The 57,100-nt window shown below is 71.1% G+C and carries 49 protein-coding genes (2 of these 49 running past the window's edge); 24 read left to right on the plus strand and 25 right to left on the minus strand.

Annotated features, from left to right (window positions below):
• The 6 genes in view from OHS59_RS29175 to OHS59_RS29200 are tightly spaced (at most 52 nt apart) and all read right to left on the minus strand, a layout consistent with a single transcriptional unit that may run on beyond the window.
• On the minus strand, positions 1–1,044 hold the 5' portion of the coding sequence (locus OHS59_RS29175) for an NDP-hexose 2,3-dehydratase family protein (RefSeq protein WP_328496318.1). It extends 309 nt beyond the left edge of the window; only the first 1,044 of its 1,353 coding nucleotides appear in the window; its start codon is at positions 1,042–1,044; the stop codon falls past the left edge of the window.
• A gap of 51 nt (positions 1,045–1,095) precedes the next feature.
• Positions 1,096–2,043 carry an NAD-dependent epimerase/dehydratase family protein gene (locus OHS59_RS29180; RefSeq protein WP_328496319.1) on the minus strand — a complete coding sequence of 316 codons (948 nt, stop codon included), beginning with the start codon at positions 2,041–2,043 and terminating at the stop codon, positions 1,096–1,098.
• The gene (locus OHS59_RS29185) at positions 2,031–2,648 is read right to left on the minus strand and encodes a dTDP-4-dehydrorhamnose 3,5-epimerase family protein (RefSeq protein ID WP_328496320.1); all 618 of its coding nucleotides are present in this window, start codon (positions 2,646–2,648) and stop codon (positions 2,031–2,033) included. The genes OHS59_RS29180 and OHS59_RS29185 overlap by 13 nt, the downstream gene beginning before the upstream one ends.
• The gene (locus OHS59_RS29190; protein ID WP_328496321.1) at positions 2,649–3,971 is read right to left on the minus strand and encodes an activator-dependent family glycosyltransferase; all 1,323 of its coding nucleotides are present in this window, start codon (positions 3,969–3,971) and stop codon (positions 2,649–2,651) included.
• A 52-nt stretch (positions 3,972–4,023) separates the two neighbouring features.
• On the minus strand, positions 4,024–5,394 hold the full coding sequence (locus tag OHS59_RS29195) for an SRPBCC family protein (protein ID WP_328496322.1): 1,371 nt from the start codon (positions 5,392–5,394) through the stop codon (positions 4,024–4,026).
• A gap of 47 nt (positions 5,395–5,441) precedes the next feature.
• Positions 5,442–6,227, minus strand: coding sequence for an SDR family NAD(P)-dependent oxidoreductase (locus OHS59_RS29200; protein ID WP_328496323.1), 786 nt, complete (start codon positions 6,225–6,227; stop codon positions 5,442–5,444).
• A 340-nt stretch (positions 6,228–6,567) separates the two neighbouring features.
• Between OHS59_RS29200 and OHS59_RS29205 the strand changes: the two genes are divergently transcribed.
• The 6 genes from OHS59_RS29205 (at position 6,568) to OHS59_RS29230 (ending at position 12,204) form a co-directional block, all read left to right on the plus strand.
• Positions 6,568–6,981: an antibiotic biosynthesis monooxygenase family protein gene (locus OHS59_RS29205; RefSeq protein WP_328496324.1), complete on the plus strand. Its 414-nt coding sequence runs from the start codon at positions 6,568–6,570 to the stop codon at positions 6,979–6,981.
• Positions 6,978–8,249, plus strand: coding sequence for a beta-ketoacyl-[acyl-carrier-protein] synthase family protein (locus OHS59_RS29210; protein WP_328496325.1), 1,272 nt, complete (start codon positions 6,978–6,980; stop codon positions 8,247–8,249). The genes OHS59_RS29205 and OHS59_RS29210 overlap by 4 nt, the downstream gene beginning before the upstream one ends.
• Entirely contained in the window at positions 8,246–9,502 is a 1,257-nt protein-coding gene (locus tag OHS59_RS29215) for a ketosynthase chain-length factor (protein ID WP_328496326.1), read from the plus strand. Before OHS59_RS29210 ends, OHS59_RS29215 begins: the two co-directional genes overlap by 4 nt.
• Before the next feature lie 139 nt (positions 9,503–9,641).
• A complete protein-coding gene (locus OHS59_RS29220) occupies positions 9,642–9,917 on the plus strand; it encodes an acyl carrier protein (protein ID WP_189777335.1) in 276 nt (91 codons plus the stop codon).
• Positions 9,917–11,110, plus strand: a complete 1,194-nt coding sequence (locus tag OHS59_RS29225; RefSeq protein ID WP_328496327.1) for a ketoacyl-ACP synthase III family protein — start codon at positions 9,917–9,919, stop codon at positions 11,108–11,110. The genes OHS59_RS29220 and OHS59_RS29225 overlap by 1 nt, the downstream gene beginning before the upstream one ends.
• Positions 11,107–12,204 (plus strand): acyltransferase domain-containing protein, encoded by a 1,098-nt coding sequence (locus tag OHS59_RS29230; protein ID WP_328496328.1) that lies wholly within the window; start codon positions 11,107–11,109, stop codon positions 12,202–12,204. Before OHS59_RS29225 ends, OHS59_RS29230 begins: the two co-directional genes overlap by 4 nt.
• Positions 12,205–12,551: 347 nt before the next feature.
• Here the strand turns inward: OHS59_RS29230 and OHS59_RS29235 are convergent, their stop codons facing one another.
• Positions 12,552–13,412, minus strand: coding sequence for a class I SAM-dependent methyltransferase (locus OHS59_RS29235; protein ID WP_328496329.1), 861 nt, complete (start codon positions 13,410–13,412; stop codon positions 12,552–12,554).
• A gap of 290 nt (positions 13,413–13,702) precedes the next feature.
• Here OHS59_RS29235 and OHS59_RS29240 point away from each other — a divergent pair, with 290 nt between their 5' ends.
• The 4 genes from OHS59_RS29240 to OHS59_RS29255 all read left to right on the plus strand — a co-directional run bounded on the left by OHS59_RS29240 (position 13,703) and on the right by OHS59_RS29255 (position 17,361).
• Complete coding sequence (locus tag OHS59_RS29240; protein WP_328496330.1) at positions 13,703–14,137, plus strand: ester cyclase; 435 nt, start codon at positions 13,703–13,705, stop codon at positions 14,135–14,137.
• Between the two features lie 40 nt (positions 14,138–14,177).
• Complete coding sequence (locus OHS59_RS29245) at positions 14,178–15,020, plus strand: AfsR/SARP family transcriptional regulator (protein WP_328496331.1); 843 nt, start codon at positions 14,178–14,180, stop codon at positions 15,018–15,020.
• A gap of 142 nt (positions 15,021–15,162) precedes the next feature.
• Positions 15,163–15,657, plus strand: coding sequence for a nitroreductase family deazaflavin-dependent oxidoreductase (locus tag OHS59_RS29250; protein ID WP_328496332.1), 495 nt, complete (start codon positions 15,163–15,165; stop codon positions 15,655–15,657).
• Positions 15,658–15,732: 75 nt separating this feature from the next.
• Entirely contained in the window at positions 15,733–17,361 is a 1,629-nt protein-coding gene (locus tag OHS59_RS29255; RefSeq protein WP_328496333.1) for an FAD-binding oxidoreductase, read from the plus strand.
• Positions 17,362–17,459: 98 nt separating this feature from the next.
• Here the strand turns inward: OHS59_RS29255 and OHS59_RS29260 are convergent, their stop codons facing one another.
• The gene (locus tag OHS59_RS29260) at positions 17,460–18,173 is read right to left on the minus strand and encodes a class I SAM-dependent DNA methyltransferase (RefSeq protein ID WP_328496334.1); all 714 of its coding nucleotides are present in this window, start codon (positions 18,171–18,173) and stop codon (positions 17,460–17,462) included.
• A gap of 15 nt (positions 18,174–18,188) precedes the next feature.
• The gene (locus tag OHS59_RS29265; protein ID WP_328496335.1) at positions 18,189–19,067 is read right to left on the minus strand and encodes an NAD(P)H-binding protein; all 879 of its coding nucleotides are present in this window, start codon (positions 19,065–19,067) and stop codon (positions 18,189–18,191) included.
• A 279-nt stretch (positions 19,068–19,346) separates the two neighbouring features.
• Here OHS59_RS29265 and OHS59_RS29270 point away from each other — a divergent pair, with 279 nt between their 5' ends.
• From OHS59_RS29270 to OHS59_RS29285, 4 genes are all read left to right on the plus strand, one after another.
• Positions 19,347–19,778, plus strand: a complete 432-nt coding sequence (locus OHS59_RS29270; protein WP_328496336.1) for an ester cyclase — start codon at positions 19,347–19,349, stop codon at positions 19,776–19,778.
• Positions 19,779–19,990: 212 nt separating this feature from the next.
• The gene (locus tag OHS59_RS29275) at positions 19,991–20,599 is read left to right on the plus strand and encodes a PadR family transcriptional regulator (protein WP_328496337.1); all 609 of its coding nucleotides are present in this window, start codon (positions 19,991–19,993) and stop codon (positions 20,597–20,599) included.
• 193 nt (positions 20,600–20,792) lie between these two features.
• Positions 20,793–21,773 (plus strand): ATP-binding cassette domain-containing protein, encoded by a 981-nt coding sequence (locus tag OHS59_RS29280; RefSeq protein WP_328496338.1) that lies wholly within the window; start codon positions 20,793–20,795, stop codon positions 21,771–21,773.
• Positions 21,770–22,624: an ABC transporter permease gene (locus tag OHS59_RS29285; protein WP_328496339.1), complete on the plus strand. Its 855-nt coding sequence runs from the start codon at positions 21,770–21,772 to the stop codon at positions 22,622–22,624. The genes OHS59_RS29280 and OHS59_RS29285 overlap by 4 nt, the downstream gene beginning before the upstream one ends.
• A gap of 294 nt (positions 22,625–22,918) precedes the next feature.
• Here the strand turns inward: OHS59_RS29285 and pepN (OHS59_RS29290) are convergent, their stop codons facing one another.
• Positions 22,919–25,546 (minus strand): aminopeptidase N, encoded by a 2,628-nt coding sequence (gene pepN, locus OHS59_RS29290; RefSeq protein ID WP_328496340.1) that lies wholly within the window; start codon positions 25,544–25,546, stop codon positions 22,919–22,921.
• A 112-nt stretch (positions 25,547–25,658) separates the two neighbouring features.
• Here pepN (OHS59_RS29290) and OHS59_RS29295 point away from each other — a divergent pair, with 112 nt between their 5' ends.
• Both OHS59_RS29295 and OHS59_RS29300 read left to right on the plus strand, forming a co-directional pair.
• On the plus strand, positions 25,659–26,168 hold the full coding sequence (locus OHS59_RS29295) for a DUF1203 domain-containing protein (protein ID WP_328496341.1): 510 nt from the start codon (positions 25,659–25,661) through the stop codon (positions 26,166–26,168).
• A gap of 101 nt (positions 26,169–26,269) precedes the next feature.
• Complete coding sequence (locus OHS59_RS29300; protein WP_328496342.1) at positions 26,270–27,136, plus strand: DUF7537 family lipoprotein; 867 nt, start codon at positions 26,270–26,272, stop codon at positions 27,134–27,136.
• Positions 27,137–27,231: 95 nt separating this feature from the next.
• Here the strand turns inward: OHS59_RS29300 and OHS59_RS29305 are convergent, their stop codons facing one another.
• On the minus strand, positions 27,232–28,257 hold the full coding sequence (locus tag OHS59_RS29305) for an aspartate-semialdehyde dehydrogenase (RefSeq protein WP_328496343.1): 1,026 nt from the start codon (positions 28,255–28,257) through the stop codon (positions 27,232–27,234).
• A 195-nt stretch (positions 28,258–28,452) separates the two neighbouring features.
• On the opposite strand from OHS59_RS29305, the gene OHS59_RS29310 reads away from it, so the two are divergent.
• Both OHS59_RS29310 and OHS59_RS29315 read left to right on the plus strand, forming a co-directional pair.
• Positions 28,453–29,007 carry an RNA polymerase sigma factor gene (locus OHS59_RS29310; RefSeq protein ID WP_328496344.1) on the plus strand — a complete coding sequence of 185 codons (555 nt, stop codon included), beginning with the start codon at positions 28,453–28,455 and terminating at the stop codon, positions 29,005–29,007.
• Position 29,008: 1 nt separating this feature from the next.
• Entirely contained in the window at positions 29,009–29,920 is a 912-nt protein-coding gene (locus OHS59_RS29315; RefSeq protein WP_328496345.1) for a hypothetical protein, read from the plus strand.
• 84 nt (positions 29,921–30,004) lie between these two features.
• Here OHS59_RS29315 and OHS59_RS29320 read toward each other — a convergent pair whose 3' ends face one another.
• A complete protein-coding gene (locus tag OHS59_RS29320) occupies positions 30,005–33,322 on the minus strand; it encodes a S8 family serine peptidase (protein WP_328496346.1) in 3,318 nt (1,105 codons plus the stop codon).
• A 231-nt stretch (positions 33,323–33,553) separates the two neighbouring features.
• Between OHS59_RS29320 and OHS59_RS29325 the strand changes: the two genes are divergently transcribed.
• The 3 genes from OHS59_RS29325 (at position 33,554) to OHS59_RS29335 (ending at position 37,339) form a co-directional block, all read left to right on the plus strand.
• The gene (locus OHS59_RS29325; protein ID WP_328496347.1) at positions 33,554–34,015 is read left to right on the plus strand and encodes an NUDIX hydrolase; all 462 of its coding nucleotides are present in this window, start codon (positions 33,554–33,556) and stop codon (positions 34,013–34,015) included.
• 251 nt (positions 34,016–34,266) lie between these two features.
• Positions 34,267–36,024, plus strand: coding sequence for a TIGR03767 family metallophosphoesterase (locus OHS59_RS29330; protein WP_328496348.1), 1,758 nt, complete (start codon positions 34,267–34,269; stop codon positions 36,022–36,024).
• Between the two features lie 136 nt (positions 36,025–36,160).
• Positions 36,161–37,339 carry a serine hydrolase domain-containing protein gene (locus OHS59_RS29335; protein WP_328496349.1) on the plus strand — a complete coding sequence of 393 codons (1,179 nt, stop codon included), beginning with the start codon at positions 36,161–36,163 and terminating at the stop codon, positions 37,337–37,339.
• 96 nt (positions 37,340–37,435) lie between these two features.
• Here OHS59_RS29335 and OHS59_RS29340 read toward each other — a convergent pair whose 3' ends face one another.
• Both OHS59_RS29340 and pepN (OHS59_RS29345) read right to left on the minus strand, forming a co-directional pair.
• The gene (locus OHS59_RS29340; protein WP_328496350.1) at positions 37,436–38,482 is read right to left on the minus strand and encodes a hypothetical protein; all 1,047 of its coding nucleotides are present in this window, start codon (positions 38,480–38,482) and stop codon (positions 37,436–37,438) included.
• 378 nt (positions 38,483–38,860) lie between these two features.
• Positions 38,861–41,464 carry an aminopeptidase N gene (pepN, locus tag OHS59_RS29345; RefSeq protein ID WP_328496351.1) on the minus strand — a complete coding sequence of 868 codons (2,604 nt, stop codon included), beginning with the start codon at positions 41,462–41,464 and terminating at the stop codon, positions 38,861–38,863.
• A gap of 195 nt (positions 41,465–41,659) precedes the next feature.
• Between pepN (OHS59_RS29345) and OHS59_RS29350 the strand changes: the two genes are divergently transcribed.
• Positions 41,660–42,316 carry a mycothiol-dependent nitroreductase Rv2466c family protein gene (locus OHS59_RS29350; protein WP_328496352.1) on the plus strand — a complete coding sequence of 219 codons (657 nt, stop codon included), beginning with the start codon at positions 41,660–41,662 and terminating at the stop codon, positions 42,314–42,316.
• A gap of 20 nt (positions 42,317–42,336) precedes the next feature.
• Here OHS59_RS29350 and OHS59_RS29355 read toward each other — a convergent pair whose 3' ends face one another.
• From OHS59_RS29355 to OHS59_RS29390, 8 genes are all read right to left on the minus strand, one after another.
• The gene (locus OHS59_RS29355) at positions 42,337–42,558 is read right to left on the minus strand and encodes a hypothetical protein (RefSeq protein WP_328496353.1); all 222 of its coding nucleotides are present in this window, start codon (positions 42,556–42,558) and stop codon (positions 42,337–42,339) included.
• A 277-nt stretch (positions 42,559–42,835) separates the two neighbouring features.
• Positions 42,836–44,242: an amino acid permease gene (locus OHS59_RS29360; RefSeq protein WP_328496354.1), complete on the minus strand. Its 1,407-nt coding sequence runs from the start codon at positions 44,240–44,242 to the stop codon at positions 42,836–42,838.
• Positions 44,243–44,388: 146 nt separating this feature from the next.
• Positions 44,389–45,282 (minus strand): TauD/TfdA dioxygenase family protein, encoded by an 894-nt coding sequence (locus OHS59_RS29365; RefSeq protein ID WP_328496355.1) that lies wholly within the window; start codon positions 45,280–45,282, stop codon positions 44,389–44,391.
• A 39-nt stretch (positions 45,283–45,321) separates the two neighbouring features.
• On the minus strand, positions 45,322–46,698 hold the full coding sequence (locus OHS59_RS29370; protein ID WP_328496356.1) for an LLM class flavin-dependent oxidoreductase: 1,377 nt from the start codon (positions 46,696–46,698) through the stop codon (positions 45,322–45,324).
• Entirely contained in the window at positions 46,695–47,537 is an 843-nt protein-coding gene (locus OHS59_RS29375) for an ABC transporter ATP-binding protein (protein ID WP_328496357.1), read from the minus strand. Before OHS59_RS29375 ends, OHS59_RS29370 begins: the two co-directional genes overlap by 4 nt.
• Complete coding sequence (locus OHS59_RS29380) at positions 47,513–48,421, minus strand: ABC transporter permease (RefSeq protein ID WP_328496358.1); 909 nt, start codon at positions 48,419–48,421, stop codon at positions 47,513–47,515. Before OHS59_RS29380 ends, OHS59_RS29375 begins: the two co-directional genes overlap by 25 nt.
• 5 nt (positions 48,422–48,426) lie before the next feature.
• A complete protein-coding gene (locus OHS59_RS29385; protein ID WP_328496359.1) occupies positions 48,427–49,494 on the minus strand; it encodes an ABC transporter substrate-binding protein in 1,068 nt (355 codons plus the stop codon).
• A gap of 370 nt (positions 49,495–49,864) precedes the next feature.
• On the minus strand, positions 49,865–51,109 hold the full coding sequence (locus OHS59_RS29390; RefSeq protein ID WP_328496360.1) for an ROK family transcriptional regulator: 1,245 nt from the start codon (positions 51,107–51,109) through the stop codon (positions 49,865–49,867).
• Between the two features lie 596 nt (positions 51,110–51,705).
• Between OHS59_RS29390 and OHS59_RS29395 the strand changes: the two genes are divergently transcribed.
• The gene (locus OHS59_RS29395; RefSeq protein WP_328496361.1) at positions 51,706–52,287 is read left to right on the plus strand and encodes a biotin transporter BioY; all 582 of its coding nucleotides are present in this window, start codon (positions 51,706–51,708) and stop codon (positions 52,285–52,287) included.
• On the opposite strand, the gene OHS59_RS44615 is transcribed toward OHS59_RS29395, so the two are convergent.
• Together OHS59_RS44615 and OHS59_RS29400 are read right to left on the minus strand one after the other, a co-directional pair.
• Positions 52,271–52,369 (minus strand): BBE domain-containing protein, encoded by a 99-nt coding sequence (locus OHS59_RS44615; RefSeq protein ID WP_443061521.1) that lies wholly within the window; start codon positions 52,367–52,369, stop codon positions 52,271–52,273. The two genes, OHS59_RS29395 and OHS59_RS44615, sit on opposite strands and share 17 nt — an antisense overlap.
• Before the next feature lie 174 nt (positions 52,370–52,543).
• Complete coding sequence (locus OHS59_RS29400) at positions 52,544–53,302, minus strand: hypothetical protein (protein WP_328496362.1); 759 nt, start codon at positions 53,300–53,302, stop codon at positions 52,544–52,546.
• Between the two features lie 195 nt (positions 53,303–53,497).
• Here OHS59_RS29400 and OHS59_RS29405 point away from each other — a divergent pair, with 195 nt between their 5' ends.
• Entirely contained in the window at positions 53,498–55,858 is a 2,361-nt protein-coding gene (locus OHS59_RS29405; RefSeq protein WP_328496363.1) for a serine/threonine-protein kinase, read from the plus strand.
• Positions 55,859–55,966: 108 nt separating this feature from the next.
• Here OHS59_RS29405 and OHS59_RS29410 read toward each other — a convergent pair whose 3' ends face one another.
• Positions 55,967–57,100, minus strand: the 3' portion of a protein-coding gene (locus tag OHS59_RS29410; RefSeq protein WP_328496364.1) for an amino acid permease. The gene runs 345 nt beyond the window's last position; 1,134 of the gene's 1,479 nt are visible here — the last part of the coding sequence; its start codon lies beyond the right edge, outside the window; the stop codon is at positions 55,967–55,969.

Raw genomic sequence — 57,100 nt, forward strand, 5'->3', positions numbered from 1 at the left:
CACGCACTGCACGGTCGGCGCCAGTTCCACCACGTCCGCGTAGCCCGGCTCGGTGCGGGCGTGCAGCAGGACGTGCGGCACCCCGCCGATCTCCCGGGTCAGGAAGGCGATGACGCCCGTGCCGCGCGGCTCGATCATCGGCTGGCGCCAGGTGCCGACCTCGCGCCCCGCGGCCGTCACGGAGACCCCGATGACGTCGAAGAAGCCGCCGCTCTCGTGCGAGTAGCCCATCTCGCCGTGCCGCCACTCGTCGAGCGCGTTGAGGGCGATCCGCTCGGTGTGCACCGAGGCCAGCGAACGGGCGCCGGCGATCCAGCTCAGCACGTCGGTCGTCCGGTGCAGCGCGCCGTCCGCCGGGGAGGCGTGCGGCAGACAGGCCAGTACGGTTCGCGCGTCCATGTTGATGATGTCGTCGCGCGACAGCAGCCGGTACAACTGCCCCAGCGTGAACCAGCGGAAGCCCTCCAGGACCTCCACCTCGGTGGTCGTCTCCACCACCATGTTGCGGTTGCGCTTGCGGTAGAACCAGGCACCCTGCTCCGACTGCCGGACGTCCGCGAGCACCCGGTGCCGTGAGGTGTCCCGGAAGTAGTCCACGTACGGCACGGGCTTGCCCTTGTGGACGCCGGTGTAGTTGCTGCGGGTCGCCTGGACGGTGGGGGAGAGCTGCAGTCCGCCCGGGTTGCCCGGTTCGGCCTTGGCCTGCATCAGGAAGTGCGGAACCCCGTCGAACTCCTTGATCAGGATGCCGAGGATGCCGACCTCGGGCTGGTCGATGATGGGCTGGTCCCACCAGGGCACCGCGTTGGCGGGGTCGTGCACCCGCAGACCGTGGACCGTGAAGAACTTGCCGCTGCGGTGCCGCAGATCACCGGTGACCGGTGTCTGGTACCACTGGTCGAGGGCCGCCAGCGGGATGCGCTCGGCCGTCGTGTAGATCTGCTCCCCGTACTCGGCGAACCAGTCGTCGAATCCGGCGAGATCGGTCAGCGGGCTCTCCACGGCCGCGGCCGACCGGGCGATACGGGCCGTCACATCGGCCATCTGAACTCCTCGTCTTGGGTGGGGCACACGCGGCTCGTCGGGCGTGGTGGCTCAGTCGGCGGGCGTCTCCCACGTCGCCCGCATCGCCTCGGCCAGCGGGATCCGCGGCTTCCAGCCGAGCAGTTCGCCGGCCAGCCGGATGTCGGCCAGGGTCCAGCCGCCGCCCTTGCTGGCGATGGGCCCGTCCTCGACCCGCAGCGCCTCGGGCGGCAGCCCCGAGGCGGCGACCAGCAGGTCCACCAGCTCACGCATGGCGGTGGCCTCCCCGCGACCGATGTTGACGACCCGTCCGGTGGCCGGCGAGGTCACGGCGAGGACCACGGCCTCGGCGAGGTCGCGCACGTCGATGAAGTCCCGCCGCGCGTCCGCGACCCGCAGCGTCACCGGGTCGCTCGCGTCCGCGGCCCGCAGCCGGTCGACGACCGCCCCGAGGAAGCTGGCCCGGGTGGTGCGGGGGCCGCACACGTTCACCGCGCGCAGCACCAGCCCGTCCACCCGGCCGGCCCGGGTGGCGTCCAGCACCAGTTCGGAGCCGGCCAGCTTGGTGCGCGCGTACATCGTGGCCGGCCGGGGATCGAGGTCCTCGCCGATGGCGAGCGGCTCGGACACCGGACCGTACTCGTGGATGGAGCCGACATGGATCAGCCGCGGCCGCTCCTCCATCAGCGTCACGGCCTTCACCAGCCGCTCGACCAGGGTGATGTGGGCGTACCGCATCTCCTCCTCGGTCGTGCCCCAGCCGCCCGTCACGTTGACCACGGTCCGCACCCGGTGCCGGGTGAACAGCCGCGCCAGCTCGGCGGGCGGGACCGCCGCCACGTCCAGGCCGGCGAAGACGTGCCCCGTCACCGCGGGTCCGCCGCGCCGGGCGACGGCGAGCACCTCGTGCCCCTCGCGCGCCAGCGCGGCGCTCACACAGCGGCCGACACAGCCGGTGGCCCCGAGCACCGCGACCCGGGACCCCGCGGCCGGCGGCCGGCCGGCGCTCAGGGCCGCCACAGTGCGGCCTCGATCCGACGGCACTTGTCGTACTCCGGCAGCCCGCCCTCCGCCCGCACCTGGGCGAGCAGGGGCGCGGCCGTGTCCCGCGCGGACAGCAGGGGCTCCACGTCCGTCGGGATCGGCAGGCCGAGCGCCGGGTCGAGCGGCGACAGGGACAGCTCGTGCTGGGCCTCGTAACTCCCGGAGAGCATGTACGACATCACCGTGTCGTCCTCCAGGGCGATGAAGGCGTGTCCGACGCCGACCGGGAAGTACATGGCGCTGAAGGTCTCCTGGTCGAGCACGGAGGAGTCCCAGCGGCCGAAGGTGGGCGAGCCGACGCGGATGTCCACCACGATGTCGATGGCACGGCCGCGGGCGCAGTACACGTACTTGGCGACGCCCGGCGGGGTGACCGTGTAGTGGATGCCCCGGACGGTGCCGCGCTTGGACTTGCTGTGGTTGGACTGCGCGACGGGGAAGAGGGGATGTCCCAGGGCCTCCACGAACGCCGGTTCCTGGTACGGCGAGGTGAACAGGCCGCGGTCGTCCTCGAAGACGGGCGGGTTGAAGGCGTACGCGCCGGACACGGCGAGTTCACGGAACCTCACGGCGGTGGTCATCTACAGCTCCCCCCGGACGGTGCCGTCGGCGGCCGGGGCCGCGCGGTGTTCCGCCACGAGCTTCTCCAGCAGCGGGACGACGTCGTTGGGGCTCGGCGTGCCCACCATCTCGCGGCGGATCCGCGCGCAGTTCTGTGCGAACGACGGCTCGTCCAGCAGCCGCAGCACGTGGTCGCGCAGGTCCTGCGCGGTGTAGTGGTCGACGTCGTGCAGGTACAGGCCCGCGCCGGTCTTCTCCAGCTGCTTCGCCTTGTGGATGGTGTCCCAGACCATGTCGGGCACGATCAGCTGCGGCACGCCGTGCGCCAGCGCGGTCTGGAAGGTGCCGGAGCCGCCGTGGTGGATGACCGCGGAGCAGGTCGGCAGCAGCGCGTTGAGGGGGACGAAGTCGACGGCGCGCACGTTGTCGGGGAGTTCGAGCCCCGCGAGCTGCTTCTCGTTGAGGGTCGCGACCACCTCGACGTCCAGCTCCGCGAGCGCCGAGACGAGTTCGCCGATCGAGGCGCGGTCGCCGTCCAGCACCTCGCGGTGGGCCACCCCGAGGGTCAGACAGATCCGGCGCTTCTTCGGCGGCTCGTGCAGCCAGTCCGGGATGACGGCCTGACCGTTGTAGGGGATGTACCGCAGCGGCACGAACGGCTGCTTCACCGGGAACCGCATCGACGGCGGCACCGGGTCGATCGTCCACTGGCCGACCGCCACCTCCTCGTCGAACTCGGCGCCGTAGCGGCCGAGCGTCCAGGTCAGCCACTCGAGCAGCGGATCGTCCCGCTGCTCGGGCAGCCGCTCCGCCTGGAGGTCGAGGAAGGTCTCGCGCATCCGGCCCAGCAGGTCGAGCCCGAACAGCAGCCGGGCGTGGGCGGCGCCGGTGACCTTCGCGGCGACCGGTCCGGCGAAGGACAGGGTGTCCCAGACGACCAGGTCGGGCTGCCACTCGCGGCTGAACGCGACCAGGTCGTCGATCATGCGTTCCGGGCAGGAGTTCTGGAAGGCCATCGCCGTCATCGAGGTGAACACCCCGAGGACGTGGTCCCAGGTCAGCATCTCGGGACGGGTCTCGGTCATGTCCATCCCGGCTTCCGCCTGGCTCTCCATGATCTCGGCGTCGTCGCCCAGGCCCTCGTTGACCCGCTGCATCTGCTCCTCCAGGAGCAGCGGCTCACCGACGCACACGGCGGTCAGTCCGGTACGGGTGATGTCCTCCGCCAGGTCCGGCTGGCTGGCGATCCGGACCTCGTGACCGGCGGTCTGGAGGGCCCAGGCCAGCGGGACCTGGGCATGCATATGGGACTTGGCGGCGAACGTGGTGAACAGGACCTTCATCGATCTCCCTTTTCGCGAGTGGTGGAGCCGGCACTGTCCGGGGCGGCGGGCTTCACTGCCCGTCGTGGCCGACGTACCGGTGGTTCACCAGCCAGCCGTCGCCGTCGCCGTCTCCGTCCTCGTCGGAGACGAGGACGTCCTGGCACGAGGTGCTCAGCCGGATCTCCGGAGCGGCGCCCGCCGCGGTGGACACGACCAGGGCGTCGTAGCCCGTGCGCACCGAACCGTCCGGGAACCGCCAGGCGGCCGGCAGGCCGAGCCAGTGCCTGCGCACCGTGCCGGCGGGCGCCGCGGGCCGGTTGCGCACCGCCGCCGCGATCGCCGCCCGGCCGCGCACCGGCTCGGTGAACGAGCTCTGGTCGAAGGTCCCGTCCTCGGTGAAGGTGGCCGCCCAGGCGTCTCCCTCGCCCTCGTCGAGGAGCCGCATCTGCCGGGCGTAGAACCGCTGGATCGAGGCGTACTCGGCGGGCGGCACCGGTTCGGCCTTCGCCCGCCCCTCCGCGTACTCCTTGGCGTGCCGCATGGTGATCGTGCTGTTGCCGCCGAGCGCGTCCCGGATGAAGGTGCGGGCGTCGGCGGTGGTCGCGGAGGCACCGAGGACGCCGGTGACGGCCGCCGCGTTGACGACCACGGTGTGCCGGGAGACGGCCACGCAGCCGGACGGGATCTCCCGCACCGTCCACTCCCCGGTGTGCACGGACATCAGGGCCGGGGTCTGCAGCTGCTTGTACGCGATCCGCCCGTCGGGCAGGCAGATCCGTACCGAGGCCGTGGTGTGCGTCGAACCGTCGGGCGTGCGGGTGTCCATCTCCAGGTGCTGGACGTCGGGGGTGTCCTCCTTCAGCAGCACCCGGGCGACGTGCGGCAGCCGCTCCTGCCACTGCCCCGCGTCGTGCAGGAAGTCCCGTACCTCCTGGGCCGGGGCGTCGATCCGCACCGAGTCCTCGAAGGTGTACGGCGCCTCGTCGGTGCCGGCGCGCAGCGCGGCGGACTCCAGCGCGGCCAGCTCGGCGCCGCTGTTGCGCTCGATCGCCTCCAGGATCCAGCTGACGTTGCGCTCCAGGCCGTCGACCGCCTCGAAGTCGTGCAGAAGCCGGACCCGGCTGCCGCCGCCGGGCAGCGCCTCGACGATCCACTCGCCGCCCATCGCGGCGACGGGGTCCTGGGAGACCTCCTGACGGAAGCGGATCCGCAGCCCGTCGCGGTCCAGGGTCCGCCGCGAGGTCCAGGACTTGACCTCGCCGTTGGCGGTGGCCCAGATCCGCAGCCGCTCCTCGTCGTCCGACCGCTCCAGATACTCCACGTGCAGGCTCGGCGGGAAGACGTACGGCCAGTCCTGTGCCCGCTCCACCAGGCCGAAGACGGCCTCCGGGGCGGCGGCCACCGTGATCGTGTGCTCGGTCGTGTGCACCTCGTGCGCCATGCTGATCCCCTCTGTCCGGCCGCGGCCGCGCACGGCCGGGCCCGCTGTCAGTAGTTGCCGAGCCCGCCGCAGACGTTCATCGCCTGGGCGGTGATCGACGCGGCCGTCGGGGAGAGCAGATAGCCGACGAGTCCGGCGACCTCGTCGGGCGTGGAGTAGCGGCCGAGGGGGATCTTCGCCTCGAACTTCTCCAGCACCTCGTCCTCGGTGATGTCCCAGGCGCCGGCGTAGCCCTGGCGCACCCGCTCGGCCATCGGCGTCTCGACGTAGCCGGGGCAGACGGCGTTGACGGTGATGCCGCTCTTCGCCAGCTCCAGGCCCAGGGCCTTGGTGAAGCCGACCACGCCGTGCTTCGACGCCGAGTACGGCGCTCCCAGTGCCACGCCCTGCTTGCCGCCCGTGGAGGCGATGTTGACGATCCGTCCGGCGCCCTGCTCCAGCATCCCGCCGGTCGTGAGCACCTCGCGGGTCATCCGGAAGACGCTGTTGAGGTTGGTCTCGATCACGTCGAGCCACAGCTCGTCGGGTATCTGCGCGGTGTGGCCGCCACCGCTGCGGCCGGCGTTGTTCACCAGGGCGTCGACGGGGCCGAAGCGGTCCCTGGCCTCCTGGACGAAGGCGCGTACCCGCGCGGTGTCTCTCACGTCGCAGGAGGCGCCGTCGACGTCGAGGCCGGCCTCCCGCAACTCCTTGACGGTGTGGGCGACCCGGTCGCCGTCGCGGGCGCAGACGAAGACCCGCGCACCGCCCTCGGCCAGGCTCCGGGCCACGGCGAGACCGATGCCGCTGGTGGCCCCGGTGACGATGGCGACGCGTTCTGCTCCTTGCGGCATGACGGCTCCTCAGCGGTCCCTGCGGGGTGTCTGCGACGGGTGTCGGTGGTGGATGTCCTGGATGCCCGTGGTGGATGCCCGTGGTGGATGTCCGTGGTGGGTGTCCGCGACGGGTGTCGGACGACTGCGAGGGTTTCAGCGGCCGCTCGAATCGCGCTCGACCCGCGGCCCGGCCCGGGCTCCAGTGGCCTTCCACCCGCCTGCGAGACCAGGCACGCAGCTTGGAACGACACGAACGACCGCACGATGTCAAGCGATGCCGGGTCACACGAACGGGTCAAAAAGAGACCGGGCAACACCGGGCAATACCGGGCAACACCGTTGAACGAGGAGGCCATTGATGACGGATCACGAGCCAGACGCCAAGGAGGCCGGCGCCGTGACCTTCGTGAACACCTTCACCGTGCACGCCGAACCCGAGGTGTTCGAGAAGGAGTTCGCGCGGACGTCCGAGTTCATGGCACGGCAGCCGGGCTTCGTCCGGCACACACTCTCCCGGCACGCGGAGCGGCCCGGCCAGTACGTCAACGTCGCCGAGTGGAGGGACGCCGCCTCGTTCCGCGCGGCCGTCTCGCACGCCGACTTCCAGCCGCACGCCGGTGCGCTGCGCGCCCTGAGCGAAAGTCGGCCGGAACTCTATCTGGCACGGCTGCGCCGCGACGGCGGTACGTCTCCCGAGGGCCCGGCGCTCGACGGTCCGGCGGCCGAGCGTCCAGTGGCCGACGGTCCGGCCGTCGCGGGGAGCGGGACATGACCGCCCGACGGGTGGTGATCACCGGACTCGGAGTCATCGCCCCGGGCGGCATCGGCACGAAGGCCTTCTGGGAACGCATCGTCTCCGGCGTCTCCGCGACCAGGACCATCACGGCCTTCGACCCGGCGCCGTTCCGCTCCCGGATGGCCGCCGAGTGCGACTTCGACGGAGCCCGTCACGGCCTTTCGGCCCGGGACACCGCCCGGCTGGACCGCGCCTCCCAGTTCGCCCTGGTCGCCGCCCGCGAGGCGATCGCCGACAGCGGCGTCGAGATCGACGCGAGCAACGCGCACCGGACCGGCGTCAGCCTCGGCTCCGCCGTCGGCTGCACGCTGAAACTGGAGGAGGAGTACGTCGCGCGCAGCGACGGCGGCAAGCAGTGGCTGGTCGACCACGCGGCGGGCACCCCGTACCTGTACGACTACTTCGTGCCCAGCTCGATGGCCGCGGAGGTCGCCTGGGAGGCCGGCGCAGAGGGCCCGGCCGCACTCGTCTCGGCGGGCTGCACCTCCGGCCTCGACTCCCTCGGGCACGCCGTCGAACTCATCCGTGAGGGCAGTGCCGACATCATGATCGCCGGGGGCAGCGACGCCCCCATCGCGCCGATCACCGTGGCCTGCTTCGACGCCATCAAGGCCACCTCGCCGCGCAACGACACCCCGGACCACGCCTCCAGGCCCTTCGACCGGACCCGCAGCGGCTTCGTCCTGGGCGAGGGCGCCGCGGTCCTCGTACTGGAGGAGCGGGAGTCGGCCCTGCGGCGCGGCGCGCAGGTGTACGCCGAGATCGCCGGGTTCGCCGCGCGCGCCAACGCCCACCACATGACCGGGCTGCGCCCCGACGGCCTGGAGATGGCCGCCGCCATCACCGGAGCGCTCGACGACGCCCGCATCGACCGCGAGGCCGTCGGCTACGTCAACGCGCACGGTACGGCCACCCGGCAGAACGACATCCACGAGACGGCCGCCATCAAGCACAGCCTGGGCGAGCACGCCCACCGGGTCCCGGTCAGCTCCATCAAGGCGGTCATCGGCCACTCGCTGGGTGCGGTCGGCTCCATCGAGGCCGCCGCCTCCGCCCTGGTGATCCGGCACGGCGTGATACCCCCCACCGCGGGCCTGCACGAGCCGGACCCCCAACTCGACCTCGACTACGTGCCGTTGACCGCCCGCGACCAGCCCACCGACACCGTACTGACGGTGGGCAGCGGCTTCGGCGGCTTCCAGAGCGCGATGGTGCTCACCGCATCGGAAGGCAGGCGCCCATGACCACCGTGCCCATGACCGCCGGGCCGAGGACCACGGCGTCCGGGACCGCCAGGGCCGTGGTCACCGGAGTAGGCGTGCTCGCGCCCAACGGGATCGGGGCCGAGGAGTACTGGTCGGCGACCCTGCGCGGGGAGAGCGGCATCGGTCGCATCACCCGCTTCGACCCCTCCTCGTACCCCTCCCGGCTGGCCGGCGAGATCACCGACTTCTCGGTGCGCGACCACGTCCCCAGCCGTCTCGTGCCGCAGACCGACCGCACCACGCAGTTCGCCCTCGCGGGCTCCGACCGGGCGCTCGCGGACGCCGGGCTGAGCGCCGAGAGCCTGCCCGCGGACGAGCGCGGGGTGGTGACCGCCAGCGCCTCCGGCGGGTTCGAGTTCGGCCAGCGCGAACTGGGCCACCTGTGGGGCAAGGACCCCAAGCACGTCAGCGCGTACATGTCCTTCGCCTGGTTCTACGCGGTCAACTCGGGCCAGGTGTCCATCCGGCACGATCTGCGCGGGCCCACCGGAGTCCTCGTCACCGACCAGGCGGGCGGACTCGACGCGGTCGCGCAGGCCAGGCGCCGTATCCGCAAGGGCACTCCGCTGATGCTGACGGGCGGCATGGACGCCTCGCTGTGTCCGTACGGCCTCGCCGCGCAGATCTCCGCCGGGATCCTCAGCGAGAGCGAGGACCCGACCCGCGCCTATCTGCCCTTCGACGCCGCCGCCAACGGGCATGTGCCGGGCGAGGGCGGGGCGATCCTCACCCTGGAGGACGCGGAGCGGGCCCGGCAGCGCGGGGCGCGCGTGTACGGGGAGATCAGCGGGTACGCCGCCACCTTCGACCCCCGCCCTGGCTCGGGCCGGCCGTCCAACCTGGAGCGGGCCGTCCGGGGAGCGCTGGCCGACGCCGGTCTGCGCGCCGAGGACATCGCGTTCGTCCTCGCGGACGGCGCCGGTGAACCGGAACCCGACCGCGTCGAGGCACAGGCCCTGACCGCGGTCTTCGGGCCCGGCGGTGTACCGGTCACGGTCCCCAAGACCATGACGGGACGCCTCTACTCGGGCGCCGCACCGCTGGACCTGGTCACGGCCCTGTTCGGCCTGCGGGACGGCGTGGTCCCGCCGACGGTCCACGTCGAGGAGACGACGGGCCACGACATCGACCTGGTGACCGGTGCTCCCCGCCCCGTCACGGGGGACGCCGCGCTGGTACTGGCGCGGGGCCGCGGGGGCTTCAACAGCGCCATGGTCGTACGCGGCCCGTAGCGCCTTGGCCGTACGCGGCTCGCAGCGCCTTGGTCGTACGCGGCCCGTCGGCGGCCTGAGACCCGCCCACCATCACCCCACGCATCACCACCCCACGCATCACCACCCCACGCACCACCACCCATCGAAGGAGAATGTCATGTCCGCTTTCACCACCGACGACCTGTTCAAGATCATGCGTGAGTGCGCAGGCGAGGAGGAGGCCGTCGACCTGTCGAGCGCCGCCGCGGACCAGGAGTTCGCCCTGCTCGGCTACGACTCGCTGGCCCTCATGGAGGCGATCAGCAGGGTGGAGCGCGGCTACGGGATCACGCTGCCCGAGGAGACTCTCGGCGACGCGCTGACCCCCGCGGCGTTCGTCGCCGCCGTGAACACCGCGATCGCCGACCGTATGCCCGCGGCGGGGGCCGCCTGATGACCGAGGCGGGCCCCGGCGCCCAGGGAGCTCCCGCCGCGGAGGTCCCGGCGCCGGACATCCGGATCGCGGGGTGCGCGGTCTGGCTGCCGCCCCGCACCCCGGTCGCGGACGCCGTCGCGGCCGGACTGTGCGACGAGGCCCTGGCCAGGACCACCGGCATGCTGTCGGTGGCCGTGGCGCAGGACGAGCCGGCGCCCGAGATGGCGGCCCGCGCGGCCCGGACCGCCCTTGAGCGGTCCGGCTTCCGGCGGCCCGGCTCCGACGGCGCTCCCGGCTCCGGCGATGTCTCCGGAGCCGTCGCTCCCGGCTCCGGCGACGTGTCGCTGATCCTGCACGCCAGCTTCTTCTACCAGGGCCACGACCTGTGGGCGCCCGCCTCGTACGTCCAGCGCACCGCCGTCGGCAACCAGTGCCCCGCGATCGAGGTCGGCCAGGTCTCCAACGGAGGCATGGCCGGGCTCGGGCTCGCGGTCGACCACCTGCGGGCGGGGCCGGCGGCCGGGGAGCCCGACCGGCGGGTCCTGCTGACGACCGGTGACGCCTTCCGCCCGCCCGGCTTCGACCGCTGGCGCAGCGACTCGGGCACCTTCTACGGGGACGGGGGCACCGCCCTCGTCCTGTCCTCGCGGGAGGGCTTCGCCCGGATCCGTGGCCTGGCCACCGTCTCCGTGCCGGAGCTGGAGGGGATGCACCGCGGTGACGACCCGTTCGGCCACGCCCCGTTCGGCCACCGGCCGGTCGTCGACCTGGACGCCTGCAAGAAGGACTTCCTCGCCACCCACCGGGTGCCTCAGGTGATCGCGGCGAGCGGGGCCGCGCAGGACCTGGCCGTCGAGCGGGCCCTCGCCGCCGCGGGCGTCACGCTCGCCGACGTCGACCGCTTCGTCCTTCCCCACCTGGGCCGCAAGCGGCTGCGGGCCGGGCACCTCGCCCGGTTCGGGATCGCGGAGGAGCGCACCACCTGGGAGTGGAGCCGCGGCATCGGGCACCTCGGCGCCGGCGACCAGATCGCCGGGTTCGACCACCTGGTCGGCTCCGGGAGCCTGGGCGCCGGGGACCTCGTCGTGTGGATGAGCGTGGGCGCCGGGTTCACCTACTCCTGCGCGGTCGTCGAAATGCTGGAACGCCCTCACTGGGCGGCCACGACATCCACGGCACCACCCCCGACCTCCGCAGGAGACGCCGCATGAGCGCCGAACGTCCGCTGCCCGTGGCCCTGTTGCTGCCGGGCCAGGGTTCCCAGCATCCGCGGATGGCCGCGGGCCTCTACGGGTACGAGCCGGTGTTCACCGCGGCGATGGACGAGTTCTTCGACGCGGCGGGCCCCGAGGGCGGTCCGCTGCGCGAGGACTGGCTGTCCGAACGGCCCGCCACGGAACTGGACCACGTCACCCGCTCGCAGCCGCTGCTCTTCGCCGTGGACCACGCGCTGGGCCGGCTGGTGCTCAGCTGGGGCATGCGCCCGGCCGCCCTGCTCGGGCACAGCATCGGGGAGCTGGCCTCGGCGGTGCTGGCCGGGGTGTTCAGTCCGAAGGACGCGGCGGGACTGGTGCTCGACCGGGTCGGGCGGCTGGCGAAGGCCCCGCCCGGCGGCATGCTCGCGGTCGCCGCGTCCACGGCAGAGGTGGAGCCGTACCTGAGCGGTGACGTGGTCGTCGGCGCGGTCAACGCCCCGCGCCAGACGATCCTGGCCGGCCCGGACGGCCCGCTGGACAAGGTCCGCCGCACGTTGGGGGAGGCCGGGTTCGTCTGCCGCCGGGTTCCCTCGCTCAGCGCCTTCCACAGCCCCATGCTGGAACCCGCCTGCCGGGGCGCGGCCGAACGCTTCGCCGCGGTGGCCAGGCACATGCCTTCCCCGCCGGTCCACTCCGCCTACACCGCCGCCCCGTTGACGCGGGCCGACATCGACGACCCGTCCTTCTGGGCACGGCAGCCGGTGGCGCCGGTGCTCTTCTGGCCCGCGCTGGAAGGGCTGTTGGCGACGGGCGACCATCTGCTGGTGGAGGTGGGTCCTGGACAGGGGCTGTCCCAGGTGGCCCGCCGTCACCCGGCCGTGCGGCGGGGCACCAGCGCCGTGGTGTCACTGCTGCCGGCCCGGCCGGGCCCACCGGAGGCGGACCGGGCCGCGGTGGCGGACGCCGCGGCGCGCCTCACGGCGGCGGGCCACGCCGTCACGGCGGCGAGCCACGACGGTAGGGTGGCGGGCCACATCATGGCGCCGGGCCACCCGACCGGCCGCACCACCACGGCCCTCGACGACCCGCATCGCGCGGCGAGGGCTTGACGACCCGCACCGCAGGCCGTCGCCTGGACGGCCTGTACCGCAGGCCGTTGGCCTGGCGGTCCGCATCCTGCGGCGTTGGCTTGGCGGCCTGTACCGCAGGCCGTCGGCCTGACGGTCCGCACACCGTGCCGTCGTCCTGGCGGCCCGTACCGCAGCCCGGCGGTCCGGCGGCCCGCACTCCCCGCCGCCGCCCCGACGGCCCGACGGCCCGCACCCCGCACCGCATACAACAGACGCCCCGCCCCCGGTCGGCAACACGGGGGAGGGGCGTCGGCTTCGTGCGGCCCCGGCCGCGGCCCGCCGCCGAGAAGGCCGGGGCGCGCCGAGGGCCGGGGCGCGGGCCGTGGTCAGGCGCGGACGGTCGCCGTGACGTAGCGCACGGGCGTGTCGATCGTGAGCGGCCCGTCCCCGTCCCGCATCGCGTCGAGCGAGGTGATCAGCCGCTCCCGCAGCTGCCGGCGCTTGTCGTCCGAGAGGTGGTTCCAGAGCAGGCGCATGCCCTGCGTGTGGGACCAGCCCACCCACGCCAGGCCCGACTCGGCCACCAGGTGGACGGGCTCGTCGACGACCGACACGTCCTGGAAGCCGGCCTTCTCCAGGGTGCGGGCGAGGTCGGCCGGGTCCGCGAGCCAGCTGTTGAAGCGCTGCTGGAGACGCTCGGGCTGCCACTGCGGCGGCAGGTCCAGCAGCAGCTCGCGCGGGATGAGTTCGGTGAACACCGGCGGCAGGAAGGGGAAGGTGTCCTCGCTGAACACCGGGCTGGTGAAGGCGAGCCGCCCGCCGGGGGAGAGCAGCGGCGCGTAGCGGGCCAGTGCCGCGGGCGCGTCGGGCAGGAAGATGACGCTGTAGCTACCCAGCACGACGTCGAAGGAGCGCGGTTCGAAGTCGGGGTGCTCCCCGTCCATCACGCGCAGATCGACCGTGTCGGCGCCCCGCAGCGCGGCCTCCTTCGCGGCCTCCTCGATCATCGCCTCGGCGACGTCGATGCCCACGACACGGCCCGTCGGCCCCACCCGCTCGGCCGCGGGGAAGACACAGGCCCCCCGGCCGCAGCCGACGTCGAGGACCCGGGCGCCCTCACCGGGGGCCGCGCGTTCCACCAGGCGCCGGCCCATCGGAGTGAAGAACTCCACGCCGAGCCGGTCGTAGGACGCCGCGGCGCTGTTGAAGGCCGCCGCCACTTCGGATTTGTACGTGGAGGTGTCCACTGAATCTCCCGCTCTCTCGGTGGATGCACCACTTTTCCCGCCCTGTCTCGGGCACGGATGGAGAGGCCTTGGAGCGCCACTGGACTGCGGCTGGACAAATCGAAAAGAAGTCCCCGGGAGGCCGGTCCGCCCTTGTTCCCGGCGATGTCCTCTCCTAAGAATTGATTCCGGCACGCACCGCACCGGTTCGGATCCGATTCAGGGCCGGTCCAGGAGCGGGAAAAGAGCGATTCAAGATCGCTGTAAGGCCGCTGCAAGGCCGATTCAAGGTTGATTCAGGAGGAGAAAGCGTGAGCGACCAGATAGCGAGCGTTCGGCGCCTGGTGGAGGCGTACAACACCGGTAAAACGGACGATGTGGCCGAGTACATCCATCCGGAATACATGAATCCGGGAACTCTGGAATTCACCTCGATGCGTGGCCCGGAGCTTTTCGCGATCAACGTCGCCTGGGTCAAGAGGACGTTCTCGGAGGACGCGCGCCTGGAGGAGGTGGCCATCGAGGAGAACGGCGACTGGGTGCGCGCCCGGCTGGTGCTCTACGGGCGGCACGTCGGCGAGATGGTCGGCATGGCCCCCACCGGGCGGCTCTTCTCGGGTGAGCAGATCCATCTCCTCCACTTCGTCGACGGGAAGATCCACCACCACCGCGACTGGCCCGACTACCAGGGCACCTACCGCCAGCTCGGCGAGCCGTGGCCGGAGAAGGAGCACCGCCGTCCGTGACGGCGGATTTCTCGAAGCGCGGAAACTAGGGGGAAGCACGATGGAATTCGGTGTGCTGGGGCCGCTGTACGTCCGGGTGAACGGGGAGACGACCGCCCCGAGTGCCCCGAAACTGCGGAACGTACTGGCGATGCTGCTCGTCCACACGGGACAGGTGGTGCCCGTGCCCTCGCTGGTGCGGGACCTGTGGGACGACGATCCGCCCGTCAGCGGGCTGACCACGCTGCAGACGTACATCCTGAACCTGCGCAAGATGTTCTCCGCGGTCACCGGGCTGACCACCGACGAGGTGGCCCGCGACATCCTGGTGACCCGGGCGGGCGGATATCTGCTGGCCGCCGAGGCGGGCGCGCTCGACCTGCACCTCTACCGCCGCCTGGTGACCTCCGGCCGGGAGGCCCTGGTGCGCGGCGACGACGCGGCCGGGGTGCGGGACCTGAACGAGGCGCTCCTGATGTGGCGGGGCCCCGCGCTGGTCGACGTACCGGCCGGGCGGGTGCTGGAGAGCAGGCGCCGGCAGCTGGAGGAGTCCCGGCTCGCCGCCTTCGAGTACCTGGTCGACGTGGAGCTGCGGCTCGGCATGTACCGCGAGGTGCTGGCCGAGCTGGCGGCCCTCACGGTGGAGAATCCGCTGCACGAGGGGCTGCACGGGCAGTACATGTGGGCCCTGCACCTCAGTGGCCGCAGGGCCCAGGCACTGCAGGTCTTCCACCGCCTGCGGGGCGCGCTGGTCGCGGGCCTCGGCCTGGAGCCGGGGCCCCAGGTGCAGCGGCTGCACCGCGCGGTACTGAACGCGGACACCGAGTTCGAGCCCCGCTTCGCGGTGGGCCGGACCCCGGTCGCCGTGCCGGCCAGCGCCTTCGGCGGCGCGCGCCCCTACTGACGTACCGGTTCGCACACGACGTACCGGTTCGCACACGAGGTACCAGTTCGCGTACGACGTACCGGTATTCAAATTTGATTGCGTCGCTGGGTCCGGCGTGACTAGGGTGCATCTAGACAAATTTGATTAGTTCGGAGGGGTCATGCCGGAGGAGCACCAGTCGGAGCAGCAGCAGGAGCGGTCGGAGCAACCGGACGAGCAACCCGACGAGTCACCCATCGACAGTCCGACGGGCTGGGTCGCGGCGCACATCCGCCGCTACGACCGCAGCGGCGGAAAGGAGGGGGCGAAGTGGTACGGGCTCGACACCCTGCTCCTGACCACCCGCGGCCGGAAATCGGGAAAGCTGCGCCGCACCGCGGTGATCTACGGCCGGGACGGCGAGAACGTCATCGTGGTCGGATCGAACGGCGGAAAGCCCGAGCATCCGCTCTGGTATCTCAATCTCGTCGCCTCGCCGGACGCCCATGTCCAGATCGGTGAGGAGCATCTCGACGTGCGGGCCCGTACGGCGACCGAGGAGGAGAAGCCGGATCTCTGGAAGCTCATGACGGGTCTTTTCCCGCAGTACAAGAGTTACCAGAAGAAGACCACCAGGGACATTCCCGTGGTGATTCTGGAGCCCGTCGAGACGTAACCGCCGACGGGTCACGTCGGAAATTTCATGTACGAATCACGCACGGATCATGCACGGAAAGGAAAGGTGTCTGTGTTGAACGAATTCACGCGCCGCGGATTCCTCGGCAGCGCGGCGGCGGTCGGCGGGGCCACCGTGGTGGCCACGACCGTCCCCGGTGCCCAGGCCGCCGAGGCGGCCGTCCCGCAAGCGGCGAAAGGCGGCGCGTGCGGCCCCCGGACCGGGCTCGTCCAGGTGGACCGGACGGACCGGCGCTACCAGGACCTGGTCAGCCGGGGGTTCAACGGACGGTTCCGCGGCAAGCCCGACGCGGTGTACGTCGTACACACCGCGGACCAGGTCGTCGACGCGGTGAACCGGGCCCTGGACGCGGGGCAGCGGATCGCCGTACGCAGCGGCGGGCACTGCTTCGAGGGCTTCGTGGACGACCCCGCCGTGCGGGCCGTCATCGACATGTCCGAGATGCGGGAGGTCTTCTACGACTCCGCCAAGCGGGCGTTCGCCGTGGAACCCGGCGCCACCCTCGGGGAGGCGTACCGCACCCTGTACCTGGACTGGGGTGTGACCATCCCGGCGGGCGTCTGCCCCCAGGTGGGGGTCGGCGGCCATGTCCTCGGCGGCGGGTACGGCCCGCTCTCCCGCCGCGACGGAGTGGTGGCCGACCACCTGTACGCGGTCGAGGTCGTCGTCGTGGACGCCTCGGGCCGGGCCCGCAAGGTCGTGGCCACCAGTGCGGCCGGCGACCCCAACCGCGAGCTGTGGTGGGCCCACACCGGAGGCGGCGGGGGCAACTTCGGCATCGTCACCCGGTACTGGTTCCGGACGCCCGGCGCCACCGGCAACGACCCGTCCGGACTGCTGCCCAAGGCACCCAAGTCCACGCTGCGGCACATCGTGACCTGGGAGTGGTCCGCCCTCACCGAGAAGGCGTTCACCCGGATCATCGACAACCACGGGGCCTGGCACCAGCGCAACAGCGCCGCCGACACTCCGTACGCCAGTCTGCACAGCGTCTTCTACCTCAACAGCAAGGCCGCCGGGCAGATCCTGCTGGACATCCAGATCGACGGCGGACTGGACGGCGCCGAGGGGCTGTTGAACGACTTCGTCGCCGCGATCAACGAGGGCACGGGTGTGGAGCCCGCCGTCCAGCGGAGCACGGAGCCGTGGCTGCGGGCCACGCTGGCCAACAAGTTCGACACCGGCGGCTTCGACCGGACCAAGTCCAAGGGCGCGTATCTGCGCAAACCGTGGACCGCCGCCCAGGCCGCCACCCTCTACACGTATCTGAGCGCCGACACCCAGGTGTGGGGCGAGGTCTCGCTCTACTCGTACGGCGCGAAGGTCAACTCCGTCGCGGAGACGGCCACCGCCACCGCCCAGCGCGACTCCATCATCAAGGTGTGGATGTCCGCGACGTGGATGGATCCCACGCAGGACGACGCCAACCTCGCCTGGATCCGGGAGATCTACCGCGACGTCTTCGCCACCACCGGCGGCGTCCCGGTGCCCGACGACCGCACCGAGGGCACCTTCATCAACTACCCCGACATCGACCTGGCCGACCCGGAGTGGAACACCTCCGGGGTGCCCTGGCACACCCTCTACTACAAGGGGAACTACCCGCGCCTGCAGAAGGTCAAGGCCCGCTGGGACCCCAGGAACGTCTTCCGGCACGCGCTGTCCGTACGACTGCCCGACTGACGGCGACGGCGACTGTACGACGAGAGGGGGGCGGTGGCCGCGGATCGCGGCGACCGCCCCCCTCTCGTGCCCGAAAGCGCTGAAGACCGACAGCTCGTTCAGGCGCGGTCCGCGAGGAACAGGCCGCGGCCCGACTGGATCCCCCGCACATGGGCGACCTTCAGCCCGGCCCGGGTGAACGCCTCCTCGTACTCGGCCCGGGTGAAGAGCGTCAGGGTGTGGCTCTCCGCGAAGTGCCGCACGCCGCTGCCGGGCTCGGCCACCACGTAGTGCACGTCCATGTGCGACGTGTGCCCCTGGCGCTCCGTGTGGGAGACGCGGGTCAGCGTCCGCGGTCCCACGGTCACGGTGTCCCCGCTCACATGGCGGTCGAGGGCCGTCTCCAGGAACCACCAGGGGTCCACCGCCACGACACCGCCCGGTGTCAGGTGCTCGGCGAACGACCGCAGGGTCGCGGTGAGTTCAGCGGTGTCCTTCAGATAGGCGATCGACCCGAACATGCAGGTGATCGCGTCGTAGGAGCGCCCCAGGGAGAGGTCGCGCATGTCACCGCCGTGCAGCACGGCGGTCGGCACCGCGGCCCGGGCCATCGACAGCATGGCGTCGGACAGTTCGAGCCCCTCGACCTTGTCGAAGAGTTCGGCGAAGTGCCGCAGGTGCGCGCCGGTGCCACAGGCGACGTCGAGCAGTGAGGCCGCCGCGGGGTTGCGCGCCCGCACGAGCCCCGCGACGGTGGCGGCCTCCACCCGGTAGTCCTTGCCGCGCGACTCGTGGAGCAGCTCGTAGATCTCGGCCATCCCGGGTCCGTACATCGCGGACTCCCCTCCTCAGCTGGAACTGCTGGACTTGGCGGAATCGCCGGTACCACCGGCTCCGCCGAAACCGTCGGCGTGCTCCGCCGCCCAGCTCGCGAAGGTGCGGGCCTCGCGGCCGGTGACCTCGCGCACCACGTCGGTCACGGGGCCGGGGGTGACGGCCGACTCGGCGAGGTAGTCGAGCAGCATCTCGACGACCGGCGGCGGCATATGGGCGCTCATCGCCTCGCGCCCGGCCTCACGGCTCAGCTCCTCGAAGCGGATGTCCCGGCCGAGCACCTCCGCCAGCACGCCCACCTGCTCGATCTGTGTCAGCGCCCGCGGTCCCGTCACCAGGTACCGGGCGCCCGCGTGGCCGTCCTCCACCAGCGCGGCCGTCAGCACCGCCGCGATGTCGGCCTCGTGGACGATCGCGCGGGCGGCCTTGCCGTAGGGCGCGCGCACCACGTTCTCCGTACGGATCGAATCGCCCCACTTCCAGAGGGTGTTGCCGGCGAACTCGTCGGGGCGTACGAAGGTCCAGTCCGCCCCGCTGTCCTCGACGGCCCGCTCCACCGTGCGGTGGTGCCGGTGGCTGGGGTTGCTCTCGTCGTCCAGCACAGAGCTGGACGACAGGACGACGATGTGCCGGACCCCCGCCTTGCGGGCGAGCGCCGCGACCTCGTGGGCGGTCCCGGGCACCGGGAAGAGGTACATCCGGTCGATGCCCTCCAGGGCGGCGGGCAGGGTTCCGGGCTGCTCCAGGTCGCCCTGGACGACCTCGACGCCGGCCGGCAGCGCGGCGGCCCCGGGCGTCCGGGTGAGCGCCCGCACATGATGTCCCGAGGCCACCAGGCTCTCCGTGACATGGCGGCCCACCTTCCCCGTGGCACCGGTCAGCAGGATGTTCAAGGCCCCTCCTCGGCGTACGAAGCGGTGCTCCCCGGCGCTGTGCCGTGCGTGGTGCGCTGTGCGCTGCGCTGCGTCGGGAGGCGGTTTCAGGCGCCAAGGCTGTCGTGCCGGGCTAGAGGACCCCGTGAGCCCCGATGGATCCCGGCGGGCCTTCCCGGACCCCGGGCGGCATCGGCCGCCGCTCCAGGGAGAATGGAGCGATCCTGCAGCCGTTCTCAGGCGGGGGAGGGGCAGTCTGGCGTGACATCGTCCGCGAGACTGTGAGGAATCGCCATGTCAATGGCCGAGCGCAAGGCCCTGTGTCTGGAAATGGTCGCCGCCTGGAACCGGTGGGACCTGAGCGGGATCATCAAGCACTGGTCGCCGGACATCGTGCACTACTCCGAGGACACCGAGGTGAGTTCCGCCGACATGATCAAGCTCATGGAGGGCGGGCTGCAGGCGTTCCCCGATCTCCAGCTCGAAGTGAAGAGCATCATGGCCGAGGAGGACCGGGTCACCCTGCGCATCACCGTGACCGCCACCCACTCGCGCGAGTTCATGGGCGTGCCGCCGACCGGTGAGCGCGTCAGCTGGCACCTGGTGGAGGAACTGCGCTTCGAGGACGCCAAGGTCGTCGAGCACTGGGACGTCATCAACATGCGGCCGCTGCTGGTCAAGCTGGGCAAGCTGCCCGACGTCCCCAAGGTGGAACTGGAGACGAGCGTCTGACCTGCGCGGACGTTCAGCCGCCGGCTCGTGGGTCCGGCGGCCGGAGCCCGGGGGCGCGGGCCTGTCCCGTGCCCCCGGGCACGCGGGCCCCCAGGCGCTCAAGCCCTCCGCGCGTCCGGGCGTTCTCCGCCGTGCCCGGGGCGGCTAACTAAGCTGACGCCCAGGCGGGGCGGCGGACAGGAAAGCGCCGCACCAGACGGAACGGGGTGACGATGTCGGCGACGCGGTTGCTGGTCCTCGGAGTGGTACGCGGCTTCGGCAGGACGCACGGTTACCGGGTGCGGACCGAGCTGCTGTCCTGGGGGATCGACGACTGGGCCAACGTCAAACCCGGTTCGATCTACCACGCGCTGCGGCAGCTGGCGAAGATCGGCTTGCTGGAGGCCAGCGAGATCGCGCACTGGCCGGGGCGGGTGGACTACAGCGTGACTCCCGAGGGGGACGAGGAGTTCTTCCGGCTGCTGGTCGACGCCCTTGAACGGCCCGAGCACCGCGCCGACATGCTCAGCGCCGGCCTCGCCCTGATGCCCGCGCTCTCCCGCGACCGCGCCGTGGCGGCCCTCTCCACCCGCCTGCACGTCCTGGAGGCCCAGCGGGCGGCGCTGCGCAAGGAATCCGCCCCGGTGCACGCCGAGGGCCTGCCGACTCATCTGGGCGAGCTGTGGACGATGCGCACGCGGTACGCCGACCTCGGCGTGGAGTGGACCCAGGACCTGCTGGAACGGGTCAGGTCGGGGGAGTACGAGATGGCGGGCGAGCACGGGCACTCCTTCGGGACGCCGGGGTCGTGGCGCACGCTGGTCGGGCCGTTGGCGGAGTGACGCCTCTTCGCATGACCAACTAATCAAACTTGCATAGTGGGCTGTCCGTGCTCTAGCTTGGAGCAGTAATCAAGTTTGATTACTGATCTGCGCGTGTCGTTCGATCCCTGCCCTTCCACCCTCAGGGGCTCTCCCCGTGCGCCTGTCATGGCGCGCAGCCTCTCGTGGCGCATCAGGACCTAGGAGTCACAGATTGAGTTCGCAATCCACACTTGCCATCGAGACGTCGGGCCTGGTCAAAACCTTCGGTGAGACCCGGGCCGTCGACGGTGTCGACCTGGCCATCCCGCAGGGCGTCGTCTACGGCGTGCTGGGACCCAACGGCGCGGGCAAGACGACGACGATCCGGATGCTGTCCACCCTGCTGACCCCCGACGGCGGCACCGCCCGGGTGCTCGGGCACGACGTGGTCAAGGAGGCCGGGGCGGTACGCAGCCGGGTGAGTCTCACCGGTCAGTTCGCCTCGATCGACGAGGACCTCACCGCCACCGAGAACCTGACCCTGCTCGCCCGGCTGCTGGGCTTCTCCCGCACCCAGGCCGCCGCCCGGGCCGAGGAACTGCTCGCGGCCTTCGATCTCACGGAGGCCGCCGGACGGCAGTCCAAGACCTTCTCCGGAGGGATGCGCCGCCGGCTCGACATCGCCGCCAGCCTCGTCGTCACCCCCGACCTGCTCTTCCTGGACGAGCCGACCACCGGGCTCGACCCGCGCAGCCGCAACCAGGTGTGGGACAGCGTGCGGGCCATGGTGGCCCTGGGCACCACGATCCTGCTGACCACGCAGTACCTGGACGAGGCCGACCAGCTGGCCGACCGGATCGCCGTCATCGACCACGGCCGGGTCATCGCCGAGGGCACCACGGGCGAGCTCAAGTCGTCGGTCGGCACCGGAGCCCTGCACGTACGGCTCGTCAACGCCGAGAACCGCCCCGAGGCCGCCCAGTTGCTCACCCGGGCCCTCGCCTCACCGGTCTTCCAGGAGTCCGACCCGTTCGCGCTCTCCGTGCGGACCGACGACCACGCGCGGGTCGCCGGAGCCCTGGCCGAACTCGCCCGCTCCGAGATCGCGGTCTCGGACTTCGCACTCGGCCGGCCCAGCCTCGACGAGGTCTTCCTCGCCCTGACCGGGCGCCCCGCGGAAGACGCACAGACCGACCAGGAGGACGCGGCATGACCCTCACATCCGAGACGAAGGCCGCCCCGGGCGTGCCCGCCGACGCCCTGCGCAAGGCCCTCACCAGTCAGATCCGCCCTTCCCGCCCCAACCCGCTGACCGCCGTACGGGTCTCGGCCTGGCGGACGATGCGGAAGATGAAGCACTACGGCGTGGCCGTGCTGTTCGACGTCACGCTGATGCCGATCATCTTCCTGCTGACCTTCACCTATCTCTTCGGCGGCGCGTTCGCCGGCTCGACCAAGGAGTACCTGCAGTACTTCCTGCCGGGCGTCCTCGTGCAGACCGTCATCATGCCGACCGTCTACACCGGCACCGCGCTCAACATGGACATCACCCGGGGGATCTACGACCGCTTCCGGACCCTGCCGTTCTGGCAGCCGGCCACCATCGTGGGCAGCCTCCTCGGCGACGTCGTCCGCTATGTGCTGGCGCTGACCACCACGATGGGTGTCGGTCTCGCGCTGGGCTTCCGGCCCGACGGCGGAGTGGGCGGCGTGCTGGCCGCGATGCTCCTCCTGCTGGTCTTCGCGGTGAGCGTCAGCTGGATCTTCGCCGCGCTGGGTGTGGTCGCCAAGGCGCCCGAGACGGTGTCCGGGTCCAGCATGCTGGTGATGTTCCCGCTGGTCTTCACGAGCAACATCTTCGTGGAGCCGGAGACGATGCCGGGGTGGATGGAGGCGATCGTCAACGCGAATCCGGTCAGTAACGCGGCCACGGCTGTTCGTGGGCTGGTCCACGGTGACGCGAGCGGGGCGGATATCGGGTGGGTGTTGCTTGCCAGCGGGGTGATTACGTTGATCTTCGCGCCGTTGACGATGCATCTGTATCGCGCGAAGAGTCGGCAGTAGTGGTGAGGGGCGCGGGGGCGTCGTGGCTGGTTGCGCCGTTCCCCGCGCCCCTTCAGGGCGAAAGGCGAAGGACTGCGCCGTTCCCCGCGCCCCTTCAGGGCGAAAGGCGAAAGACTGCGCCGTTCCCCGCGCCCCTGGGGAGCTTGAGGTGCCCCTGAACGAGCCACGGCGGCCGGGCTGGTTGTCTCCCCCGTCGGCCGGTGCCGAGCTGCCGTGGCTCCCCTTCCCCCACACGGAAGCGGCGCCTCCGAGGCCATGAGCCTTCGGAGGCGCCGCTTCCGTGTGCGGGGGCGGTTACTCCCCGGCCGGGGACGCCGTCGACGCGGCCGTGTCCGCCGCCTGTGCCTTCAGGGCGCGCTCGACACCAGAGCGGGACTCCGAGATCAGCCGCCGCAGCGCCGCGCTCGGCTCCGCCGAGGCCAGCCACTCGTCCGTCTTCGCCAGGGTGTCCGCGGAGACCTGGACCGACGGGTAGAGGCCGACCACGATCTGCTGGGCCATCTCGTGCGAACGCGAGTCCCAGACGCCCTTGACCGCCGCGAAGTACTTGTCCGTGTACGGGGCGAGCAGTTCACGCTGGCCGAACTGCACGAAGCCGCCGATCACGGCCTCCTGGACGGCGTTCGGCAGCTTGTCGGACTCGACGACCGACGCCCAGGCCTCCGCCTTCGCCTCCTCGGTCGGGCGGGCGGCCCGGGCGGTCGCCGCGTGGCGCTCACCGGCGGCCGTCTTGTCCCGCTCGTACTCGCTGGTGATCTCGGCGTCGTCGAAGCGGCCCACCGCCGCGAGCCGCTGCACGAACGACCAGCGCAGCTCGGTGTCCACGGCCAGGCCCTCGACGCTCTCCCGGCCGTCGAGCAGGCCCTCCAGAAGGTCCAGCTGCTCCGGCGTACGGGCCGTCGACGCGAACGCGCGCGCCCAGGCCAGCTGGTGGTCGCCGCCCGCCTCGGAGGACCGCAGGTGGGCCAGCGTGGCGTCCGTCCAGCGGGTCAGCAGCGCCTCGCGGGCGTTCGGGTCGGCGTACAGCTCGACCGCCGTCAGCACCTGGCGGTGCAGCGACTGCACGACGCCGATGTCCGACTCCTTGCCGATCCCGGACAGGACGAGCGAGAGGTAGTCGCGGGTCGCCAGTTCGGCGTCGCGGGTCATGTCCCAGGCCGAGGCCCAGCACAGGGCGCGCGGCAGCGAGGCCTTGAAGTCGCCGAGGTGCTCGGTGACGAACGCGAGGGACTGCTCGTCGAGGCGGACCTTCGCGTAGCTGAGGTCGTCGTCGTTGAGGAGGATCACGGCGGCGCGGGGCTTGCCCACCAGCTGGGGCACCTCGGTCAGTTCGCCGTCCACGTCCAGCTCGACACGCTCGCCGCGCACCAGCTTGCCGCTGTCGTCGTCCAGGTCGTACAGGCCGACCGCGATGCGGTGCGGGCGCAGGGTCGGCTCGCCCTTGGCGCCGGCGGGCAGGGCCGGGGCCTCCTGGCGGATCGCGAAGGAGGTGATGACGCCGTTCGCGTCCGTCTCGATCTGCGGGCGCAGGATGTTGATGCCGGCCGTCTGCAGCCACTTCTGCGACCAGGTGCCCAGATCGCGGCCGCTGGTCTCCTCCAGCGCGCCGAGCAGGTCGGACAGCTGCGTGTTCCCGAACGCGTGCGCCTTGAAGTACGCCTGCACGCCCCGGAAGAACTCGTCCTGGCCGACGTACGCCACGAGCTGCTTGAGGACGCTGGCGCCCTTGGCGTACGTGATGCCGTCGAAGTTGACGAGCACGTCGTCGAGGTCGTTGATCTGGGCCATGATCGGGTGCGTGGAGGGCAGCTGGTCCTGCCGGTACGCCCACGTCTTCATGGAGTTGGCGAACGTGGTCCACGAGTGCGGCCAGCGGGAGTCCGCGGCGTACGCCTGGCAGGCGATCGAGGTGTAGGTCGCGAAGGACTCATTGAGCCACAGGTCGTTCCACCACTCCATCGTCACGAGGTCGCCGAACCACATGTGGGCCAGCTCGTGCAGGATGGTCTCCGCCCGCACCTCGTACGCGGCGTCCGTCACCTTCGACCGGAAGACGTACTGGTCGCGGATGGTCACCGCGCCCGCGTTCTCCATCGCGCCCGCGTTGAACTCCGGCACGAACAGCTGGTCGTACTTCTTGAACGGGTACGCGTAGTCGAACTTCTCCTGGAACCACTCGAAGCCCTGCCGAGTGACCGCGAAGATCGCGTCCGAGTCGAGGAACTCGGCGAGCGAGGGCCGGCAGTAGATGCCCAGCGGGACACTCTGCCCGTCCTTCTCGTACACGCTGTGCACCGAGTGGTACGGACCGAGGATCAGCGCCGTGATGTACGTGGAGATCCGCGGCGTCGGCTCGAACTCCCAGACGTCGTCCTTCGGTTCCGGCGTCGGCGAGTTGGAGATGACGGTCCAGCCGGAGGGCGCCTTCACGGTGAACTGGAAGGTGGCCTTCAGGTCGGGCTGCTCGAAGCTCGCGAAGACACGGCGGGCGTCCGGGACCTCGAACTGGGTGTAGAGGTAGGCCTGCTGGTCGACCGGGTCGACGAACCGGTGCAGCCCCTCACCGGTGTTCGTGTACGCGCAGTCGGCCACGACCCGCAGGACGTTGCGGCCCTCCAGGATGCCCGGGAGCGCGATCCGTGAGTCCTTGAAGACCTCGGCGGGGTCCAGGGCGTCGCCGTTGAGGGCGATCTCGTGGACGGCCGGGGCGACCAGGTCGATGAAGGACGCGCCGTTCTCGGCCGAGTCGAAGCGCACCGTGGTCACGGACCGGTAGGTGCCGCCCCCGCTCTCGGCGTCGCCGGAGAGGGAGGTACCCCCACCCTGCGCGCCGGAGAGGTCGAGATCGATCTCGTACGAGTCAACGGTGAGCAGTTTTGCCCGCTGCTGCGCCTCTTCGCGGGTCAGGTTTGTGCCAGGCACGCGGTCATCTCCTCGTTATGGGTGGGTTGCGTCATCCTTCCACGGGAGATGCGGGAGTGCGATGTCCGTTTCCCGCCGGTGTCGGGGGCGGGCGCGGGGCCACCCTGGAGCCATGACCAGCCATCACGTACGTCCCATCGAGCCCCAGGTGTTGAAGGAACTCCGCGCGACGGACGACGCCGGGCGTCCGTGCGTCCCCGTAGAGGACACGGAGGGCGGGGCACCGCTCCGCTGCTGCCTCAGGCGCAGCGAACCCGGGGAGCGCATCGCCCTCGTCTCGTACGCGCCCCTGCGCCGCTGGGCCGACCGCACGGGCGCGCGGCCCGGAGCGTACGACGAACAGGGTCCCGTCTTCGTCCACGCCGAGGAGTGCGCGGGCCCCGACCTCGCCGGGTATCCGTTCGCCCGGCCCGGTGCCCTGCGCGTCCTGCGCCGCTACTCCGCCGAGGGCCACATCCTCGGCGGACGCCTCCTGGAGATCCCGGAGCCGGCCGGCCAGGAGTCGGCCGACGAGGCCCTGGACGCGGTTCTCACGGAGGCCTTCGCCGACTCCGAGGTGGCCCTCGTGCACGTCAGGGCCGTCGAGTACGGCTGCCTTCTCTACGAGGTGCGCCGCCCCTGACGGTCCGGATCTGGGCAGGGAGGACTGGTACGTAAAGGACTGGGAACCCGGGTTCGAGTCAAGTGGACCGGCTATGAACCGAGTTGTGGGGGAAAGTCCTGATGGCAGTGAAGCGTGTTCTGGGAGTTGCGACCGTGCTGGTGCTCACCGCGGGGGTGTCCGCGTGTTCCAGCGGTGACGACGGTGCGGACGGGAAGAAGGACGGGGCGAAGGGGGCGTCCTCGACCAAGGGCGCGTCCGAGTCCGAGGTGGTGCGGGCCGCCCACAGGAAGACGACCGCGGCGGACTCGGCGAAGATGACGCTCGCCACCGAGGCGGCCGCGGCCGGCAAGACGGTGACCGTCCGCGGCGCGGGCGTGATGGACCTCGAAGACGGCAACAGCACCATGACGATGACGTCGCAGGGGCAGAAGATCGAACAGCGGGTCCTCGACGGCGTCGTCTACCAGAAGGCCCCGGCCGCGCAGCGGGCCCAGCTCGACCTGCCCAAGGGCAAGACCTGGATGAAGATCGACCCGGCCAGGCTGAGCGGCTCGGACGGGCAGGTCAACGACCCGGCGGCGTCCTTCGCGTTCACCAAGGGCGTGACCGACGGCGACGTCACCAAGGTCGGGACGGAGACGATCGACGGGGCGCGCACCACGCACTACCGCGTCAAGGTCGATGTGAAGGACCTGGCCGAGGGCGACCAGGCCAAGGCCGAGCAGCTGCGCGAGCAGCTCGGCACCTCGAAGCTGCCGCTCGAACTGTGGCTCGACGACGAGGGCCGGGTGCGGCAGGAGACCATCAAGCTCACCCTGCGTCCCCAGGCGGGGGCGGGACAGAAGAGCGAGAAGGTCATCAGCACCACCACGCTGAAGTTCAGTGACTTCGGCACCGAGGCCGACGTGGAGGCTCCGGCCGCCGCCGACACGGTCGACGTCACCAAGAAGCTCGCCGACGCCTCGAAGACCCAGGACACAGCCTGAGGCCGAAGGCAAAAGATTGCGCCGTTCCCCGCGCCCCATCAGGGGCGCGGGGAACGGCGCAATCTTTTGCCTTCAGGGGCGCGAGTCCGCAGCGGTCAGCCGAGCTCCGCCGCCACCAGTTCCGCGATCTGAACGGCGTTGAGCGCCGCGCCCTTGCGGAGGTTGTCGTTCGAGACGAAGAGCGCGAGCCCGTGCTCAACGGTCTCGTCGGCCCGGATCCGCCCCACGAACGACGGGTCCTGCCCGGCGGCCTGCAGCGGAGTCGGAATGTCCGAGAGGGCCACACCCGGCGCCCCGGCCAGCAGCTCCGTGGCCCGCTCCACACTCAGCGGCCGCGCGAAACGCGCGTTGACCTGCAGCGAGTGCCCCGAGAAGACCGGGACACGGACACAGGTGCCGGAGACCTTGAGGCCCGGGATCTCCAGGATCTTGCGGGACTCGTGGCGGAGCTTCTGCTCCTCGTCCGTCTCGTTCAGGCCGTCGTCCACGATGGAGCCGGCCAGCGGCAGGACGTTGAAGGCGATGGGCCGCTGGTAGACCTGCGGCTCGGGGAAGTCGACCGCCGAACCGTCGTGGGTCAGCTTGTCCGCGTCGGCGACGACCTTCTGCGCCTGGCCGTGCAGCTCGGCGACACCGGCGAGACCGGAGCCGGAGACGGCCTGGTAGGTGGCGACGACGAGGGCCTCCAGGCCCGCCTCCTCGTGGAGGGGCTTGAGCACGGGCATCGCGGCCATGGTCGTGCAGTTCGGGTTGGCGATGATCCCCTTGGGCCGGTCCGCCACGGCGTGCGGGTTGACCTCCGAGACCACCAGCGGGACCTGGGGGTCCTTGCGCCAGGCGGAGGAGTTGTCGATCACGACGGGACCCTGCGCGGCGACCTTCTCGGCGAGGGCCCTGGACGTGGCGCCGCCCGCGGAGAACAGCACGATGTCGAGGCCGGAGTAGTCGGCGGTGGAGGCGTCCTCCACCGTCACGGACTTGTCCTTGTAGGCGATCGTCGAACCGGCCGAACGGGCCGAGGCGAACAGACGCAGCGTCTCCACCGGGAACTCGCGCTCGGCGAGGATCCTCAGCATGACAGTGCCGACCTGACCGGTGGCTCCGACGATTCCTACCTTCACAGCTACTCCTTCTGCCTGTGCGATTTCGCCTGCGTGTTACTGGCCGACGCTTCCATCATGCGTCTCACCTCGGCCCATGTGTCCAATCCTTTGCCCGCGCACTGAGACGGTGTGATGTATGCCTCCGTGAAAGACGGTCGAACGTTTTTCACGCCACCGGCGTCATAGAGGAAACGCGGTGAGGGGAGGGGCGCTGTGCTGCGCAGAAAAACCCGCCGCGTCCAGGGGGCCGAGGAGCTGGTCGGGGGAACACCCGACGACCCCCTGGACGCGGCACAGGAGCGCCGGGTGCGCGCGGTGCTCGCGCTCGGCGGGGTACCGCAGACGGACCTGCCGGACGGGGTGCAGCAGGTCCGTCTGCGGCTGCTGGAACGGGCGGCGAGCGGGGCCGAGGCGCCGCGTGACGTGTCGGCGTGGGCGGCCGTCGTCGCCTCGAACCTGGCCATGGACTGGCACCGGGCCAGACGCCGGCAGGAGCGGATCGGTGAACGGCTGGCCTCGCTGCGGCCCGCGGAGCACACCGCGGGCGACTCCGGCGAGGAGACGAAGGTGCTGTCGCTCGCCGTGGCCCAGGGGCTGGACGAGCTGCCCGACGCCCAGCGGCAGATCCTCGTGCTGCGTTTCTACGCCGACCTGCCCGTCCGGGGCATCGCCGAGGAGCTCGGCATCCCGGAGGGCACGGTCAAGAGCAGGCTGCACACGGCGGTCCGCGCGCTGCGCGCCCGCCTGCACGAGGACGAGGTGGTGTGACATGCCCGAGTACGAGGGAGCCGAGTACGAAGCAGCCGAGTACGAGGGAATCGACGCACTGCTGGCCGCGATCACGGACGAACCGCTGCCCGAGGGGGCGCGGGACGACCCGGCGTTCATGGCGGAGCACCGTTCGGCGGTCGCGGACGTGGCCCTGCTCAGGGAACAGCTGCGGATCATGGGCGACACCCTGGCCGCGGAGTCACCGGCCGCGGAGCCACCCACTGTGGAGTCACCGGCCGTCGCGGGCCCGGCCGCGGAGGGCTCGACCTCTGACGGGCCGACGGCCACCGGACCGGCGGGCGGATCTGTGGCCGGCAAGAGGCCGAGGCCGTCCCGGGCGCCCGCGCCGCTGAGGCCGCCGAAGGAGGCGGGGCCCCGGCAGCCGCGCCGGTACCGGCGCTACGCGGGAGCGGCCATGGGCGCCCTCGTGATCGCGGGGGGCACGGCGCTGCTCGGCGGGCTCGTGTGGCTCGGCGTGGCGGGCGGCGCCGGAGACGAGGGTTCCTCCGCCAGTGACAAGTCCGCCGGGCAGCAGGACGGCGGGGGTGACGCCTCGGTGGTCTCGCCGGAGATGCACCTCGCGTGCTCCAAGGTCCTCGTCGAGGGGACCGTACGGAGCATCACGCCCGCGGCCGAGGGGAACGTACGCGTCGAACTGAAGGTGAAGCGCTACTACCGGCCCGAGCGGACCGTGGCGGACCACCCGACGATCACCGTGACGCTCCTGGAGAGCGCGCGGGAGGACCTGAAGATCGGCACGTACACCCTGGTGCGGCTGCCGGTGGACCCGCGGGACCAGCAGGACTGGGAGACCGGACCGGGGGTCGCCGACGCCCGCAAGGAGCTCCTCAAGGCCCTGCCGGGAGCGCGCGGCATGAAGTGCGCGGTTCCGGAGGGCGGCGAGGGCTGAGCGGAACGGCGGGGGAGGCGGGGGGAACGGGAAGGGCGGGCGCCCGGTGGAACCGGACGCCCGCCCTCTGTCGCGTACCGGCTGTTACGGCGTGACCTTCTCGATCAGCACGCTGCCCGTCCCGGCCGCGGTGCCCCGCGCGTTCACGAGCTGCACGCGCCCGAAGAACGTGCGGCCCGCCGGCGGCGCCGCGTTCGCGACGACCTGCGCGGTGACCGACGCCGAGGCGCCGGTGGCGAGCTTCACGGGCGTGGAGGCGACCTCCACCTGTCCGAGCGAGGGCGCGAAGTACACGTCCAGGTAGTCGTACGCGGTGGTGCCCGCCGGGACCGAGTAGCCGTCGACCAGCACGGTGTACGTACCGGCCGCGGGCGACGCCACGGAGACGGCCTCCTCGGAGTCGCCGTCCGCGGACGAGCCGACCAGGTTGCCCTGTCCGTCGTAGACCGACAGGTCGAGGTCGGCGGCGGCGTCCGAGACGTTGCCGATGCTCACGTCGAGCGACTCGGCGCCCGCGGGCACGTCCACCGTGACGGTGTCCGTGGCGCCCTGGGCGATGGTCGGCCGCGTGCTCTTGGAGGAGCCGAGCGGGCCGCCCTTCAGCGAACCGTCGACCGGGGCGAGCTTGTTCGTCACCTTCCAGGAGGCCGGGGTCGGCGTACCGGCCTTGGCGTCGGGGACGGTCACGACGGCCGGGTCGAAGTCGGCGCCCAGCACCTCGACGTTCAGCTTGTACGGGTTGTCGAGCAGCGGCGACGTACGGCGCGACTCGACCTCGATCTCCCAGACGCCCGGCTGCGGGTCGCTGTAGGCCCGCAGGTCGGGGCGGCAGCCGTTGCCGTCGAGGTAGTTGTTGTAGCAGTACGGCGTGGACGTGTTGTCGACCGGGACGCCGTACGGGTGGATGGCGATGAAGCGGGTCTGGCTGCCGGTCTTCAGGCCGCCGATCGCGACCTCCAGGTTCTTCGCGCCCTCGGGGACGGTCACGAAGTACGAGGTGGTGGAGTTGCGCTGGACCTTGCCGGACGCCGAGAAGGCGTACTTCTGCGAGGCGGACAGCGGGGCGGCGACCACCACGGTGGTCAGGACCTGCTTGTCGACGCCCTCGGTGCGCGGGTCGTCGACCTCCAGGATGGCGCTGCTCAGACCGGCGTTCTCGGGCCTGGCCTCGACCTTCACCGTCACCGGCTTGTTCAGCGGCAGCGAGATCTCGTCCTTGCCGACGATCCGGAACGTCTTGTCCCGGTTGTTCTCCAGACTCAGCTCGTGCCGGACGGCGCGGTCCGCGCCGGTCGTACGGGTCACGGTGACGTCGTAGGTCTTCTTCTGCCCGGCCTTGAGGCCGCCCTCGCGGTCGTAGAGGCCGGTGCCGAAGCCCGGGGTCTTGAGCGCGAAGTCGATCGCGGTGTCGACCGGGGCCTTCACCGTGTACTCGTGGGCGGTGGCGCCGTCACGGATCGAGTCCCAGGCGTCGGGGATGTCGATGAGGCCCGCGCCCTCCGCGTACGCCTGCGTGCCGCTGATGTGGTCGGCGGTCGAGGTCAGCGCGGTGCGCAGCGTGGCCGGCGTCAGGTCGATGCGCTTCTGCTTCGCGGCGCTGAGCAGCAGCGCGGACGCGCCCGCGGCCTGCGGGGACGCCATCGAGGTGCCCTGGAGCATCGAGTAGCCGGGCGGCAGGGAGTAGCCCGCCTCGGCGACCGGGCCGCCGGGGAACCAGGTCTGCGTGGTGTTGATGGCCGCGCCGGGCGCGGTCAGCGTCGGAGTGAAGCCGCCGTCCTCACGCGGGCCGCGCGAGGAGAAGGGCAGCATCGCGTACTTCTTCTCCACGGCCGAGCCGTAGTTGGCGGCCCAGGTCTGCTTGGAGATGGACGCGCCGACCGAGATGACCTTGTCGGCCAGGCCGGGGTCGCCGATCGTGTTGGCGCCGGGGCCCGAGTTGCCGGCCGAGATGACCAGCTGCACGCCGTAGGTGTCGATGAGGCGCGTGTAGAGCTCGGCGCGCGCGTTGTTGCCGTCGTTCAGCGCGGGCAGACCGCCGATCGACATGTTCACGATGTCGACGCCGCGGTTGGCGACGAGGTCGATCATGCCCTCGGTGAGCGCGACGTTCGTGCAGCCGCCGCTCCAGGTGCAGGCGCGCGAGGAGACGAGCTTGGCGCCGGGCGCCGCGCCGTTCATCTTGCCGCCGAACAGCTTGTTGGCGGCGGTGATGCCCGCGACGTGTGTGCCGTGCTCGGACTCGATGATGCCGATGTTGACGAAGTCGGACTTCTTGCCGACCCAGTCGCCGCCCAGCGGGTCCATCGGGACGTCCTTGCGGATCTCCACGACGAACGGCACCCGCTCGGCGATCTCCGTCGCCGGGTCGTCGGTACCGAAGTAGCCGATCTGGTAGCCGTCCTTGTACGGCTTCATCGCGGCGTCGTCGGTGAAGTCGTTGTTGTCGTTCAGGTCGACGCGGACCGTCCTGGCGGCGGCGTCGTAGAGGACGCCCCAGCTGTCGGTCGTGTCGCCGTCGCGGTTCAGGTCGCCGTTCGCGTCGCCGCCCACGGAGGCGGACTCGCGGAAGCGGCTGACCGCGTAGTCGCCGGCCGGGGCCTCCCAGCTCTCGCCGTCGAAGGTGAAGACCGGGCCCGAGCGGGCGTTGACCATCGCGCGCCAGGTCGCGTCGCCGTCGACCAGGGGGTCGGTCGCCGTCACCCAGTCGACGATCTTGCGCTCACCGGTCGTCGTCTTCTGCAGCGCGGGGTGCGCCACGTCGACACCGGAGTCGAGGATGCCGATGGTGATGCCCCGGCCGTCCGCCTTCGGGTTCTTCTTCACGAAGTCGACGGCACCCGTCTCGAAGGACGGGTTGTACGGGTTCTCGGCGGGCGTGTTCTTGCCGGGCGCCGGGTACGCGGCGGCGGTGGACCCCTTCTTGGCGCCCTTGGCCGTGTCCGCGGACGGGGTCGGGTCGTCCAGCACGATCTCCTGGCGCAGGTCGATGCCGTGCACGGAGGAGAGCTTGGAGGCCGCCGCGATGGCCGCTTCGGCCTTGGCGGTGGGGACGGTGGCGCGGACGTAGCCGAGCTTGTCGTAGGTGCGGCCGACGGAGCCACCCTTGACCGCGTCCAGCTGCCCCGCGACCTGCTCGGTCTGCCCGGGGGCGGTGGCGATCATCATCGTGACGTTCTTGTCGCCGCCCGCCTGCGCCTGCGCGAGGAGGTCGGCGTCGGCCGAACCGAGCTTTCCGCTCGCGGCCTTGACCGGTGTGTCGGCGGGTGTGCCCGGGTCGTCCGCGGAGAAGGCCATGGGTATCGGCCCGACCGAGGAGAGCGCGGCCACGAGACCGGCGGCGACGGCTATGCGTGCCGCGCGTCTCGCGCCGCTGATCGGAGCGCGCTGAGAGTTGAGGGTCATCGGCATCCTTGTGAGTAAAGGAAAAGTCCGTTCACGATCGGATCAACGTCGAATCGATCGCGTCAGTCCGGAATGTGAACCCGGATGACCGCTCAGCTTTACGCAAGAAACGGATGTTTGGGGAGAGCTGACCGTGACGTGAAGTGTTCATGGCGTAATTCCGCCATACGTCATGAAGCCGATCTCCGGCCAAACCGGGACGTGCGGGTGCCCCTGTCGTAACGTCTGGCCATGCAGAAGGAGTTGAGGGTGGCGGCTTACGGCGTGTGCGTACGGGGCGGGCGGATACTTCTCGCCCGCTTGGTGGAGAAGGGCGGCGGCAAGCGCTGGACGCTACCGGGCGGCGGCATGGACCACGGCGAGGACCCCTACGACACCGTCGTCCGGGAGGCCGAGGAGGAGACCGGATACACGGTCGAACCCCTCTCCCTGCTCGGCGTCGACTCGATAGTGCGGACCTACCCGCGCCGCCTCGGCGCCGATGTCGACTTCCATGCTCTGCGGATCGTCTACGAGACCCGCGTCACCGGCGGTGAACTCCGCCACGAGGCCGACGGCTCGACCGACCTGGCTGCCTGGCATCCCCTCGACGAGGTGCCCGCCCTGGACCGCGTGGGACTCGTCGATGTGGGACTCGCGCTGTGGCGGGAGAGGCCTGGGGTCGGTCGCGTGACGGGCATCCCGGACGCCTGAGATCCGGTGGCGGAACCTACCCCCTACCCCGCCAGATGAACATGGAGTGACCGGCCCGCTTCCGTTCGAGGAGGGCTCGGTGGACGCGGAGGGTAGTCCAAGATCGACGTACGGTGATCGGCGCTGCCCGTTGCCGTCCAGTTAACGCGCAGGTCACCCCCGGTGCCAACCATCAAGTACGAGCGGGAAGTTCGCGTCGGTGAACCACCCGCGACCACTGCTGACGCGTTCGCACCCGGGGAGACCGCGCCATGTCGCGCATACGCTCTGTCGCCACCGCCGCTCGTGACCGCCGCGCCTTCCTGGCCGCCACCGGGGCGGTGTCCCTCTCCGCGGGCATCGGCTTCGCGCTGCGTCCGGGAACCAGCGAGGCCGCCACCCACACCGCCACCGCCCAGGGTCAGCCGATCGCCGTCTCCCGCAGGGCGCCGGCCGCACCCCTGGCCCCGTACACCCGGGGCACCTCCCTCTCGACCGTCGCGGCCGCCCGCCCGGGCTCCGGCTACCGGCGGCTCGGCGACGGGCCCGCCTGGTCGCGCGTCGTCCGCGGCGACCTGGCCGCCCCGAAGACCGGCCGGGCCGAGCGGCGCACCGCGCTCGCCGCGTTCGTGCAGTTCACCGACCTGCACCTGGTCGACGTCCAGCACCCGCTGCGGTACGAGTACCTGCGCGCGCAGACCGCCAGCGCCTGGCGTCCCCAGGAGTCCCTGTCGGTGGCCGGCGCGGTCTCGCTCGTCGAGCGGGTCAACGCGCTGCGCGGCGCCCCCGTCACCGGATCCCCGCTGCACTTCGTGATGACCACCGGCGACAACACCGACAACAACGCCAAGACGGAACTGGACTGGTTCCTGAAGGTGATGAGCGGTGGCCGCATCACTCCCAACTCCGGTGACCCGGCCCGCTACGAAGGCGTCCAGAACAGCGACCTCAAGCTCTACTGGCAGCCCGACGCGGCCCTGCGCGACGCCGACAAGCAGCTCGGCTTCCCACGCATCGAGGGCTTCCTCGCCGCGGCGATCCGCGAACTGCGCAGCCCCGGCCTCAACCTGCCCTGGTACTCGACGGTCGGCAACCACGACTCGCTGCCCGGCGGCTGCTACGCGCCCGGTGACTCCTTCTTCGCCGAGTTCGCGGTCGGCGGCAAGAAGCTGATGACGCTCGACGAGTCGGTCGGCACCGCCGTCTGGAAGAACGTCAAGAAGGGCGGCGACCCCAAGGGCGCCGGCTTCAAGGCGATGCTCAAGTCCCAGGCGCGCAGCATGCGTTCGGTCACCCCGGACGAGGCCCGCGCCCCCTTCACGCCCACCGAGTACCTCCGGGCCCACCTCGACCCGGCGCACACCGGCACGGGCCCCGTCGGACACGGCTACTCGCAGGCCAACCTCGCCGCGAAGACCCAGTACTACACGTTCCGTATCGCGGACGACGTGCTCGGAGTCAGCCTCGACACCACCGACCCGGGCGGCCACTACGAGGGCTCGATCGGCACGGCCCAACTACGCTGGCTGGAGCGCACCTTGAAGGCGGCGGAGAAGAACAAGGAACACGTCATCGTCTTCAGCCACCACACCAGCAAGTCGATGCGCAACCTCCGCGAGGACCCGGCGCACCCGGGGGAGCGGCGCCACGGCGGCGACGAACTGGTCTCCGTGCTCGGCGCCCACCGCCCGGTGCTGGCCTGGGTGAACGGCCACAGCCACAAGAACGACATCACCCCGCACTCCGCCCCGGACGGCCGCTCCTTCTGGGAGGTCTCGACCGCCTCGCACGTCGACTTCCCGCAGCTCGCCCGGGTCATCGAGATCGCCGACAACCACGACGGCACGCTCTCCCTGTTCACCACGCTCATCGAGTCCGCGGCCCCGCACGGCACGGACTTCACGGACCTCTCCCAGACAGGCCTGGCGGCCCTGTACCGAGAACTCTCCTTCAACGCCCCGGGCGCCCGAACAGACCTGACCGGCACCCCGGCGGACCGCAACACGGAGCTGGTACTGAAGAAGGGCTGAGGTTCCCCGGCCCACATCCTCACCCTCCCCGCGAAAGCGGCCGGAACCAGCTCAACCACCCCAGCCGAAGGCAACCCCACCCCCCACCACCAGGTCACCCCCGTCGACCCACTCGCGACGGAAGGCGTGACCCGACATGACATCACCCCGCACTCTCCGCCTGAGCCTCACAGCCACCGCCGCACTCGCCGTAGCCACATTGACGGCCCCAGCGGCCCTGGCTGACGCACCGCCCCGGGCGAGAGAACACACCGCGACCCAGCAGGCGATGAACGCCGCGGTCGAGGACGGAGTCCCCGGCGTGGCGGCTCAGGCCAAGGACACCCACGGCACCTGGAAGGCCACCGCGGGCGTGGGCGACCTCAGGACGAAGAAACCCCGCTCGGCCCACGACCGCTACCGCGTGGGCAGCATCACCAAGACGTTCGTGTCGACGGTCCTGCTCCAACTGGAGGCGGAGGGCCGGCTCTCGCTGGACGACAAGGTCGACAAGTGGCTGCCCGGCGTCGTGGACGGCAACGGCCACGACGGCCGCCGCGTCACCCTCCGCCGGCTCCTCAACCACACGAGCGGCATCTTCGACTACACGTCGGACGACGACTTCGCCCGCACCTACTTCCTGAAGGACGGCTTCTTCGAGCACCGCTTCGACAAGCGGTCGCCCAGGGACCTCGTGAGCATCGCGATGGCCCACAAGCCGGACTTCGAGCCGGGCGCCTCCTGGAACTACTCCAACACCAACTACGTCCTGACCGGAATGGTGATCGAGAAGGTCACCGGCCACGCCTACGGCGACGAGGTCCGAGAGCGCATCATCGAACCGCTCGGACTGCACGCCACCCTCGTCCCGGGTACGTACCCGAAGGTGCCGGGCCCCAGCAGCCGGGCGTACGGCAAACTCGCCCGGACGACCACGGGCCCGACCTACGACGTCACGGAGCTCAACCCCGGCCTCGCCTCCGCGTCGGGGGAGATGATCTCCGACTCGGGCGACCTCAACCGCTTCTACTCGGCGCTGCTGCGGGGCAGGCTCCTGCCGAACAGGCAGCTCGCCGAGATGAAGACCACCGTCAAGGTCGACGCGATCCCGAACGCCGGTTACGGCCTCGGCCTCATCGAACGCGAGCTGAGCTGCGGTGTCGTCGTCTGGGGCCACGGCGGAGGCATCCACGGCTCCAGCTCGGAGGCCGTCACGACGGCGGACGGCCGCCACTCGCTCGCCTTCAACTTCAACGGCGACTGGTCGGGGAACAGCGACGCGGTGATCGAGGCGGAGTTCTGCGCGAAGCCGAAGCCGAAGCCGAAGGCGAAGTAGCCGGGCGGGTACGTACGCATGAGGGGCCGCCGAGAATCCGACGGCCCCTCTCCCCTCCTGATCCCGCCCTGCCTCCGGTGCTGCCCAGGCCCCTCCCTACCGGGGCAGCACCACGACGTACGCGGCCGGATCGCGGTCACCGGACGCCATCAGAGCCGTACGGACGACGGTCGCCTGCTGCTCCAGCGAGTCCCGCAGCTTCTTCGGCGTGACGTGGACGACCGTGATGCCGAGGCGCTCCAGGTGCTCGCGCTTGCGGGCGTACTCGGACCACATCGCGTCGTCGTCCTGGCGCGGGGCCCGGGTGTCGAGTTCGAGGGCGACGGCGTGGTCGGGCCAGTACGCGTCGAGGCCGCCGAGGTGCGGGCCGCCGGGCAGCCGGAGATCCACGTTCCAGACCGGGTCGGGCAGGCCGTGTTCCGCGACCAGGCGGTAGAGGCGGTCCTCGGCGATGGCCCGGCCCTCCGCGAGGAGGGAGTCGACCGCGTCCACCACATGCGGGCGGCTCAGCAGCCGGGCCTGGGTCAACTCCCGTACGACAGCGGCCGGTTCGCAGTGGCCGCCGCGGACGGCCTCGGTGAGCAGCCGGCGTACGACTCCCGCGTCGTTGAGGTCGGCGACCGCGTCGGCCAGCGCGCGCGGGACGGGCGCCACCGGGATGCCGCCGATCTGCTCGGGCTCCGGCATGCCCGGCGTACGGACGATACGGACGCAGCCCGTAGAACGCAGACGGCGCAGCCGCGGGACGAGGACGTCGACGCGGTCCAGGGACGGCAGCGGGGGAGCGGACGCGACGCGGTGCAGGGCGAGTGCCGCGAGACCGGTGATCATCGCGTCGGCGTACCCCTGCGGGGCGTGCGGTTCACCGGCGCCCGGCTGGGCGGGGACCGCCGGTTCCGCGACGGGGGAACGGGCCGCGTACATGAGGACCGCGTGCAGCCGCTCCTCGACGGTGGCGGGTCCCGGGCGGAGCAGGAAGACGCCCGGCAGGAGCTGCTGCCAGGAACCGCCGGGCCGGCACTGCGCGTTGATGTCGGCGGTGCTCATGCCCCGCGCCCGTAGGTGGGCGGTGGTGAGGACACGCTGCTGGACGTCGGACAGGTGGCGGAGGGGCCGGGGGGAGAGCGGGGTGTTGTGGTTCATGACCTCGAATCTCCCGCGCCCGGTCCGCCTCCTAACCGCTGTTACAAGCCCGTCGTCAAAACCGGACAACACCGCCCTAAAGTCCGACCCCCGGACTGCCGAAACCCCCTGGTCCGTACGGGGGTCACGGCACCGATTACCCAAATTCCGTAACTGTTATGGACGCCCCCCAAGTCAACCCCCAACACACCGTCCCCCTTTAGGGCAGCCCCTCCAGGGAACCCCCACCAGGGGCGCGGGGAACGGCGCAGTCTTTTGTCCTCGGCTTTTAGGGGCGCGGGGAACGGCGCAATCTTGTGTCTTCAGGGGGCGCAGCCCCCAAGGAGCGCGGGGAACTGCGCGCCCAGCGACAGCGCACCCGCACCCGCCCCCGAAATCTCAACCGGCGGCAGCCCCATCACACGCCTGCCCACGAAGCGCGCGCCCCAGATCATCCCGAGCCTCGACCACCAACCGCCGAAGCGCGGGCGCGGCCTCCCCGTGAGAGGCAAGCCACGCATCAGCAGCGGCCAGCGTCTCGGCAGAGTCCTGCAGCGACGGGAACAGCCCCCGCACCACATCCATCCCGATCTGGATCGACCGCTCCGCCCACACCCGCTCGATCACCTCGAAGTACTTCGACGCGTACGAAGCGGTCAGCTCCCGATGGGACGCCTGCGCGAACCCCCCGATCGTCGCCTCCACCAGCGCGTTGGACAGCGAGTCCGACTCCACCACGGCGGCCCACGCCTGCGCCTTGACCGCCGCGGACGGCCGCGCCGCCAGACACCGCACCTGATGCCGCTTGCCGGACGCCGTGTCGTCGCGGGCCAGCTCCGCGGCGAGCACCGCCTCGTCCGCGACCCCGTGCGCGGCGAGCGGTTCGAGGAACGCCCACCGCAGCTCCTGGTCGACCTCAAGCCCGTCGATCTTCGCCGACCCCTCCAGCAGCTCCTGGAGCAGCCGCAGGTCGTCCTCGCCGGACGCGACCGCCGCGAAGAACCGCGCCCACGTCAGCTGGTGCTGGCTGCCGGGCCCGGCGGACCGCAGCTCCCGCAGCGCGCCCTCGGCGAGCAGCCGTCCGCCGGCGGCCCGCCACTCGGGCGCCGCATAGAAGGTGAGCGCCGAGTTCGCCCACGCGTGGAGCGTCTGGAGCACACCGATGTCCGACTCGCGGCCCGCGAAGCGCAGCACGAGGTCGACGAAGTCCCGCGCGGGCATGAGCGCGTCGCGGGTCAGGTTCCACAGCGCCGACCAGCACAGGGCACGGGCGAGCGGGTCGGTGATGTCACCGAGGTGGGCCCGCAGAGTCTCCAGCGACCCGGCGTCGAAGCGGATCTTGCAGTACGTGAGGTCGTCGTCGTTGACGAGAACCAGCTCGGGGGCGTCCGCCCCGGCCAGCTCGCCGACGACCGTGCGCGGCCCGTCGACGTCCACCTCGGCCCGCGCGTACCGCACGAGCGAGCCGCCGCCGGAACCGTCGCCCGACCCGTCCGCGCCCTCCCGCCGGTACAGACCCACCGCGACCCGGTGCGGCCGCAGTTCGGGATGCGACTCGGCGGCCTCCTGGAGAACCGTCAGCTCACTGACCCGGCCCTCCGCGTCGAGGAGCACCTGCGGCGTGAGGGAGTTGACGCCCGCGGTCTGCAGCCAGGACCGCGACCAGGCCGCCATGTCGCGCCCGCTCGTCTCCTCCAGGACCGACAGCAGGTCACCGAGGCGCGTGTTCCCGTACGCGTGCCGCTTGAAGTAGCGGCGGGCGCCCTCAAGGAACGCGTCCCGTCCGGCGTAGGCGACCAGCTGCTTGAGGACGGACGCACCCTTCGCGTACGTGATCCCGTCGAAGTTGAGCTTGGCGTCCTCCAGGTCGCGGATGTCCGCGGTGACCGGGTGGGTGGAGGGCAGCTGGTCGGCGCGGTACGCCCACGCCTTGCGGTTGTTGGCGAAGGTGACCCAGCCGTTGGTGAAGCGGGTCGCCTCGACCATGGAGAACGTGCCCATGAAGTCCGCGAAGGACTCCTTGAGCCACAGGTCGTCCCACCAGACCATGGTCACCAGGTCGCCGAACCACATGTGGGCCATCTCGTGCAGGATCACGTTCGCCCGGCGCTCGTACGACGCCTGCGTCACGTTGCCGCGGAAGATGAACTCCTCGCGGAAGGTCACACATCCCGGGTTCTCCATCGCGCCGAGGTTGTACTCGGGCACGAACGCCTGGTCGTACTTCCCGAACGGGTACGGGTAGTCGAAGTGGTCGTGGAAGAAGTCGAGGCCCTGCTTGGTCACCAGGAAGACGTCATCGGCGTCGAAGTGCCTGGCCAGACCCTTGCGACAGAGGGCGCCGAGGGGGATCTCCAGCCGGGTGCCGTCGTCGAGGACCCGCTCGTAGGAGTCGGTCACATAGTGGTACGGGCCGGCGACGAAGGCCGTGATGTACGTCGAGATGGGTTTGGTCCCGGCGAACTTCCAGACCCCGTCGGTCAGCTCACCGGCGCCGTTGCTCCACACCACCCAGCCCTCGGGGGCCCGCACCTCGAAGCGGAAGGGCGCCTTGAGGTCGGGCTGCTCGAAGTTGGCGAAGACCCGGCGGGAGTCGGCCGGCTCGTACTGCGTGTAGAGGTAGACCTCGCCGTCCTCGGGGTCGACGAAGCGGTGCATGCCCTCACCCGTGCGGCTGTACGCGCACTGGGCGTCGACCACCAGCTCGTTGTCCTCGGCCAGGTCCTCCAGGAGGATCCGCGAGCCGTCGAAGACCGCGCCCGGGTCGAGGTCCCTGCCGTTCAGCGAGACGGCCGTGACGCCCGGCGCGATCAGGTCCGCGAAGCTCGTGGCACCCGCCTCCGCGCTGCGGAACCGGATGGTCGTCACCGACCTGAAGGTGCGCGGCTCGGCGCCCGTCCCGCCCACCGCGGAGCGCAGGTCCAGGGACACCTCGTACTCCTCGACGGACAGCAGTGCTGCCCGCTCGCGGGCCTCGTCGCGGGACAGATTCTCACCGGGCACGGGCGGCACTCCCTCGTGGCGTCATGGGTACGTGTGAACAGGACCGATCCTGCCATGTGCCCCTGACGGGGGTCACCCGGGAATGGCAGGGACGACCGGCGGTGTTGCCGCTGGTGGCAGTACCGAGGACTCCTGACACCGACACCGACAGACGCCGGCCGACCCGCGACCGACGACCCCCGACCGAGGAGAACCATGTCCGAGCAGACCTCCGTCAAGACTCCCGTCGACTTCTGGTTCGACCCGCTGTGCCCCTGGGCGTGGATGACCTCGCGATGGGTCCTGGAGGTGGAGAAGGTCCGGGACATCGAGGTCCGCTGGCACATCATGAGCCTCGCCGTGCTGAACGAGCCGAGGCTGGACGAGCTGAACGACCACTACCGCGAGATGATGTCCACCACGGCGTGGGAGCCGGTCCGCGTGGTGACCGCCGCCTGGCAGAAGCACGGCGCCGAGGTCCTCGGCCCGCTCTACACCGCGCTCGGCAACCGCATCCACAACGACGGCCAGGGCCCGACGAGGGAAGCGGTCGTCGGCGCGCTCGACGAGGTCGGCCTCCCCGCGGACCTGATCGACTACGCGGACCAGAAGGACTTCGAGTTCGACGCCGAGCTGCGCGCCTCCCACAAGGAGGGCATCGACAAGGTGGGCCAGGACGTCGGCACGCCCGTCATCGCGGTCCCCGGCGCCGACGGTGAGCAGATCGCCTTCTTCGGCCCGGTCGTCACCCCGGCACCCAAGGGCGAGGAGGCCGCCAAGCTGTGGGACGGCACGCTTCTCGTCGCCTCGGTGCAGGGCTTCTACGAGCTGAAGCGCACCCGCACGCAGGGCCCGGACTTCAGCAACCTGTAGCCCTCACCGGCCGGTGCGCCTCATTCCGGCTCGGGCAGGCGCAGGGGCTCCCTGAAGGGCTTCTCGACGAAGTATTTGCGAAGGTTGCGGCACTGCTTGGCTCCGCCGTCCAGCGGGGCCAGGCACACCATGAACCCGTCCACGTTGTTCGTGTCCAGGCGCTTCTTGAGCCAGGCCGCTTCCTTCGGTTCGAGGAAGCGGTGCTCCTCCTCAAGGCTCCGGCAGGTACTGCAACTCCGCATCGGCATCCCGTAACCATCGCCCGGAGTCCCCCGTACCGGAAGTCCCCCATACCGGAAGGCCCCCGCGAGTCACATCCTCGCGGGGGCCTTCCGTCCATCCGCCTGCCCGAGTGAAAGGTGAGAAGACGATCACGAGGCAGGACGCTTCAGGTCTTATTGCAAGTCTCTTGCAAATGCAGGCTAACAGCAAGAGGGTGGAGTCGCGTGGTCGAGCACGCGGAAGGGCCCTCGCACGAACCGTTCTCCGTGCGAAGGCCCTTCAGTGCCGAAACCGCCGTCAGCTCCCGGCGCGCGCCCGCTGCCGGGCGTAGCCGACCGCCGCCAGGAACAGCGTCATCCCGCCCGTCGAGTACAGCTGCACCCGGGTGTCCGGCTCCCGTGCCATCAGGACGAAGATCGCCAGCATGCCCGCGAGCGCCACCCACGTCAGTACCGGGAACGCCCACATCCGCACGGCGAGCCTCTCCGGGGACTCCCGTTCCAGCTGCCGCCGCAGCCGCAGCTGCGAGACCGCGATGAAGATCCAGACGACCAGGATCACCGCGCCGATCATGTTCAGCAGCCAGGGGAAGACGTCCTCGGGCCGCCAGTAGCTGAGCAGCACGCAGCCGAAGCCGAACACCGAGGAGGCGAGCACGGCGACGCGCGGCACCCCGCCGGAGACCCGGCCGAGGGCCTGCGGCCCCTGGCCCCGCTCCACCAGCGAGTACGCGATGCGCGAGGCCCCGTACACGTTGGCGTTCATCGCGCTCAGCAGTGCGACGAGGACGACGACGTTCATGAGCGCCCCGGCGCCCGGGATGCCCAGGTGGTCGAGGGTGGCGACGTAGGGGCCCTTCTCGACGACGGCCTTCGAGTCCCAGGGGACGAGCGTCACGATGACGGCCATCGAGCCGATGTAGAAGAGCGCGATGCGCCACATCGCCGTGCGTACGGCGCTCGCGACGCCCCGGACCGGGTCCTTCGACTCGGCGGCGGCGATCGTCACCGTCTCCAGGCCGCCGTACGCGAAGACCGAGGCCAGCAGGCCGATGACGAGCCCCTCGCCGCCGTTCGGCAGGAAGCCGCCCTCTCCTGTGAGGTTGGTGAGGCCGGGGGAGTCCGAGCCGGGCAGCACCCCGGTGATCGCCAGTACGCCGATGGCCAGGAACAGGGCGATCGCGCCGACCTTCAGCGCGGCGAACCAGAACTCGAACTCGCCGAAGTTCCTGACGGCGGCGAGGTTCGCGGCACAGAAGGCGACCATGAACAGGGCCACCCACGCCCACTCCGGTGTGCCGGGCAGCCAGCCCGTCATGATCTTCGCGGCGGCGATGCCCTCCAGGCCGACGGCCGTGCACAGCAGCACCCAGAACGACCAGCCCGCGGTGAATCCCGCCCACGGCCCGACGGCCCGCTCGGCGTGCGCGGAGAAGGACCCCGACGACGGATACGCGGCCGACATCTCGCCCAGCATCCGCATCACCAGCATGACGAGCAGACCGGAGACGGCGTACGCGACGACGATCGACGGGCCCGCGGCGGCGATGCCCGCGCCGGAGCCGACGAACAGACCCGCGCCGATCACCCCGCCCAGGGCGATCATCGACAGATGGCGCTGCTTGAGGCCGTGCGAGAGAGCGGGCGGGGGCGGGACGTCGGCGCCGGGCGAACCGGGCGCGACGTCCTCGGTGGTACGGGACATGAGTGGGGGTGGTCCCTTACGTGCGACTGCGTGCGGCTGGGCAAAAACGCCCACAGTCTGGGCGGCCCCTCCGCTCGCACGAAGAGGCCGTCCAGTATGCGGACACGCGCGGCACCCAGGGTGAGCCCCCGACTACACGGTTTCGGCTACGCGACCGAGGTGTAGTGCGAGGCGTCGCCCGCGATCGAGTAGCTCTCCTTGCCCTCGATGCCGACCGGCACGTCACCGGCGACCGTCACCCGGTTCAGGCGGCGCGGCAGGCCGTCGTAGTTGTCGATGGCGTAGTGCTGCGTGATCCGGTTGTCGAACAGCACCAGCTGGTTGGGCGACCAGCGGTGGCGCAGCACGTTCTCGGGCCGTACGACATAGGCCTGGAGCAGGTCGAGGACCTTGCGGGACTCGCTCACCGACAGCCCCACGATCCGCTGGGCGAAGCCGCCGATGAACAGCCCGCGCTCGCCGGTCAGCGGATGGACCCGGACCACGGGGTGGGCGGTGCGGAACTTGATGGACGTGAACTGGGCGCGCTGGGCGGCGTGCGCCTCGTCGATCTCCTCGTCCGGCACCGCGTAGTCGTAGTCGTTGGTGTGCTCGGCCCACAGGGTGTCCGCGAGCCGGCGCAGGGGCTCGGGCAGATCGCGGTAGGCGGCGGCGGAACTGGCGATCAGCGTCTCGCCCCCGTACGGCGGGATCGTGATGCTGCGCAGGGTGCTGGCCTGCGGCGGATTGAGGACGAACGTGACGTCGGTGTGCCAGTGGTTGGCGGCCCGGCCGCGCTCGCTGTCGACGGGCAGCACGTTCGGGGCGCCCGCCACGGCGGGCACGGTCGGATGGGCGGTGGTGAGGTCGCCGAAGTGCCGGGCGAAGGCCTGCTGGCCCTCGTCGTCCAGGTCGACGTCGTCGAAGACCAGCGCCTTGTGCTCGTCGAGGGCGCCGCGCAGGGCGGTGACGGTCTCCTCGTCGAGCGGCTTCGCGATGTCGACGCCGGATATCCGCGCGCCGATCTTCGCGGTGACCTTGCGGATCTCGATCTCGGGCATGGGGTTCCTCTCGGTGCGGGCGAGTCGGGTACGGGCGGGTCAGACGCGGGCGAGCGCCGGGGAGCAGGGCGCCGGGGTGACGTACTGGTTGGCGGGGCGGGGCAGTCCGTATCTCTCGCGCAGGGTCTGCCGGGGCCGGCCCTCCGCCCCGGTGTCCTCGTACTCCGTTCGGAGCAGGCCGCGGGTGCGCAGGATCGGCACGACGTGGTCGACGAAGGCGTCGAGGCCGGACGGCAGGACCGCGGGCATGATGTTGAAGCCGTCGGCGGCGCCGAGCGTGAACCACTCCTCGATGGCGTCGGCGACCTGCTCGGGCGTCCCGGCGAAGGTGAGGTGCCCGCGTCCGCCGCCGAGCCGGCCGATCAGCTGCCGCACGGTGAGGCGTTCGCGCCGGGCCAGTTCCACGACGAGCGTGTAGCGGCTCTTGGCGCCCTCGATGGAGCTCTCGGGCGGCAGATCGGCAGGCAGCCGGCCGTCCAGCTCCAAGGTCCCCGAAGGCAGTCGGAGCAGACCCTCCAGCCGGTCCACGCCGTGCGCGTACACGATGTGGTCCTCCAGCACCTTCTCGTTCGCGCGTGCCTCCGCCTCCGTCGAACCGATCACCGGGACGATGCCGGGCAGCACCTTGATGTGGCCGGGGTCGCGACCGGCCGCCGCAGTAAGGGACTTGAGGTCGGCGTAGAAGTCCTGCGCGTCCTTCAGGGTCTGCTGCGCGGTGAACACCGCCTCCGCGTAACGGGCCGCGAACGCCTTGCCGTCCTTCGACGAACCGGCCTGGACCAGCAGCGGATAACCCTGCGGGGAGCGCGGCACGTTGAGGGCGCCCTCGACGCCGAAGTACTTCCCCCGGTGCCGCGGCGGATGGATCTTCGAGTCGTCGCCCCAGACACCGGTCGCCTTGTCGGCGACGATCGCGTCGTCCTCCCAGCTGTCCCAGAGTTTGAGCGCCACTTCGAGGAACTCGGCCGCGCGGGCGTACCGCTCGGCGTGCGCGGGCTCCGCGTCGAGACCGAAGTTGCGGGCGGCCTCGGCACCCGCCGTGGTGACGATGTTCCAGCCCGCCCGGCCCCCGCTGATGATGTCCAGCGAGGCGAACTTGCGGGCCAGGTTGTAGGGCGAGTTGTACGACGTGGACGCGGTGGCGATCAGACCGATGTGCTCGGTGGCCGTCGCCAGCGCGGTGAGCAGCGTGAGCGGTTCCAGGGCGCCGGCCGGCCGCTGCGCGAGATTGCTCCACAGCTGCGGTCCGTCGGCGAGGAAGAGCGAGTCGAAGGTGCCGCGCTCGGCGGTACGCGCCAGCCGGACGTAGTGCCCGAGCTCCACATGGGCGTACGGATCACTCTCCGGGAGCCGCCAGGAGGCCTCGTGGTGGCCGGTGTTCATGAGGAAGGCGTTGAGGTGCAGCCGCCGTGTCACTGGTGGTCCTCCTGGGCTGTGCGGGCCTTCCGGCCCGTGCGGTCCGCCTGGTCGGTGTGGGCCTCCTGGCTCGTGTGGTCCTCGGTCACGCCGAGCGCGGCGAGCAGCCGTTCGCGGTACTCGCCGAGCAGCGGATCGCGGTACGAGCGCGGGTGCGGGCGGTCGATGGCCAGGTCGAGGCCGATCCGGCCCTGGTCGAGTACGAGGACCCGGTCGGCCAGCACGATCGCCTCGTCCACGTCGTGCGTGACGAGGAGGACCGAGGGCCGGTGACGCTCCCACAGTTCGCGCAGCAGACCGTGCATCCGGATCCGGGTGAGCGCGTCCAGGGCGCCGAACGGCTCGTCGGCCAGCAGGAGTTCGGGCTCCCTGACCAGGGAGCGGGCCAGGGCGGCACGCTGGGCCTCGCCGCCGGACAGCTCGTTGGGCCAGGCCCGCTCGCGCCCCGCGAGGCCCACCTCGGCGAGCGCGGCACGGCCCCGCTCGGCGGCCTCCTTGCCGTCGGTGCCGAGCAGGACGTTGTCGAGGACACGGCGCCAGGGCAGCAGCCGGGAGTCCTGGAAGACGACGGAAACCCGGTCGGGGGCGTTCAGTTCACCGCTGCCGACGACCTCGTGGTCGAGTCCGGCGATGGCGCGCAGCAGGGTGCTCTTGCCGGAGCCGCTGTGTCCGAGCAGGGCCGTGAGCTGCCCGGCGGGAAGGTCGAGGTCCACGTCGTCGAGGACGGTCCGCCCGTCGAAGGAGCGGGTGAGACCCCTGAGCCGCACGGCCGGGGCGGCCGGAGCCGCAGTGGTCGACGGGGCCGGTCGGGACGTCAGCTGTTCAGTGTGCGTCGCCATGACAGCACCCTCCGTTCGATGAGGCGGACCGCGCTGTCGGACACCAGGCCGAAGATCCCGTAGATCAGCAGACCGACGAGGATCACGTCCGTCTGGCCGTAGTTCTGGGCCTGGAACATCATGTAACCGAGGCCGCTGGTGGCGTTGATCTGCTCCAGCACCACCAGACCGAGCCAGGAGCCGGTGACGCCGAGCCGGAGTCCCACGAAGAACCCGGGCAGCGCGCCGGGGATGACGATCTCCCGGATGAACCGGAACTTCGACAGCCCCTGGACCTCCGCGAGTTCGACGAACCGGTGGTCGATGCCGGACAGCGCGGAGTACAGGTTCAGATAGATCGGGATGTAGACGACGATGGCGATGATCGCGATCTTGAAGGTCTCGCCGATGCCCAGCCAGAGGATGAACAGCGGGATCAGACCCAGGGTCGGGATCGCCCGGTTGAGCTGGACCGTCCCGTCGATCAGTGCCTCGCCGACCCGGCTGAGCCCGGCTGTCAGCGCGAGCGTCACCCCGGCGGTCAGCCCGAGGGCGAACCCGGATCCGGCGCGCTGCAGCGAGGTGAGGATGTCGGTGGGCAGCGTGCCGTCGCTCCACAGCTGACCCGCGGTGCGCAGGACCGTCCAGGGCGCGGGGATCGCGTTCGTGTCCAGCTGCCCGGCGGCTGAGGCGGCGGCCCAGAGCGCGAAGAACAGCACGGGTCCGATCAGCCGGGAGGCGGGCAGCCGCTTGCCGGGGGAGAGTGCGCGGCGGCGCCGCCTGGTCCGTCGTACGAGGGGAGCGGCCTCGGTGGCCGTGGCCGTCTCGCCGGTCCCGCCGTTCCCGGACACGGCGGTCGCGGTGGCGCCGGTGGGTGTGCCGGTGGCCGCGGTGGTGGTGGTCATCGCGCTCACTTCCGGTACTCGGCGGAGACGGCTTTCGCCGCGATGCCCTCGAAGCGGCGGTCGAAGAGCGAGTCGACCTCGAACTCCTTCACGAAGCCGCCCTCGGCCAGCAGATCCGCGGTCTCCTGCTCCCACTTCACGGCCTCGTCCCAGCTCGGCGGGAACAGCGGCTTGTTCGCGAGCTCGGTGATCGCCTCCGCCTGCGCGAGACTGAGGTTCTGCGTCTTGACGTAGAACTCCCGGTTCCAGACGTCGGGATGCTCGTACGCCCACACCTGGCCCTTGGCCCACCGCGGGATGTACGCGGCGACGGCGGCGGCCTTCGCCTTGTCGGCCAGCACGGAGGTGGGCGCCCACAGCAGGCTGAGGAGGTCCACGACGTCGGTGGGGATGGTGTGGGCGCCCTTGGACCCGTACTGCTTGAGGTAGGCGGGCGACTGGCTGTTGGCGAGCGGGGCGATGTCCACCTGGCCCGCCTGGAGCGCGGTGAGGAACTGGTTGCTGGTCAGCGGCACCAGCTCCACGTCGTCGTACGCCAGCCCGGCCTGCTTGAGTGCCCGCAGCAGGACGACGCCCTGGGCCTGACCCTGCGAGAAGGCCAGCTTCCTGCCCTTGAAGTCCTTCACGGACTCGATGTCGCTGCCGGGCTTGGTCGCGAAGAGGTAGTTGGGCTTGCGGGTGATGTTGATCGCGACGATCTTCGCGTCGTAGCCCTGGTAGTGCGCCTGGATGGGCGGGATGCCCGCGTTGTTGGCGACGTCCAGGGACTTGGAGCGGAAGGCGTTGATGACGTCGGGACCGGCGCCGATGTTCGCCCAGGAGGACACCTTGAACGGCAGGTCGGTCAGACCCGCGAGCTTGAACTGCAGCTGCTGGACGCCCTGGTAGGAGGAGATCTTGAGGCTCGTACCCGAGGGGACCTTGTCGGCCAGCGGGGCGGACGTCGACCCCTTGGTGCCGCTGTCGGCGGCGCTGCTGCCCGCGCAACCGCTGAGCCCGGCCGCGGCGGCGGCGCCGAGCAGGGAGGAGAGGAAGAGCCGCCGGTCGACTCCGGACGCGGACAGAGGTGGCATGGGAGGACTCCCTGAATTCATGGGGTGGTTCACGGGGGCCGTGCTGCGCACAGCGAGGGGAGGAGGTGCGCGCAACGCCGGCAGGCCGGAGCGGGAAAAAGGAAGGGGGAGACACGCGGCCGGCGGCCACACGGCAGCACAGCGCGAACAGTGCGAACAGCGGGAACAGCGGGAACAGCGGGAACAGCGGGAACGGCCGGAGCGTGAGGAGCGGCAGGTGACAGACGGACGCGGACGGATCGTCGGCGCGTCAACGTGTCAGCGCGTCAGCGTGTCAACAACAGAGGGTGCGGCAGCTCTTGGACTCGGTGCTCATGGACATGATGCTCCTGGCCTGGTGCGACGCCTGTCAACATTCGGATTTTCTGAATTAAATCGGCCCCGGTGAAGGGACCGAAGCGGCCCGGAGCCTGCCAGGGGACACGCCGAGCGGATCCCGGTAGAGCACGTCCAGAGCCACCGAGCCGCCCGCCACGGCCAGCACCGAATCCGGGAAACTGGTCGGCGCGACGGCCGCCGCCCGGTCGGAGCCGACCTCCTCGCGCAGCGCGGCGAGGCAGTCCTCCCGGTGGATGGCGCCCACCTCGGTGACGACGACGGTGTCCGGGTTGAGCACGTCGAGCAGGAGCCCCACGGCCCGGCCGGTCATCCGCGAGCGGTGCAGCAGCAGACGTACGGCGAGCGCGTCGCCGTCGGCCGCGGCGGCCAGCACGTGCATGGGGTTCGAGGTACGGATGACCCCCGCCTCCCGGGCCCGCCGGCACAGGGTCCGCTCGCTCAACTCCGCCTGGAGGCAGCCGGTCCGGCCGCAGTCGCAGCGCTCCGTGCCGCCCGCGAGCGGAAGATGGGCGATCGAGCCGGCCTGCGAACGGGGGCCGTGATGGACCTCGTCGTGGGTGGCGAACGCGGCGTCAACGACGTTGCCGACGAAGAGGTGCAGCACGCTCAGGCCCTCGCGCGCCACCGCCCCGAACATCCGCTCCCCGTTGACCAAGGCCCTCGCGTGGCCGTCCACATGGACCGGCAGACCGGTGTGCGCGTGGATCACCTCGCGCACGGGGACCTCGCGCCAGCCGAGGAGCGGGTGCTCCACGATGGTCCCGGAGTCCCGGTCCACCCAACCGCCGGCCGCGATGCCCACGGCGAGAGGGGTGCGCCTCGGGGCGTCCGTCAGGAGGGCCCGCAGCCCGGCCGCGGCGTCGGCGAGCACCCGGCCGGGCTCGGCGGCGCCGTCGTGGTCCAGCCGCCGCTCCGCGACGACCCGGCCGCGCAGGTCGAGCAGGGCGACCGTGGTGTAAGGGACCGCCACGTGTATGCCGCCCACGACGAACCGGGAGTCGTCCAGGTCGACCGGCACGTGGGGGCGGCCGACCCCGTTCGACCGGCGGGGTTCCGGGGCTTCCCGGATCAGGCCGAGTGCGGTGAGGCGGGCGCAGTGGTCGGTGACCGAGGCTGCGGAGAGGCCGGTGAGCCGGGCGACGGTGCTGCGGGCCACCGGACCGTGGCCCAGGACCGAACGCAGGACGGCGCTGGCACTGGTCCGGCGGCGGTCACTGTCGACGGCCGGGCGGGGGCGGGGTACTGGGCGAACGGGGGCGAGGGAGGAACTGGGCATGGGAACTTCCTCGGAGATGGTCCGACACTGCGCCGACGTCTGACGTCTGTCTCGTCTCGGCGGGCGGGATCAGCTCCGCGCTCGCCTCAGCGGCGGCGACAGGTGGCCGTGCCCTGGCGTCGCAGGTCGACGTAGCGACGCGACGCGAAGTTCTCGGCTTGGGGGACCATGCGTCGAGGGTAGGTGCTACGGCCCACTCCGGCCAGGGGGGTCGGCTCCCGTCACCACCCGGGGGCTCCGCCCCCGGACCCCCGTTGTCCTCGAACGCCGGACGGGCTGAAAGATTCGCGGACCGTCCGCACCTCTTCAGCCCGTCCGGCGTTCGAGGACGAGCGCGCAAGCGCGATTTCGGGGGCGAGGGGGCGGAGCCCCCATGCAGTGACGGGAAGGGTAGGGGCGGCGGGGGCGAAGACCCCCCGGGCGGGATCACACCCCCTCCGTGACCAGCATCACGCCCCCAAGGGTGTACAGGACATCCTTTGTCAGAGGTGCACCAACCCCCACCGACCCCCTTTGTCGACCACTGACGGAGATCGCCGCGACCCCCCTGGGATAGCGTCACAACGTCCCCCGCCCTCACCCCCGCCGGAGCCCCGATGACCACCGCCGTCGCCCAGACAACCCCGCGCCAGGTCCTCGCCGACCTCCTCCCCGCCTCCCGCGTGAGGGACATCGCACTCGTGGCGGGCGGCGCCGCACTCACCGGCCTGGCCGCCCAGATCGCGGTCCCCGTCCCGGGCTCCCCGGTCCCGGTGACCGGCCAGACCTTCGCCGCCCTCCTCGTCGGCACCGCGCTCGGCGCCGGCCGCGGCCTCTCCTCCCTCGCCCTGTACGCGCTGGTCGGCCTGGCCGGTGTGCCGTGGTTCGCCGGGGGCGGCTCCGGCGCCACCGTCTCCTTCGGCTACATCCTCGGCATGCTGCTCGCCGCGACCGTCGTGGGCGCCCTCGCCCGCCGCGGCGCCGACCGCTCGGTGCTCCGCATGGCGGGCACGATGCTGCTGGGCGAGGCGATCATCTACGCGATCGGCGTCCCGTACCTGGCCCTGGCGGCCGACATGACGACGGCCCAGGCCGTGGCGGCGGGCCTGACCCCGTTCCTGATCGGCGACGCCCTCAAGGCCGCCCTGGCGATGGGCGTGCTCCCCGCCGTCTGGAAGCTCGTCAGGCGCGAGAACTGACCGCTGCCACGCCGTAGTTCCTGCGGAAGAGGTTCGCCGGGTCGTACACCGACTTCAGCCCGGCGAGCCTTTTCCGCGTCAACGGGCCGTACAGACCCTCCGCCGTACCCGTACCCGCACCCGTACCCGACCCCGTACGACCGCCGCCCCCCCCGCCCGCCCCGTACGCGAAGTCATGCTGACGGGATTACCTGGCACCCGCCGTCGACATTTCCCGAGTGCGCCTCCGTGAGTGAGAACGGTTCGTCCGGATTCGCTAGGACCCGCTCCGCTCGGGTCGCCGCTGCGTCCACCACAGACCCACCGCTCCCGCGGAGACGAGTGCGGCGCCCACCGCGCCGAGCGGCAGAACCTGATCGGCCGGTCCGGTCCTGGGCAGCTCCTTGCCGCCGGACTTGTCGCCCGAGTCCCCCGGGGTGTCGCCGCCCGGGGTGACGGGGCTGTTGTCGGTGCCGAGCAGGAGAGGCGTCGCCGGAGCGTTCGGCGAGGGGTTGTTGGCGCCGAACGGGACCGGGCCCTGCTGCCAGAACGTCTTCTTGCCGTCGGCGTCCTGGACGGGCAGACAGATCTTCCCCTCCTTCTTCAGATCGAATGTCGCGTCCACGGCGTACGACTTCGACTTCCCGGCGGCCAGATTGTCGATGGCGCAGGCGAAGCCGCTGTTCGACCCCTCGGGGAGATCCTTCTCCGCGATTTCTGAGCATCCCTTGACGCTCTTGACCGAGAGGCCGTCAAAGCCGACCACGAGCAGTCGGATTTCGCCGCTTTCCTTCGTTCCTCCGTTCTTCACCGTGGCGGTGATCGCCGTTTCCTGGGAACTGTTGTCGACGCTGATCTTCTCGGGCAGCGAGGTCGTCAGCTTGACACCCGCGGGTGCTTCGTCAACGGCCTTTCCCCCCTTGTCGCTCATCGGTCCCGGATCGTCCGCCCCGGCGGAGAAGGAAAAGATCATCACCGCCGAGAAAGATGCTGTGAGCAGCGATCCTGTGGCGATCGTCCTACGACGAGAACTCATGTTCGTCCCCCTTGTAACCCCGTGGCTGCGCCTGAATTCGCAGTACTTGAAGAGGTACCACAAGATTTCTCCGCACTATGCTGGTGCGGCACAAAGATGTGGCCATTGTGCTTCTTTGCGATTCTTCTGTGGCAGGTGTTGAAGGGGGGAACGGGGGTGCCGGAAATAACGAGGGGCGGTATTCCGGGATTGCTGGTGACAGGCCGATACCGGCTGGTCGAGAGCATCGGTCAAGGAGGTATGGGGCGGGTGTGGCGGGCCGCCGACGAAACGCTCGACCGGCAGGTCGCCGTCAAGGAGATGCGCATAGACGGCATGGACCAGGAGGACGCCAGGACCCGCCGCGAACGGACCCTGCGCGAGGCAAGGGCCACAGCCCGGATCGACCATCGCAACGTGGTGCGCGTGTACGACGTCGTGGACGAGGGCGAGCGCCTGTGGATCGTGATGGAGCTGGTCGACGGCCGCTCCCTCGAACGGGTCGTGGCGGAGGACGGGCCGCTGAGCCCGCGAGCCACGGCCCGGATCGGACTCGAACTGGCGGCGGCGCTCGAACAGGTGCACGCGGGCGGTGTCCTGCACCGGGACATCAAACCGGGCAACGTCCTGATCGAACGGCGGGCAGGCCGGGTCGTACTCACCGACTTCGGCATCGCCGCCATCCAGGACGCGGAAGCCCTGACGATGGTCGGCATGCTGGTCGGGTCCCCCGACTACATGGCTCCCGAGCGGGTCTCGGGCCGTCCGCAGGGCCCGCCGTCCGACCTCTGGTCGCTGGGTGCCACGCTCTGCGCGGCGCTGGGCGGCCGTTCCCCGTTCTCGCGCGCGACGACTCTCGCGACCCTGCACGCCGTGCTGTACGAGGAGCCCGACATCCCGTCCGTCGCAGGGGGGTTGGAGGAAGCGCTCACGGCCCTGCTCCAGAAGGACCCGGCGGACCGCCCCGCGCTGGAGGATCTGGTCTCGCTGCTCGCCCCGGTGGCGGACGGCAGCACGGGGGCGGCGTCGCTCACCGTCACTCTCCCCGGCGCGGAGGAGGCCACCCCGGAGCCGGGTCCGGACCCGAACGCGAACCCGGACCCGGATCCGGACCCGGACCCGGACCCGGACCCGACTGTGGACCCGGCTGCGGAGCCGACCGCGGAATCGGGGCCGGCGCCGGCGCCCGGCGAACCAGCGGCCACCGGCTCCGCACGGCCCTCCTCCGAGGACACGAGCCGAGAGGGCGAAGGAGCCCGAGCGGTTCAGATGGGCCAGGCGAACCAGGCGAACCAGGCGAACCAGGCGAACCACGTGGACCCGGCGGCCGAGGCGGACCCGACGGCGGGCCGGCCACAGGCGCCCGAGCCCCCACCGGTCGAGCGCCCGACACCCCTGTACCTGCGCATCCCCGCCCTGGAGCCACCACCCGTCACGCCGACGGAGGCGGGCGCCCACGGTACGCCGGAGCCGGAGCCGGAGCCGGAGCCGGAGCCGGAGCCGGAGCCGGTGCAGGACGCCGTACCGATCCGCCCCGCTCCGACGCCGACCTCGACCTCCACCCCGCCCCCGACTCCCGCCCAGGGGGCGCCCACCCCCGAACCACTCCCTGCGGCCCCCGCTGCATACACGCCCCCAGAAGTGGAGAACGCGTCCTCGGAAGCCCCTCGCGAGGGCACTCCCGAGATCCCCTCCGAGGGGGCGGCACCCGGGCACGCGTTCCGTGCGCCCGGCGTCCGGCTGGAGCGGCCGGAGACACCGGCGCCCACGGAAGAACCGAGTCCGGAAGCACCTGAATCGCAGGGGCCACCGCAAGCGCAGGGGCCACCGAAGCCGCAGGACCCGCAGGCAGAAGGAAACGCCGAGCTGCCCACGAGGCCCCGGGCCGCCCCGCCCCCGATGTCACCGGGCGAACTGCCCGGCCCCGCCGTACCGTCCACACCGCGCCGTACGGGCAGCCGGATCCGCGGACGCAAGGGCCTGATCGCCGCCGCGGGCGTGGTCGTCGCCGGGGCCCTCGCCGGTCTGCTCGTCCCGATGCTCGGCGGATCGCCCGACGACAAGGACAAGGCGGGCCCGTCCTCGTCCGCCTCCGGCGGGAGCGGCCCGTCGAGCCCGCCCCCCACCGTCGCGGGCACCGCACGTCCGCCGAGCCTCCCGGCGGGCTCCCGCACGGAGGCGGGCATGTACGCCTGGGCGCCGCCCGACGGCTGGGACCGGGTGGCGCAGAGCGGCGCCGAGGTCCACTACACCTCACCGGACCGCAAGCAGGAGATCCTCGCCAACGCCTCCCCGGCCCGCGGCGATCTGATGGCCCAGTGGGAGAAGACGGAGCAGACGACGAGCAAGGGCCTGGACTACCGGCGCATCCGTCTGGAGGAGACCACGTTCCGAGGGGAGCCCGCCGTCGTCTGGGAGTACACGGTCACGGCCAAGGGACTGCCCTGGCACGCCCGTCTGCTCGGCTTCGACGCCGACGGCAAGTCCTACGAGATCACCACCTGGTACCACCCGGACGTCGAGGAACGGGCGCTCGGCGTCTACGACAACGTCAAGAAGAGCTTCACACCCCTGTGACCGCACCCCGCATCCCGCATCCCGCACACCATGAAGCGCACACGACGACGCCTCCGCGGAAAAGAACCGCGAAGGCGTCGTACGGAACAGCGGTTGTAGGGGTGGCCGTCAGACCTGTTCGACGTCGGACGCCTCCCGCAGCCGGCTCTTCCCGCGGCGCACCTTCTCCAGTACCAGCGAGATGCCCACGACCACGGCCGCCACCAGGAGCGACAGCAGGACTGTCTGGCGGCCGTCGTGCTCGGTGTCGGTGAGCATGTAGCCGAGGACGAAGACGATCAGCGCGATCGTCGCCCACGTCAGATACGGGTACAGCCACATCCGGACGACCAGCTTCTCCGGCGTCTCGCGCTCGATGATCTTCCGCATGCGCAGCTGCGAGAGACAGATGACGAGCCAGACGAACAGGGCGACCGCGCCGGAGGAGTTGACGAGGAAGAGGAAGACCGAGTCGGGGAACTCGTAGTTGAAGAAGACGGCGACGAAGCCGAAGGCGACCGACGCGAGGATCGCGGTCATCGGGACGCCGCGGCCCGTGGTGCGGGCGAAGGACTTGGGCGCGTCACCGCGTCGGCCGAGTGAGAAGGCCATGCGGGAGGCCGTGTAGAGGCCGGAGTTGAGACAGGACAGGACGGACGTCAGCACGATGAACTTCATGATCTCGCCGGCGTTCGGGATGCCGAGCGAGTTCAGGGCGGCGACGTACGAACCGTCCTTCTGGATGGCCTCGGAGTCCCAGGGCAGCAGCGTGACGACGACGAAGATCGAGCCGAGGTAGAAGACGCCGATCCGCCAGATGACGCTGTTCGTGGACTTGGTGATGGCGCGCTGCGGGTTCTCCGACTCGCCGGCCGCGAGGGTGGCGATCTCGCTGCCCATGAAGGAGAAGACGACGAGCAGGATGCCGGTGAGGATCGAGCCGGGCCCGTTCGGCAGGAAACCGCCGTGGTCCGTGAGGTTCCCGAGGCCCGCGCTCTCGGTGTCGGCCCCCGGCAGCGCGCCGAAGACCGCGAGTCCGCCGATGACGATGAAGGCGCCGATCGCGACGACCTTGATCCCGGCGAACCAGAACTCGAACTCGCCGTAGGAGCCGACGGAGGCCAGGTTCGTGGCGGTCAGGACGAGCATGACGATCAGCGCCCAGCCCCACTGCGGCACGGCCGGGATCCAGCTCTCCAGGATCACGGCGCCCGCGGTGGCCTCGATCGCGAGCACGACGACCCAGAAGAACCAGTACAGCCA

This window comes from Streptomyces sp. NBC_00414 (assembly GCF_036038375.1).
GTDB lineage: Bacteria > Actinomycetota > Actinomycetes > Streptomycetales > Streptomycetaceae > Streptomyces.

What these genes read in the sequence shown, in the direction of transcription:
- OHS59_RS29185 (WP_328496320.1), bottom strand. Translation starts at nt 2,648, where the DNA reads ATGACCACCGCCGTGAGGTTCCGTGAACTCGCCGTGTCCGGCGCGTAC.
- OHS59_RS29190 (WP_328496321.1), bottom strand. Translation starts at nt 3,971, where the DNA reads ATGAAGGTCCTGTTCACCACGTTCGCCGCCAAGTCCCATATGCATGCC.
- OHS59_RS29195 (WP_328496322.1), bottom strand. Translation starts at nt 5,394, where the DNA reads ATGGCGCACGAGGTGCACACGACCGAGCACACGATCACGGTGGCCGCC.
- OHS59_RS29200 (WP_328496323.1), bottom strand. Translation starts at nt 6,227, where the DNA reads ATGCCGCAAGGAGCAGAACGCGTCGCCATCGTCACCGGGGCCACCAGC.
- OHS59_RS29205 (WP_328496324.1), top strand. Translation starts at nt 6,568, where the DNA reads ATGACGGATCACGAGCCAGACGCCAAGGAGGCCGGCGCCGTGACCTTC.
- OHS59_RS29210 (WP_328496325.1), top strand. Translation starts at nt 6,978, where the DNA reads ATGACCGCCCGACGGGTGGTGATCACCGGACTCGGAGTCATCGCCCCG.
- OHS59_RS29215 (WP_328496326.1), top strand. Translation starts at nt 8,246, where the DNA reads ATGACCACCGTGCCCATGACCGCCGGGCCGAGGACCACGGCGTCCGGG.
- OHS59_RS29220 (WP_189777335.1), top strand. Translation starts at nt 9,642, where the DNA reads ATGTCCGCTTTCACCACCGACGACCTGTTCAAGATCATGCGTGAGTGC.
- OHS59_RS29225 (WP_328496327.1), top strand. Translation starts at nt 9,917, where the DNA reads ATGACCGAGGCGGGCCCCGGCGCCCAGGGAGCTCCCGCCGCGGAGGTC.
- OHS59_RS29230 (WP_328496328.1), top strand. Translation starts at nt 11,107, where the DNA reads ATGAGCGCCGAACGTCCGCTGCCCGTGGCCCTGTTGCTGCCGGGCCAG.
- OHS59_RS29245 (WP_328496331.1), top strand. Translation starts at nt 14,178, where the DNA reads ATGGAATTCGGTGTGCTGGGGCCGCTGTACGTCCGGGTGAACGGGGAG.
- OHS59_RS29250 (WP_328496332.1), top strand. Translation starts at nt 15,163, where the DNA reads ATGCCGGAGGAGCACCAGTCGGAGCAGCAGCAGGAGCGGTCGGAGCAA.
- OHS59_RS29260 (WP_328496334.1), bottom strand. Translation starts at nt 18,173, where the DNA reads ATGTACGGACCCGGGATGGCCGAGATCTACGAGCTGCTCCACGAGTCG.
- OHS59_RS29270 (WP_328496336.1), top strand. Translation starts at nt 19,347, where the DNA reads ATGGCCGAGCGCAAGGCCCTGTGTCTGGAAATGGTCGCCGCCTGGAAC.
- OHS59_RS29275 (WP_328496337.1), top strand. Translation starts at nt 19,991, where the DNA reads ATGTCGGCGACGCGGTTGCTGGTCCTCGGAGTGGTACGCGGCTTCGGC.
- OHS59_RS29285 (WP_328496339.1), top strand. Translation starts at nt 21,770, where the DNA reads ATGACCCTCACATCCGAGACGAAGGCCGCCCCGGGCGTGCCCGCCGAC.
- OHS59_RS29295 (WP_328496341.1), top strand. Translation starts at nt 25,659, where the DNA reads ATGACCAGCCATCACGTACGTCCCATCGAGCCCCAGGTGTTGAAGGAA.
- OHS59_RS29300 (WP_328496342.1), top strand. Translation starts at nt 26,270, where the DNA reads ATGGCAGTGAAGCGTGTTCTGGGAGTTGCGACCGTGCTGGTGCTCACC.
- OHS59_RS29315 (WP_328496345.1), top strand. Translation starts at nt 29,009, where the DNA reads ATGCCCGAGTACGAGGGAGCCGAGTACGAAGCAGCCGAGTACGAGGGA.
- OHS59_RS29320 (WP_328496346.1), bottom strand. Translation starts at nt 33,322, where the DNA reads ATGACCCTCAACTCTCAGCGCGCTCCGATCAGCGGCGCGAGACGCGCG.
- OHS59_RS29325 (WP_328496347.1), top strand. Translation starts at nt 33,554, where the DNA reads ATGCAGAAGGAGTTGAGGGTGGCGGCTTACGGCGTGTGCGTACGGGGC.
- OHS59_RS29330 (WP_328496348.1), top strand. Translation starts at nt 34,267, where the DNA reads ATGTCGCGCATACGCTCTGTCGCCACCGCCGCTCGTGACCGCCGCGCC.
- OHS59_RS29335 (WP_328496349.1), top strand. Translation starts at nt 36,161, where the DNA reads ATGACATCACCCCGCACTCTCCGCCTGAGCCTCACAGCCACCGCCGCA.
- OHS59_RS29340 (WP_328496350.1), bottom strand. Translation starts at nt 38,482, where the DNA reads ATGAACCACAACACCCCGCTCTCCCCCCGGCCCCTCCGCCACCTGTCC.
- OHS59_RS29350 (WP_328496352.1), top strand. Translation starts at nt 41,660, where the DNA reads ATGTCCGAGCAGACCTCCGTCAAGACTCCCGTCGACTTCTGGTTCGAC.
- OHS59_RS29355 (WP_328496353.1), bottom strand. Translation starts at nt 42,558, where the DNA reads ATGCGGAGTTGCAGTACCTGCCGGAGCCTTGAGGAGGAGCACCGCTTC.
- OHS59_RS29360 (WP_328496354.1), bottom strand. Translation starts at nt 44,242, where the DNA reads ATGTCCCGTACCACCGAGGACGTCGCGCCCGGTTCGCCCGGCGCCGAC.
- OHS59_RS29365 (WP_328496355.1), bottom strand. Translation starts at nt 45,282, where the DNA reads ATGCCCGAGATCGAGATCCGCAAGGTCACCGCGAAGATCGGCGCGCGG.
- OHS59_RS29375 (WP_328496357.1), bottom strand. Translation starts at nt 47,537, where the DNA reads ATGGCGACGCACACTGAACAGCTGACGTCCCGACCGGCCCCGTCGACC.
- OHS59_RS29380 (WP_328496358.1), bottom strand. Translation starts at nt 48,421, where the DNA reads ATGACCACCACCACCGCGGCCACCGGCACACCCACCGGCGCCACCGCG.
- OHS59_RS29385 (WP_328496359.1), bottom strand. Translation starts at nt 49,494, where the DNA reads ATGCCACCTCTGTCCGCGTCCGGAGTCGACCGGCGGCTCTTCCTCTCC.
- OHS59_RS29390 (WP_328496360.1), bottom strand. Translation starts at nt 51,109, where the DNA reads ATGCCCAGTTCCTCCCTCGCCCCCGTTCGCCCAGTACCCCGCCCCCGC.
- OHS59_RS29395 (WP_328496361.1), top strand. Translation starts at nt 51,706, where the DNA reads ATGACCACCGCCGTCGCCCAGACAACCCCGCGCCAGGTCCTCGCCGAC.
- OHS59_RS29400 (WP_328496362.1), bottom strand. Translation starts at nt 53,302, where the DNA reads ATGAGTTCTCGTCGTAGGACGATCGCCACAGGATCGCTGCTCACAGCA.